56 protein-coding genes (2 of these 56 only partly in view) are annotated in these 57,671 nt (G+C 64.8%); 16 read left to right on the top strand and 40 right to left on the bottom strand.

The window, feature by feature from the left end:
• A protein-coding gene (locus AC51GR_RS03505; RefSeq protein ID WP_496323238.1) for an MFS transporter crosses the window boundary here: on the top strand, positions 1-1,064 show its 3' portion. Its footprint begins 544 nt before the window's first position; 1,064 of the gene's 1,608 nt are visible here — the last part of the coding sequence; its start codon lies beyond the left edge, outside the window; its stop codon occupies positions 1,062-1,064.
• A 4-nt stretch (positions 1,065-1,068) separates the two neighbouring features.
• On the opposite strand, the gene AC51GR_RS03500 is transcribed toward AC51GR_RS03505, so the two are convergent.
• Positions 1,069-2,787, bottom strand: coding sequence for a SulP family inorganic anion transporter (locus AC51GR_RS03500; protein WP_496323237.1), 1,719 nt, complete (start codon positions 2,785-2,787; stop codon positions 1,069-1,071).
• A gap of 106 nt (positions 2,788-2,893) precedes the next feature.
• On the bottom strand, positions 2,894-3,604 hold the full coding sequence (locus tag AC51GR_RS03495; RefSeq protein WP_496323236.1) for a YoaK family protein: 711 nt from the start codon (positions 3,602-3,604) through the stop codon (positions 2,894-2,896).
• A 661-nt stretch (positions 3,605-4,265) separates the two neighbouring features.
• On the opposite strand from AC51GR_RS03495, the gene AC51GR_RS03490 reads away from it, so the two are divergent.
• Positions 4,266-5,666: a GDSL-type esterase/lipase family protein gene (locus tag AC51GR_RS03490; protein WP_496323235.1), complete on the top strand. Its 1,401-nt coding sequence runs from the start codon at positions 4,266-4,268 to the stop codon at positions 5,664-5,666.
• Positions 5,667-5,724: 58 nt separating this feature from the next.
• Here the strand turns inward: AC51GR_RS03490 and AC51GR_RS03485 are convergent, their stop codons facing one another.
• From AC51GR_RS03485 to AC51GR_RS03390, 20 genes are all read right to left on the bottom strand, one after another.
• On the bottom strand, positions 5,725-6,534 hold the full coding sequence (locus tag AC51GR_RS03485; RefSeq protein WP_496323234.1) for a crotonase/enoyl-CoA hydratase family protein: 810 nt from the start codon (positions 6,532-6,534) through the stop codon (positions 5,725-5,727).
• Positions 6,535-6,730: 196 nt separating this feature from the next.
• Complete coding sequence (locus AC51GR_RS03480; RefSeq protein WP_496323233.1) at positions 6,731-7,054, bottom strand: ArsR/SmtB family transcription factor; 324 nt, start codon at positions 7,052-7,054, stop codon at positions 6,731-6,733.
• Positions 7,041-7,499, bottom strand: a complete 459-nt coding sequence (locus tag AC51GR_RS03475) for an SRPBCC family protein (RefSeq protein WP_496323232.1) — start codon at positions 7,497-7,499, stop codon at positions 7,041-7,043. The genes AC51GR_RS03480 and AC51GR_RS03475 overlap by 14 nt, the downstream gene beginning before the upstream one ends.
• Positions 7,500-7,596: 97 nt before the next feature.
• Entirely contained in the window at positions 7,597-8,199 is a 603-nt protein-coding gene (locus tag AC51GR_RS03470; protein ID WP_496323231.1) for a TetR/AcrR family transcriptional regulator, read from the bottom strand.
• Entirely contained in the window at positions 8,196-8,954 is a 759-nt protein-coding gene (locus AC51GR_RS03465; RefSeq protein ID WP_496323230.1) for an enoyl-CoA hydratase family protein, read from the bottom strand. Before AC51GR_RS03465 ends, AC51GR_RS03470 begins: the two co-directional genes overlap by 4 nt.
• A 23-nt stretch (positions 8,955-8,977) precedes the next feature.
• Positions 8,978-10,135 (bottom strand): acyl-CoA dehydrogenase family protein, encoded by a 1,158-nt coding sequence (locus AC51GR_RS03460; protein ID WP_496323229.1) that lies wholly within the window; start codon positions 10,133-10,135, stop codon positions 8,978-8,980.
• A 13-nt stretch (positions 10,136-10,148) separates the two neighbouring features.
• Positions 10,149-12,134 (bottom strand): acetyl/propionyl/methylcrotonyl-CoA carboxylase subunit alpha, encoded by a 1,986-nt coding sequence (locus tag AC51GR_RS03455; RefSeq protein ID WP_496323228.1) that lies wholly within the window; start codon positions 12,132-12,134, stop codon positions 10,149-10,151.
• A gap of 6 nt (positions 12,135-12,140) precedes the next feature.
• The gene (locus AC51GR_RS03450; protein WP_496323349.1) at positions 12,141-13,676 is read right to left on the bottom strand and encodes an acyl-CoA carboxylase subunit beta; all 1,536 of its coding nucleotides are present in this window, start codon (positions 13,674-13,676) and stop codon (positions 12,141-12,143) included.
• 32 nt (positions 13,677-13,708) lie between these two features.
• Positions 13,709-14,872 carry an acyl-CoA dehydrogenase family protein gene (locus tag AC51GR_RS03445; protein WP_496323227.1) on the bottom strand — a complete coding sequence of 388 codons (1,164 nt, stop codon included), beginning with the start codon at positions 14,870-14,872 and terminating at the stop codon, positions 13,709-13,711.
• Positions 14,873-16,579 (bottom strand): acyclic terpene utilization AtuA family protein, encoded by a 1,707-nt coding sequence (locus AC51GR_RS03440; protein ID WP_496323226.1) that lies wholly within the window; start codon positions 16,577-16,579, stop codon positions 14,873-14,875.
• Complete coding sequence (locus AC51GR_RS03435; protein WP_496323225.1) at positions 16,576-17,349, bottom strand: TIGR03084 family metal-binding protein; 774 nt, start codon at positions 17,347-17,349, stop codon at positions 16,576-16,578. Before AC51GR_RS03435 ends, AC51GR_RS03440 begins: the two co-directional genes overlap by 4 nt.
• A 206-nt stretch (positions 17,350-17,555) precedes the next feature.
• The gene (locus tag AC51GR_RS03430) at positions 17,556-18,446 is read right to left on the bottom strand and encodes a PaaI family thioesterase (RefSeq protein WP_496323224.1); all 891 of its coding nucleotides are present in this window, start codon (positions 18,444-18,446) and stop codon (positions 17,556-17,558) included.
• 34 nt (positions 18,447-18,480) lie between these two features.
• Positions 18,481-19,353: an SDR family NAD(P)-dependent oxidoreductase gene (locus AC51GR_RS03425; protein WP_496323223.1), complete on the bottom strand. Its 873-nt coding sequence runs from the start codon at positions 19,351-19,353 to the stop codon at positions 18,481-18,483.
• Positions 19,350-20,621, bottom strand: coding sequence for a hypothetical protein (locus AC51GR_RS03420; RefSeq protein WP_496323222.1), 1,272 nt, complete (start codon positions 20,619-20,621; stop codon positions 19,350-19,352). The genes AC51GR_RS03425 and AC51GR_RS03420 overlap by 4 nt, the downstream gene beginning before the upstream one ends.
• Positions 20,615-21,166, bottom strand: coding sequence for a nuclear transport factor 2 family protein (locus AC51GR_RS03415; protein WP_496323221.1), 552 nt, complete (start codon positions 21,164-21,166; stop codon positions 20,615-20,617). The genes AC51GR_RS03420 and AC51GR_RS03415 overlap by 7 nt, the downstream gene beginning before the upstream one ends.
• Before the next feature lie 15 nt (positions 21,167-21,181).
• Positions 21,182-21,373: a ferredoxin gene (locus AC51GR_RS03410; RefSeq protein WP_496323220.1), complete on the bottom strand. Its 192-nt coding sequence runs from the start codon at positions 21,371-21,373 to the stop codon at positions 21,182-21,184.
• Between the two features lie 28 nt (positions 21,374-21,401).
• A complete protein-coding gene (locus tag AC51GR_RS03405; RefSeq protein ID WP_496323219.1) occupies positions 21,402-22,754 on the bottom strand; it encodes a cytochrome P450 in 1,353 nt (450 codons plus the stop codon).
• Entirely contained in the window at positions 22,751-23,545 is a 795-nt protein-coding gene (locus AC51GR_RS03400; protein ID WP_496323218.1) for an SDR family oxidoreductase, read from the bottom strand. The genes AC51GR_RS03405 and AC51GR_RS03400 overlap by 4 nt, the downstream gene beginning before the upstream one ends.
• Positions 23,546-24,763, bottom strand: coding sequence for a cytochrome P450 (locus tag AC51GR_RS03395; protein ID WP_496323217.1), 1,218 nt, complete (start codon positions 24,761-24,763; stop codon positions 23,546-23,548).
• Entirely contained in the window at positions 24,760-25,350 is a 591-nt protein-coding gene (locus tag AC51GR_RS03390; RefSeq protein ID WP_496323216.1) for a TetR/AcrR family transcriptional regulator, read from the bottom strand. Before AC51GR_RS03390 ends, AC51GR_RS03395 begins: the two co-directional genes overlap by 4 nt.
• A 66-nt stretch (positions 25,351-25,416) precedes the next feature.
• Between AC51GR_RS03390 and AC51GR_RS03385 the strand changes: the two genes are divergently transcribed.
• The 8 genes from AC51GR_RS03385 (at position 25,417) to AC51GR_RS03350 (ending at position 34,074) form a co-directional block, all read left to right on the top strand.
• On the top strand, positions 25,417-26,883 hold the full coding sequence (locus tag AC51GR_RS03385; protein ID WP_496323215.1) for an aldehyde dehydrogenase: 1,467 nt from the start codon (positions 25,417-25,419) through the stop codon (positions 26,881-26,883).
• Between the two features lie 12 nt (positions 26,884-26,895).
• A complete protein-coding gene (locus tag AC51GR_RS03380) occupies positions 26,896-27,633 on the top strand; it encodes an SDR family oxidoreductase (RefSeq protein ID WP_496323214.1) in 738 nt (245 codons plus the stop codon).
• Positions 27,630-28,610 carry an NAD(P)-dependent oxidoreductase gene (locus tag AC51GR_RS03375; RefSeq protein WP_496323213.1) on the top strand — a complete coding sequence of 327 codons (981 nt, stop codon included), beginning with the start codon at positions 27,630-27,632 and terminating at the stop codon, positions 28,608-28,610. The genes AC51GR_RS03380 and AC51GR_RS03375 overlap by 4 nt, the downstream gene beginning before the upstream one ends.
• Positions 28,607-29,029, top strand: coding sequence for a carboxymuconolactone decarboxylase family protein (locus tag AC51GR_RS03370; RefSeq protein ID WP_496323212.1), 423 nt, complete (start codon positions 28,607-28,609; stop codon positions 29,027-29,029). Before AC51GR_RS03375 ends, AC51GR_RS03370 begins: the two co-directional genes overlap by 4 nt.
• Positions 29,026-30,009: an LLM class flavin-dependent oxidoreductase gene (locus AC51GR_RS03365; RefSeq protein WP_496323211.1), complete on the top strand. Its 984-nt coding sequence runs from the start codon at positions 29,026-29,028 to the stop codon at positions 30,007-30,009. Before AC51GR_RS03370 ends, AC51GR_RS03365 begins: the two co-directional genes overlap by 4 nt.
• A gap of 163 nt (positions 30,010-30,172) precedes the next feature.
• Positions 30,173-31,540: an acetamidase/formamidase family protein gene (locus tag AC51GR_RS03360; RefSeq protein ID WP_496323210.1), complete on the top strand. Its 1,368-nt coding sequence runs from the start codon at positions 30,173-30,175 to the stop codon at positions 31,538-31,540.
• A 251-nt stretch (positions 31,541-31,791) separates the two neighbouring features.
• Entirely contained in the window at positions 31,792-33,003 is a 1,212-nt protein-coding gene (locus AC51GR_RS03355; protein WP_496323209.1) for an HNH endonuclease, read from the top strand.
• Between the two features lie 192 nt (positions 33,004-33,195).
• Entirely contained in the window at positions 33,196-34,074 is an 879-nt protein-coding gene (locus AC51GR_RS03350) for an amidohydrolase family protein (RefSeq protein WP_496323208.1), read from the top strand.
• 112 nt (positions 34,075-34,186) lie between these two features.
• On the opposite strand, the gene AC51GR_RS03345 is transcribed toward AC51GR_RS03350, so the two are convergent.
• A complete protein-coding gene (locus AC51GR_RS03345; RefSeq protein WP_496323207.1) occupies positions 34,187-34,468 on the bottom strand; it encodes a DUF2277 domain-containing protein in 282 nt (93 codons plus the stop codon).
• Between the two features lie 28 nt (positions 34,469-34,496).
• The gene (locus AC51GR_RS03340; protein WP_496323206.1) at positions 34,497-35,465 is read right to left on the bottom strand and encodes an NADPH:quinone oxidoreductase family protein; all 969 of its coding nucleotides are present in this window, start codon (positions 35,463-35,465) and stop codon (positions 34,497-34,499) included.
• 41 nt (positions 35,466-35,506) lie between these two features.
• Here AC51GR_RS03340 and AC51GR_RS03335 point away from each other — a divergent pair, with 41 nt between their 5' ends.
• Positions 35,507-36,196: a class I SAM-dependent methyltransferase gene (locus tag AC51GR_RS03335; RefSeq protein ID WP_496323205.1), complete on the top strand. Its 690-nt coding sequence runs from the start codon at positions 35,507-35,509 to the stop codon at positions 36,194-36,196.
• Here AC51GR_RS03335 and AC51GR_RS03330 read toward each other — a convergent pair.
• Positions 36,181-36,711 (bottom strand): metallophosphoesterase family protein, encoded by a 531-nt coding sequence (locus AC51GR_RS03330; protein WP_496323204.1) that lies wholly within the window; start codon positions 36,709-36,711, stop codon positions 36,181-36,183. The genes AC51GR_RS03335 and AC51GR_RS03330 overlap by 16 nt on opposite strands.
• Positions 36,712-36,739: 28 nt before the next feature.
• Complete coding sequence (locus AC51GR_RS03325; RefSeq protein ID WP_496323203.1) at positions 36,740-38,440, bottom strand: class I adenylate-forming enzyme family protein; 1,701 nt, start codon at positions 38,438-38,440, stop codon at positions 36,740-36,742.
• A gap of 341 nt (positions 38,441-38,781) precedes the next feature.
• On the opposite strand from AC51GR_RS03325, the gene AC51GR_RS03320 reads away from it, so the two are divergent.
• The gene (locus tag AC51GR_RS03320) at positions 38,782-39,762 is read left to right on the top strand and encodes a zinc-dependent alcohol dehydrogenase (RefSeq protein WP_496323202.1); all 981 of its coding nucleotides are present in this window, start codon (positions 38,782-38,784) and stop codon (positions 39,760-39,762) included.
• 9 nt (positions 39,763-39,771) lie between these two features.
• The gene (locus AC51GR_RS03315) at positions 39,772-40,545 is read left to right on the top strand and encodes an SDR family NAD(P)-dependent oxidoreductase (RefSeq protein WP_496323201.1); all 774 of its coding nucleotides are present in this window, start codon (positions 39,772-39,774) and stop codon (positions 40,543-40,545) included.
• 16 nt (positions 40,546-40,561) lie between these two features.
• Here the strand turns inward: AC51GR_RS03315 and AC51GR_RS03310 are convergent, their stop codons facing one another.
• Together AC51GR_RS03310 and AC51GR_RS03305 are read right to left on the bottom strand one after the other, a co-directional pair.
• The gene (locus AC51GR_RS03310; protein ID WP_496323200.1) at positions 40,562-41,518 is read right to left on the bottom strand and encodes an alpha/beta hydrolase; all 957 of its coding nucleotides are present in this window, start codon (positions 41,516-41,518) and stop codon (positions 40,562-40,564) included.
• A complete protein-coding gene (locus AC51GR_RS03305; protein WP_496323199.1) occupies positions 41,515-42,861 on the bottom strand; it encodes a flavin-containing monooxygenase in 1,347 nt (448 codons plus the stop codon). Before AC51GR_RS03305 ends, AC51GR_RS03310 begins: the two co-directional genes overlap by 4 nt.
• A 101-nt stretch (positions 42,862-42,962) precedes the next feature.
• Here AC51GR_RS03305 and AC51GR_RS03300 point away from each other — a divergent pair, with 101 nt between their 5' ends.
• Entirely contained in the window at positions 42,963-43,568 is a 606-nt protein-coding gene (locus AC51GR_RS03300) for a TetR/AcrR family transcriptional regulator (protein WP_496323198.1), read from the top strand.
• Between the two features lie 6 nt (positions 43,569-43,574).
• On the opposite strand, the gene AC51GR_RS03295 is transcribed toward AC51GR_RS03300, so the two are convergent.
• Complete coding sequence (locus AC51GR_RS03295) at positions 43,575-44,393, bottom strand: aldo/keto reductase (RefSeq protein WP_496323197.1); 819 nt, start codon at positions 44,391-44,393, stop codon at positions 43,575-43,577.
• Between the two features lie 286 nt (positions 44,394-44,679).
• Here AC51GR_RS03295 and fdxA point away from each other — a divergent pair, with 286 nt between their 5' ends.
• Both fdxA and AC51GR_RS03285 read left to right on the top strand, forming a co-directional pair.
• On the top strand, positions 44,680-44,997 hold the full coding sequence (gene fdxA / locus AC51GR_RS03290) for a ferredoxin (protein WP_496323196.1): 318 nt from the start codon (positions 44,680-44,682) through the stop codon (positions 44,995-44,997).
• Positions 44,994-45,983 (top strand): NAD(P)/FAD-dependent oxidoreductase, encoded by a 990-nt coding sequence (locus tag AC51GR_RS03285; protein ID WP_496323195.1) that lies wholly within the window; start codon positions 44,994-44,996, stop codon positions 45,981-45,983. Before fdxA ends, AC51GR_RS03285 begins: the two co-directional genes overlap by 4 nt.
• Before the next feature lie 87 nt (positions 45,984-46,070).
• Here AC51GR_RS03285 and AC51GR_RS03280 read toward each other — a convergent pair whose 3' ends face one another.
• The 11 genes from AC51GR_RS03280 to AC51GR_RS03230 form a co-directional block, all read right to left on the bottom strand.
• Positions 46,071-46,592, bottom strand: a complete 522-nt coding sequence (locus AC51GR_RS03280) for an aromatic-ring-hydroxylating dioxygenase subunit beta (protein ID WP_496323194.1) — start codon at positions 46,590-46,592, stop codon at positions 46,071-46,073.
• On the bottom strand, positions 46,592-47,932 hold the full coding sequence (locus tag AC51GR_RS03275) for an aromatic ring-hydroxylating oxygenase subunit alpha (protein WP_496323193.1): 1,341 nt from the start codon (positions 47,930-47,932) through the stop codon (positions 46,592-46,594). Before AC51GR_RS03275 ends, AC51GR_RS03280 begins: the two co-directional genes overlap by 1 nt.
• Positions 47,933-48,060: 128 nt before the next feature.
• Complete coding sequence (locus tag AC51GR_RS03270; RefSeq protein ID WP_496323192.1) at positions 48,061-49,332, bottom strand: MFS transporter; 1,272 nt, start codon at positions 49,330-49,332, stop codon at positions 48,061-48,063.
• Positions 49,333-49,401: 69 nt separating this feature from the next.
• A complete protein-coding gene (locus AC51GR_RS03265) occupies positions 49,402-50,313 on the bottom strand; it encodes an ABC transporter permease (protein WP_496323191.1) in 912 nt (303 codons plus the stop codon).
• A complete protein-coding gene (locus AC51GR_RS03260; RefSeq protein WP_496323190.1) occupies positions 50,310-51,479 on the bottom strand; it encodes an ABC transporter permease in 1,170 nt (389 codons plus the stop codon). The genes AC51GR_RS03265 and AC51GR_RS03260 overlap by 4 nt, the downstream gene beginning before the upstream one ends.
• Positions 51,476-53,134 carry an ABC transporter ATP-binding protein gene (locus AC51GR_RS03255; RefSeq protein WP_496323189.1) on the bottom strand — a complete coding sequence of 553 codons (1,659 nt, stop codon included), beginning with the start codon at positions 53,132-53,134 and terminating at the stop codon, positions 51,476-51,478. Before AC51GR_RS03255 ends, AC51GR_RS03260 begins: the two co-directional genes overlap by 4 nt.
• Positions 53,135-53,137: 3 nt before the next feature.
• Positions 53,138-54,208 carry a BMP family ABC transporter substrate-binding protein gene (locus tag AC51GR_RS03250; protein ID WP_496323188.1) on the bottom strand — a complete coding sequence of 357 codons (1,071 nt, stop codon included), beginning with the start codon at positions 54,206-54,208 and terminating at the stop codon, positions 53,138-53,140.
• A gap of 49 nt (positions 54,209-54,257) precedes the next feature.
• Positions 54,258-54,941, bottom strand: a complete 684-nt coding sequence (locus AC51GR_RS03245; RefSeq protein WP_496323187.1) for a flavin reductase family protein — start codon at positions 54,939-54,941, stop codon at positions 54,258-54,260.
• A 266-nt stretch (positions 54,942-55,207) separates the two neighbouring features.
• Positions 55,208-56,557: an NtaA/DmoA family FMN-dependent monooxygenase gene (locus AC51GR_RS03240; protein ID WP_496323186.1), complete on the bottom strand. Its 1,350-nt coding sequence runs from the start codon at positions 56,555-56,557 to the stop codon at positions 55,208-55,210.
• Positions 56,558-56,559: 2 nt separating this feature from the next.
• A complete protein-coding gene (locus tag AC51GR_RS03235) occupies positions 56,560-57,201 on the bottom strand; it encodes a cysteine hydrolase family protein (protein ID WP_496323185.1) in 642 nt (213 codons plus the stop codon).
• Positions 57,198-57,671: the 3' end of an LLM class flavin-dependent oxidoreductase gene (locus tag AC51GR_RS03230; protein WP_496323184.1), read on the bottom strand. Its footprint extends 585 nt past the window's final position; 474 of the gene's 1,059 nt are visible here — the last part of the coding sequence; its start codon lies beyond the right edge, outside the window — the gene reads right to left on this strand; its stop codon occupies positions 57,198-57,200. Before AC51GR_RS03230 ends, AC51GR_RS03235 begins: the two co-directional genes overlap by 4 nt.

Genomic DNA, 57,671 nt, shown 5'->3' with positions numbered 1-57,671 from the left:
TCCTCGAAGTCGTGATCATCATCGTCGTCCTGTCGGGCATCAAGCTCGTCGCCGATGTGCCGTACACCGGCCCCCGGGGCGTCGACCTGGTCGGCGCGGCCCTCTCGGTTCTGGGCATGGGCGGCATCGTGCTGGGCATCCTCGTCTGGCAAGAAGGCGGCGAGGCCGTCGGCGCGCTACTGGCGACCGGGGCGGTGGCCCTGGGCAGCCTGATGTACTGGCTCGTCCGACGTAAGCGGCGCGGCGAACCGACCCTGCTCGATCCGGAACTGTTCAAGTCCAAGCTGTTCCGGCTCGGCATCACCGGACAGATGCTCCAGCAGATCGCGCTCGGCGGCACCATGATCGCGCTGCCCATCTACCTGCAGATGGTGCTCGAATACAACGCGATGCAGGCCGGCCTGTCGCTGGCACCGCTGTCGCTGAGCATGTTCGCGGTGGCACTGATCGCCGGCCGGACGTTGACGCACCGGCGCCCGAGCATCATCGTCTGCTGGGGGTTCGGTCTGCTCACGGCGGGGATCGCGGTCCTGGTCCCGATCGTGCCCCGCGCCGAGTTCGGGTGGGCGTTGATCATTCCGCTCATCGTCGCCGGTTCGGGCCTGGGTTTGCTCGTCTCGCAACTCAACAACTACACACTCGGTCCCATCTCGGATGAACGGGTCAGCGAGGCCGCAGGCACCAATTCGGCCGCCGGATCCTTCGGTCTGTCGTTCGGGCTGGCGTTCGCCGGTGCGATCATGTTGGCCACGTTGTCGTTCACGTTCACCTCGATGTCGGAGTCGAGCTCGGTGCTCCCCGACGCCGAGCAGGCCCAGGTGGCGCAGGTACTCGAGGACGACGCCGAGGTGATGAGCAACACCGCACTCGACGACCTGCTCGTGGACCAGCCTCCGGCGATCAAGGACGAGGTCATCCGTATCAACACCGACGCGCGGCCCATCGCACTTCAGATAGCCCTGCTCATCCCGATCGTGGCCGGGTTGCTCGGGCTCCTCAACGCGTTGCGGATGATCCGGCTACCCGATCCCCCGCCACCGACCTCCGACGCCGCTTTGGGCTGAGCGGTCAGGACTCGGAACCACTGAGCCGGTTGCCGCGGTCGTGGAATGCGGCCACAGCCGCCTCGATGGTCGGATGGAAGTGTCCCGCGCCGAACCTGTCCCCGACACCGAACCGGATGAGCCGGTCTTTGATGGGTCCCTTCATCTCCGCGAAGGCCAGATGGATGCCCTTGCCTTCGAGATACGTATCGAGGTCCACCAGTTCGTCGACGGCGGTGGTGTCCAGACCGGTGAGCGCCTCGGCGGCGACGACGACCCATTCCACCGGGGTCTTCGATTCCGCCACCACCGACCGCACGAAGTTGTCGAAGATGTCACCGTTCGCGAAGAACAGCGGAGCGTCGAAGCGCACCAGCACCAGCCCCGGGATGCGCTCCCCTTCGGGATGACGTTCGATGTCGTGGAAGCCGGGTTCATCCGGCGTGCGGACGAGTTCGGTGCGGTAGGGCTGCCACGACCGGGCGACCACTGCGATGAACGACAGCGCGATTGCCACCAGGACACCCTGTAGGACACCGACCAGTGCGACGCCGAGGAAGGCCGCCGCGGCGAGACCGAACTCGGTCCGGCTCATCTGCCACATCCGGATCATGCCGCGGACGTCGACCAGTGCCATCGCGGCCACGATCACCACCGCACCCAACGTTGCGTCGGGAAGGTATTCGGTGACACCGGGAGCGACCAGGACGAACACCAGGACCGCGAGCGCACCGACCACGCCGGCCAGCTGGGTCTTGGCACCACTCTGCTCGGCCACCGGGGTACGGGATCCGCTTGCGGAGATGGGAAACCCGCTGAACATTCCACCCGCGATGTTGGCGACGCCGATGGCCTTCATCTCGGTGCTGCCATTGACGTCCTCGCCGTGGCGGGCCGCGAAGGTGCGGGAGAGGACACCGGTGTCGGCGAACGCGATCAGCGCGATGCCGGCGGCGGGTCCGATGAGTTCTGCCACGTCCCCCCAGTCGACGCCACCGAACGACGGCAGCGGCATCCCTTCCGGCAGTGCCCCGACCATCCCGATGTCGTCTGTCAGACCCAGTGCCGCCGAGACGGCCATCGCAGCGATGACCGCGACGAGTACGCCGGGAACACGTGGGATCCAGATGCGGAACGCGATGATGATGGCCAGCGACGCGAGACCGATTGCGGCGGCGCGGACATCGATGTCGCCGTTCGCGATGGCCTTGACGGTCTCCCGGACCTCACCGATCAAACTGTCCGCGTCGACGGAGAACCCGAGCAGCTTGGGCAACTGGCCGACCACCACGATCAGGGCGATCGCATTGAGGTAACCGAGTCGGATGGGCTTGGACAACAGGTCGGTGACGAAGCCCAGACGCAGGAATCCACCGAGGAGCAGGATGAGTCCGACCAGGACCCCCAGGACACCGGCCAGTGCGAGCGCGTCCTCCGGGTCGTCGGTCACCGCCAACGGCAGGACGGCCGCCGCGATCAGCGGTGCCAGCGACGAATCGGGGCCGAGGACAAGGATTTTCGATGGTCCCACCACCGCGTAGGCCAGCAACGGGACAATGGTGGCGTACAGGCCCGCGTAGGCCGGCAACCCGGCCGCCTCGGCATATCCCATCCCCGCCGGGATGAGCAGTGCCGTCAGAACCAGACCGGCGGTGATGTCCGGCCGTAGCCATTCCTTGCGGTAGGACCGCGCTGTCGCAACTCCCGGCAACTTCGCCAAGCCATCTGTCACAACATTTCCCACGGGTTTCTCCCCAACGTCCGACTTCTTCAGACCCGGCCAGGTGGGTCCCTCGGACCATTGTCAGCCCGAACCCCCCTCTCGGCGAAGAAACCCCCGATCGGATCCGTCAGTCCCCGTCCTTCTCCTCCACCGCGTGACGGTGGTGTCCGATCGCCGCGACCACAACCGTGACGACCGCCGACGCCAGCACCCCGGCACTGACGTCGATGAACAGCAGGGCCGCCCCCACCAGCGCACCGACGCCGATCGCGAGGACCGCAAGCAGTCGCCGCACCCACAGTTGCTCACGCGCGGCACCCAACCGGGAATCACCGGCCAACCCGGTGATCGTCGAGGTGACCACCACGGTGGTCACATCGGCGACGGCCACGTGTCGGGCCACCGCCGCCTGAAGCCCCATCGGGGTGGCGAGCAGGATCGTCGCCAGTGGCTTCGTCAGTCCGTGGTCGACCGGCACGACCAGCAACATGATGCCGGTGGCGCAGAGCACCGCCGCCACCGCGAACAGTGCGCCGGTGACCCGCGGGGTCCACTTGGCCTTTTCGTGGCGGACGAACCGGCCACCGATGGCGGCGCCGGCCATGAACCCGACCAGGGCGAGGATGGGCCCGAGCACCGGCAACCCGTCGGCCTGTCCGATGCCCATACCCATGATCACGACGTTGCCGGTCATGTTCGCGGTGAACACCTGATCGAGCGCGAGGTAGCCGACAGCATCGGAGATACCCGTCGAAAAGGTCAGCGCGAGCATGCAGAACGTCCGGACGTCCGCGGCGTCGATGCCCCTCAGACGCCCTGCCCCGAAACTCAGTGCCATGGTGCGAAGTCCGCCTTTCTGATCCGACAGTGGACTCCCTTGACATCGTCGACGACCTGACTGACAACGAAATCGGTTGCCGCACTGAGGTAGAGATACGCCACCGACGGTGGAACCTGCGCCACCTCGTGGAGGATCCGAATTGTCTCGCCGATCGCCGGCGATGGTGCCGGCGGATGAAAATCAGGACCACTTGGTCCGACCAATAGACCGTAGAGCCGAGGCAAACGGAGGTCAATTTCGGGATCTGATTGTTCACACCGATGAAACATCAGAACACGGACGAACCATGAAGACCGTTCCGAACAGAACGAATCATCCTGTTCGACAGCCCATTAGACAATGCGAACGAATCCACGACCCGCCATCTCGCCATCTGCAACTCAGCCGAACTCCGCGCCGCTCCGGCGAATCTTCCTGCGCTCCAGCAGGTTCTCCGGCGTCCGGTCACGAACCCGACCCACAAAAATCGATCCTCGCGGCAGACGCCCCCGTCCAAACCCACACACAACCCCGCGCCGCAAAGGATCGCTCGCACGAGATGTGTTGATCCACAACGCACCTCGGCTCGAACAATAGTTAAAGTGTTGGACGAATCACTTCGTGAGGCGAAACACCGTTCATCCGTCATTCCGGGTCCCGGTGACTTATTGTTGTGACCATGACATCTGAATATCGGACACGTCCGGTGAGGAGCACGTTTTGGCTTGCGGCCAAACGCTTCTCCGGAACAGCCCTCGTCGCACTAACCGTCGGTGCCGCTCTCACGGTCGCACCGACCGGCCCGGCGACTGCGGCACCCACGCCGACCAACTGCCCGGCACCGGGCCCCTGGGTTGGTGCATGGGGTGCGCCTGCATCGGATTCAAGCGCCCGCAGCATCCCCACCGACCCCAGCGGTGATTTCGCGATCAAGGTCGAGAACTCGACCGTTCGATCGATCATCACGCCCACCCGGGACGGACAGGTCTTGCGCGTCCGTCTCTCGAACCTGTTCGGGACAGCACCCTTGACGTTCGGTGGGGCGAGCGCGGCGAAGCAAGCCGGCGGCGCAAAGATCGCCACTCCCGTCCCGCTGCTCTTCAACGGTCAGGTCTCGGTGACGGTTCCGGCGGGTGCCGATGTCGTCAGCGATCCCACGGTCCTGCCCTTCGCAGCGGGCGAATCCCTGGCGATCAGCACATACGTGCCGGCACTCGTCGAAGCGCCGACGCGCCATTTCGCGGCCCGTCAGCACTCTTATCAAACGGACCCCGGCGCTGGGGATCAGACCTTTGAGGTCGGCGACGCGCCCTTCGACAACACCACCACGTCACGGCTTTTCGTGACCGGGATGGACGTGCTCACGCCCGGGGTCGGGGCAGTTGTGGCGTTCGGCGACTCTCTCACCGACGGCTACCGGGGAACGGTGATGCCGCCCCATAACCCAGAATCACCGGTTGGCCTCGACGAACTCGTCCGGTGGCCCGACTTCCTCGCCGCCCGCATCAATGGCGAAGGTCTCCCGTTGACCGTTGTGAACGCGGGAATCACCGGCAACATGGTCACCATGGACGGGACCTCCAACCCGGCTGCCGGACCCTCAGCACTCAGTCGGCTCAACCGAGACGTGCTGTCGGTACCGAACGTGAGCACGGTTGTGCTGTTCGAAGGCATCAACGATCTGGGCCACGGTGCGACGTTCGAATCATTGACCCAGGGCTACCAGAGCATCATCGCTTCGCTGCACAAACGTGGTATCCGGGTCGTGCAAGGCACCATCACGCCGGCCGGGGCGAACGCAAGCTACGGCGTCACCGCCGATCCCACATTGAATCCCCTACGGATCCAGGTCAACGAGTGGATCCGCAAGAGCAGCCCGGCCGACAGCATCGTCGACTTCGACAAGGCCATCGCCGATCCTGCCAATCCCTCATATATCCGGGCTGATCTCGACGGCGGCGATGGCTTGCACCTGACTCCCGCCGGCTATCAACTCCTCGCGAACACGGTTTCCCTCGAACAGATCAAGAATCCGTGCTCCGCGCCGTCCGGGTCTTCTTCCTGGGGATCGGCCGCGTAGCCGCGGTTTCGACCAACAAGATGAGTGAACTCTGTCCCGCCGGCCGGCGGGACAGAGTTCATTTTTTGTTACGGGCCAGGGCTTCTTGGCGTTCGCGGACCACGGCGATCTGCTCCGGCGATCCGATCAGCTCCCGGATCGCGACCTGCTCGGCATCGAAGCCGGCGGCCAGATCGGTGCGGCCGGCCAGGTCCAGCAGCGCCTTTGCATGCACCAGCGCGTTGCGGGAGTTTCCGGCGATCTCGGTGGCCAACGCGGTCGCCGCGACCACCGGATTCAGGTTCAACCGAGTGGCCACACCCAGTGTCACAGCTTCGGTTCCGGTGATTTGACGGCCGGTGAACACAAGTTCTTTGGCCACGTCGCGTCCGACGAGTTCCGGAAGAAGTTGAGTGCCGGTCATATCCGGGATGAGGCCCCAGACGATCTCCATCACCGACAGCTTGGCGTCCGGCCCGACGATCCGGATGTCGGCGCCGAGCGCCAACTGCAATCCCCCACCGAATGCCACCCCGTGCACGGCTGCGATCACCGGCACCGGCACCAGTGACCAGACATGGACGGCCTGCTGAGCCAGCGCAGCCGCAGCGCCGAGTCGTGGGCGCTCGACCACCACCGCTTCGGCACCTGAGGCCATCCGTTCGAACTCCGCCATGTCCAGGCCCGCACAGAACGCGCGTCCCTCACCAGCCAGGACCACCGCCGAGATATCGGTCCGGGCGATCAGATCCTGGCCCACCGCCACCAGTTGCTCGAACATCTCACCGTTGAGGGCGTTCATCTTTTCCGGTCGATTGAGGCGCACCTGCGCGACCCCGTCGTTCACTTCGCACGTCACCACAGCTTGCGTGTTCGGGGTTTGCATCATGAATCGTTCCTACCAGACCCCCCGCTCCACGCCCCGACGTGGCGGCACCCGCCTCGACCGAGCGTGCCGATATCGCCGTCGACCGTGCCCATCCGACCGTCGACCGTGCCGATGTTGCACATGGGTGCCGTCGTGACGCGGACCGGACACCAAGTCATGGACAACGTCGGCACGGTCGACGGTGATATCGGCACGGTCAAGGGTTTTCGGCGCGCTCCTTGATATCGGCCAGTCGGCGATCCCAACCCGATGCGATGCTCGCCAATTCCCGGCTGACCATACTCAACCGGGCACCGACAGCGGTGAACTGCACCTCGCGACCGACCTTCTCCGACGAGACGAGGCCGGTTTCTTCCAAAGTCGCAAGGTGTTTGGCGATGGCTTGCCGCGACACCGGGAACTCGGCGGCCAGCGCCGATGCCGACGCGGATGACTTGCCCAACCGCACCAACAGATTCCAGCGGGTGTCGTCGGCCAACGCCGCGAACACCACCGGCAGCGCGGGTTCAGCCTTTGGCATCGGCATGCACGCCTTCGACGTGCCGCTTGGCGACACCGAGTTCGATGGTCCACCCCTTGGTGTTCCCATCGAGTTTCTTGCGTCGCGCGGCGGCATCACCGGGCAGCGAGGCGAATCCACTTTCCAGAACCCTCAGAGTCACTGAGCCGGTGGAGTTCTCATCGATCCAGAACTCGACGAGGGTCGAGGCGGTCGCGGTATCGTCAACATCCGCCAGCCAGCGGAAGGCCGCATATCTCGGCGGGTCGAGCGTTACGGTCTTGAACGCGAATGCACCGTGCGTCGGGTCATGAATGATGCTGATGTCCCCGGACGTCTCGATCCGATGTTCGGTGATCTGTTCGTTGTTGACGAACCACCCGGGTTCGGAGATCAGTGTCCATACCCGCTCGGCCGGTGCACTGATTTCGATCTGCTTTTCGATGCGATCGAGTTCGACAGTCATGGCTTCCTCTCGGTTGCTTATCTTCCTGCAACCACAGGATTGCATATCGTGGCCCAACGATGCAACCGAAAGGTTGCATGTTCTCGGTCGGCGCAGGTCAGGTCAACGACTCTTGCAGCACCTGGGCCCACGTGCTCACGACTTGTTTGCGTCTTGCCGAGTCGTCGGACAACGTGTCGGCGAGCCCGAGGCCCCGGGCAAAATCGAGCGTTGCCTGCACGAGCCGGTGGATGCGCGGATCGGAACCGTCGACGCCGAGCATCTGCACGGTCATCCGATGTGCCGCGACACCGAACCTGCCCTCCAGCGGGAGTATCAGCTCTTTGAGCGCCTGGTCGGACGCCGCCGCACACCACACCTGAAGTGCCGCCTTGAACTCGATACCGGTGTAGAACTCGACCGCGGTCGACACCGCGACCTCGATCCGCCCCTCCCCTTGCGGCAGCCGATTGGTCTCCTCGACGGCCCGCAGGGTGAGGAGCTCGAAGGCATGCTCGAGCGCCGCGGTGATCAGGTCTTCCCTGGTCGGAAAATGATGCTGGGCCGCACCACGCGATACCCCGGCACGGGTGGCGACGACGCCCACACTGCACGCCGCCCACCCGTCCGTCGCCAGCACATCGATGGTGGCGTCGAGAAGACGCTGACGCGTCGCCCGGCTTCGATCCTGTTGCGGTGACCGCGTGGTGCCCCGGGTCATTGATCGACCAGCCACGGCGGGAGTTGCTTGTTCAGGAATGCCGCCATGCCGGCCCTGGCCTCATCCGAGCCGAACAGTGCCGCCGACTCCGCGGCCAGGCGTCCGGCATCCGCATCGAATCCGGCCAGGATCGCGGCGGTGGTCAGCTTCTTACTGGCCGCGAGCCCCTGTGGGGATCCCTTGCGCAGATCACCACACCACCGCGACACGACATGGTCGACTGCTGCCGCATCAGCGGCGGCAACGGTGATCAAGCCGATCTCCTGTGCAACAGTCGCGTCGAACTTCTCACCGGTGAGGAAGTACCGTCCGGCGGCGCGAGACGTCAGTCGAGGCAGGACCGCGAGCGAGATCATCGATGGGGCGACGCCGATTCGGGCCTCGGTCAGCGCGAATGTACTGGCCGGACCGGCCACAACCAGATCGCACGAACCGACGAGTCCGAATCCACCCGCGCGCACGTGACCGTCGATCCGCCCGATCACGGGCTTCGGCAATTCCAGGATCGCTCGCATCAGATCGATCATGACCTCAGGACGCGACTGCCCGGCCTCACCGAGATCGGCTCCGGCGCAGAATGTTCCACCGGTATGCGTCAACACCACCGCCCGCACCTGCGGATCGTCGGCGGCACCGCGCAACCGGGCGAGGAGCTGGTCCACCAGCGCCATCGAGATCGCGTTGCGATTGGCAGGCGAGTCCAGTGTGACGGTGGCGATCCCACCATCAACCCGATATCGGACAACCTCGTTCATCTGCTCATCCTGTCAGTGCGTCCTCAGTACGACTTCGGAAGGCCCAAGCTGTTCTGCGCCACGAAGTTCAGGATCATCTCCCGGCTCACCGGCGCGACCCGCGCGATACGACAGAGATTGAGCAGCGGCGCCAACCCGTATTCGGTGGCCAATCCATTGCCGCCCAACGAGTGTACGGCCTGATCAACGATCTTCACACAGGCCTCGGCGGCCGCGTACTTGGCCATGTTGGCCGGCTCGGCGGCACCCCAGTCATCGCCGGCGTCATAGAGTGACGCGGCCTTCTGCATCATCAACTTGGCGAGTTCCATCTCGATCTTGCCGACTGCCAAGGGGTGGGCGATGGCCTGGTGTGCACCGATCGGCGTCTTCCAGACAGTGCGCTCGTTGACGTACTCCACCGCCCGCCCCAGTGCGTACCGGCCCATCCCGACCGCCGAGGCCGCAGCCATGATGCGTTCGGGATTGAGTCCGGCGAACAACTGGCTCAGCGCCGCATCCTCGGATCCGACCAGTGCGTCGGCAGGCAGGCGAACATCGTCGAGGAACAGCAGGAACTGCTTCTCCGGATTGACCAGGTCCATCTCGATGGCGTTGAACTCGAAGTTCGGTGCATCGGTGGGAACGATGAACAGGGCCGGCTTGAGCCGCCCGGTCTTCGCGTCCTCGGTGCGGGCCACGATGAGCACGGCCTGCGCCTGATCAACACCCGAGACGTAGATCTTCCGACCCGACAGCAACCAGTCGCCGCCGTCGCGTCGGGCAGTGGTGGTGATGTTGTGGGAGTTCGACCCGGCATCGGGTTCGGTGATACCGAACGCCATCGTGATGGTTCCATCGGCCAGGCCGGGAAGCCACGTCTGCTTCTGCTCTTCGGTACCGAAGCGAGCGATCACGTTGCCGCAGATGGCCGGGGAGACGACGAGCATCAACGTACCGCTGCCGATGGCGGCCATCTCCTCCATCACTATCGCCAGTTCGTACATCCCGGCACCGCCGCCGCCGTACGCCTCTGGGAGGTTGACCCCGATGAAGCCCAGCTTGCCCGCCTCCGCCCACAGTTCCGTCGTCTTGCGGCCGCTGCGGGCGCAATCCAGGAAGTACTCGTGGCCGAACCGGCCACCGAGTCCCGCCACCGAACTGCGCAGCGCCTTCTGTTCATCCGTCTCGACAAAACTCACAATGCCTTCTCCCTCAATTGCTTTCGGTCAGCTCTTGCGCGGTGATGACGGCGAGGATCTCCCCCACCGACACCTGTTGTCCCGGCGCTACGGGTAACGCTTCCACGACGCCGTCTGCGGAGGCGGCGATCGTGTGTTCCATCTTCATCGCTTCGAGCCACATCAGCGGCTCGCCGCGGGTGACCTGCTGGCCCAACGCCACCGCGACCCGGATCACCGAACCAGGCATCGGAGCCAGGAGCGAACCCGGCGTATCGACCTCGGCGGGGTCGATGAACCGGGGCCGGCGGATCAGTGCCACCGACCCACCTGCGAAGTCCACCCACACGCTCTCGCCGTATCGGTTGACTGCGTATGTCCGGTCCACTCCGGCGACGGTGAGAATGACTGCATCCGTGGCGATCCCGGTCACGGTCACGTCCGGGTCATCGGGCAGGACCACACCGTCCCGGGCGTGCCGATAGCGAACCGCGATCTCATCCTCGCCGTGGACGTAGGTCTTGGATTGCGGCCCCGACGCCAGGTTGCGCCAGCCCGACGGCAATGGCAGACCGGCCTGTCGACGATTGCCCTCCGCGTCCGCCAGTGCCACCGCGACGGCGGCCAGTCGTACGTGATCCGCCCCCGCCAGTGGCGCGGCCAACACGCCGAGCCCGAACTCGTCGATGAACTCGGTGGTGGTGTTGCCTCGGCGGAAATCAGGGTGGCGCAACATGTTCACCAACATGTCCCGGTTGGTCCGGGGGCCGTGTAGCCGGGCCGATGTCAGCGCCCGGACCAGGATGTCGATCGCGGCACCTCGGTCAGGTGCCCAGCTGATGACCTTGGCCAGCATCGGGTCGTAGAAGGTCGATACCTCACCCCCATCGGTGATGCCCGAATCAACTCGCACACCCGACTCGGTGAGTCGGGCGAACCCGCTGTCGGCGTCGACCGCGAACCGGTGGAACCGTCCCGACTGCGGCTGGTAATCGACCGCCGGGTCCTCCGCATACAGCCGAACCTCGATGGAATGCCCCTGCGGTGCAGGCGGATGCGCCGGGAGAACTCCACCCCGGGCGATCCGGAGCTGCCAGGCAACAAGATCGAGCTTGGTGGTCTCCTCGGTCACCGGATGTTCCACCTGCAGGCGGGTGTTCATCTCGAGGAAGTAGAACCGGCCGTCGTCGTCGGCCAGAAACTCCACGGTCCCGGCTCCGGTGTAAGCGATGGCGGACGCGGCAGCGCGGGCGGCGTCGAACAGCTTGTCGCGCAGTCCGGCTCCGAGACGTTCCACCAACGGAGACGGAGCCTCCTCGATGACCTTCTGGTGTCGCCGCTGGATCGAGCACTCACGTTCACCGACCGCCCACACGGTGCCGGCGTCGTCACCGAGCACCTGAACCTCGATGTGGTGTCCGCGTTCGATGAAGGGTTCACAGAAGACGGTGCCGTCCCCGAACGCCGACAAGGCTTCTCGGCGCGCACCCTCCACCTGCTCGGGAAGCGAACCGAGGTCGCGGACGATGCGCATGCCTCGGCCGCCACCGCCGGCCGAGGCCTTGATCAGAACCGGGAGCAGATCGGCGGTCACCGCGGCCGGGTCGAGGTTGTCCAAGGTGGGAACGCCGGCTGCCCGCATCATCTCCTTGGCATTGACCTTCGACCCCATCGCAGAAATCGCGGCGGGTTCCGGACCGATCCAGGTCAGGCCCGCGTCGAGCACGGCCTGAGCGAATTCGGCGTTCTCCGAGAGGAAGCCATAGCCCGGATGAACGGCATCGGCGCCGGCAGCACGGGCCGCCGAGATCACCTTCGCTGCATCGAGATAGGTCTCCGAGGAGGTGTTGCCCGGCAATCGGACCGCAACGTCGGCATCACCCACATGAGGCGCTGCGGCGTCGGCATCGGAATACACCGCGACGGTGCCGATGCCCATCCGCCGGCACGTCGCGAATACCCGTCGGGCGATCTCGCCGCGGTTGGCGACCAGCACAGAGGTCACGTTCTTGTCAGTCATCACCCATCACATCCGGAAAACGCCGAAGTTGCTCGTCCCCTGTACGGGTCCGCTGTCGATCGCCGAGAGGCACAGTCCGAGAATCGTTCTGCTGTCCCGCGGATCGATGATCCCGTCGTCGTACAACATCCCCGACAAGAAGGCGGGCATCGATTCCTTCTCGATCTGCGCCTCGATCATGGCCCGCATACCGGCGTCCGCCTCTTCGTCCACGGTGCCGCCACGGGCCTCGGTGGCACTGCGCGCGACCATCGAGATCACACCGGCGAGCTGGGCTGCACCCATCACCGCAGATTTGGCGCTGGGCCAGGTGAACAGGAACCGCGGGTTGTAGGCCCGCCCGCACATGCCGTAGTGCCCGGCCCCGTAGCTGGCGCCGATCAGCATCGAGATATGGGGGACCGTCGAATTGGAGACCGCGTTGATCATCATCGAACCGTGTTTGATGATGCCGCCGCGCTCGTACTCCTGCCCGACCATGTAGCCGGTTGTGTTGTGCAGGAACAACAGCGGCGTGTTCGACCGGTTCGCCAACTGGATGAACTGGGTGGCCTTCTGCGACTCGGCACTGAAGAGCACCCCCTGCGCGTTGGCGAGGATGCCGATCGGATAGCCGTGGATCCGCGCCCACCCCGTACACAGCGACGAACCGTATTCGGGTTTGAACTCGTCGAACAAGCTCTCGTCGACGATCCGCGTGATCACCTCGCGCGGATCGAACGGGATCCGCAGATCACCCGGCACGATGCCCAGCAGGTCCTCCGCCGGATATTTCGGTTCGATGGACGGCGCCACCGGTCCCGGGCCCTGCTTACGCCAGTTCAGCCGGGCGACGATCCGCCGTCCGAGCCGGATCGCATCCTGCTCGTCGGCGGCGTAGTAGTCGGCCAGGCCCGACTGGCGGGCATGCATCTGCGCGCCGCCCAGGGACTCGTCGTCGCTGACCTCACCGGTGGCCATCTTCACCAGCGGCGGACCACCGAGGAACACCTTCGACTGCCCCTCGATCATCACCGTGTGATCGGACATACCGGGCAGGTAGGCGCCACCGGCGGTCGAATTGCCGAATACCAGTGCAATGGTGGGGATCCCGGCCGCAGACAACCGGGTGATGTCGCGGAACATCGCCCCGCCGGGGATGAAGACTTCCTTCTGCGTCGGTAGATCCGCGCCGCCGGACTCCACCAGATTGATCAGCGGCAGCCGGTTCTCGAGCGCAATCTGGTTGGCCCGCAGACCCTTGCGCAGCGTCCACGGATTCGAGGTACCGCCGCGGACGGTCGGATCGTTGGCCACGAGTACACATTCGACGCCCTCGACGACGCCGATGCCGGTGACGATCGATGCGCCCACCGGGAACTCGGATCCATATGCCGCGATCGGCGCGAGCTCGAGAAACGCGCTGTCCTCGTCGATCAGCAGCTCGATCCGTTCCCGGGCCAGCAGTTTGCCGCGTTCACGATGCCGGGCGACCTTCTTCTCGCCACCGCCGGCCAGCGCTTGGGCGAACAACTCCTCGATCTCACCGAGCCTGGCGAGCATCGTCTCGGTGGCGGATCCGGTCCCGGCGGCGCTCACGGGTGGTAGCCCAGCCGCTTGCCCGCCAGACCCGTGAGGATCTCCGTGGTACCGCCACCGATGCCGATGATCCGCATGTCCCGGTACTGACGCTCCACCTCGGTGCCGGTCATGTAGCCGGCGCCACCGAAGAGCTGAACGGCCTTGTCCGCCACCCATTCACCGGCTTCGACGGCGGTGTTCTTGGCGAAACACACCTCGGCGATGAGGTCGGTCTCACCGGCCATCGCGGCGTCGACGATTGCGTGGGTGTAGGTCCGCGCGACGTCGATCTTGCGGGCCATCTCGGTGACCGTCTCCTGCACCGACTGCCGTGCGATGAGCGGCTTGCCGAACGTCTCTCGGTTCCGCACCCATTCGAGCGTCAGATCGAGGCAGCGCTGCGCGCACCCGTAGGCCTGGACGGCCAATCCCACCCGCTCGGTGACGAACGCGCCGGCGATCTGGAAAAAGCCCGAGTTCTCGGCATTGACCAGATTGGCGACCGGAACCCGCGCGTCGACGTACGAGAGTTCGGCGGTATCCGATGCACGCCAACCCATCTTCTCCAGCTTGCGGGTGACGGTGAAACCCGGCGTGCCCTTCTCGACCACCAGAAGCGATACGCCACCGGCGCCCGGTCCACCGGTGCGGACCGCGGTCACCACGAAGTCGGCGCGGACACCGGACGTGATGTACGTCTTGGAGCCGTTGACGACGTAGTGGTCGCCGTCGCGAACTGCCGAGGTCGTCAGGTGCCCGACATCGCTGCCGCCACCGGGCTCGGTGATGGCCAGACTGCCGATCTTCTCACCGGCCAGGGTGGGGGTCACCCACTTCTCGATCTGCTCCGGGTCGTTGGCCGCGATGAGATGCGGCAACGCGATTCCGCAGGTGAACAGAGACGAGAACACGCCACCGGCCACACCCGAACCGTGCAGTACCTCACCACAGATGGTGGCGTCGATCAGGTCGCCGCCGCTGCCGCCGACGGATTCGGGAAAGCCCAGTCCGAGCAACCCCGCGTCGGCGGCCTGCTTGTGCAGATCCAGGGGTAGTTCGCCACTGCGCTCCCACTCATCCTGGAACGGCAGGATGTGGCGCTCGGCGAAGGTCTTCACGGACTCGCGCAACTGCTGGCGTTCCGGGGTGTGCCAGGCCTTGGACTCAAGGGATTTCATCTATTCTCCAAACCGGATCGGGATCGGGACATGACGCGAACGCAGCCACTCTCCGAGCCCTTTTGCTTGCGGATCGAATCGAACATTGTCAGCCACTCCTCGACCGAGAATTCCTTCGATCACGAAGTTCACGGCGAGTAGATTGGGCAGTTCGTGGCGGTGGACCTCGAGGTCGGCCGCCTCGGGAATCAACTGTTTGAACAGTTCGACGGTCAGCGTCGCAGCCAGCCAGTCGAAGTGTTCCGGGTTACGCACCCACACACCCACATTGGCGTTGCCGCCCTTGTCGCCACTGCGGGCGCCCGCGATGTCGCCCAGCGGTGCCACGCGGGTCGGCCCCCACGAACTGACCGGCGCAGCAGGTGCAGCCTGCGCCTCGTCCACGGGTACACCCGCCTCGACAGACCGGCCGGGCTCGATGAGCTCGGTGGACCCGTCGGCGTGATGCACGGTATGTGAAACCTCGCCCACCGGAACGTATCCGGCTTCGAACACCGCGTATGGAGAGGCCGGCCCGGGCGGGGCGGTCATGGTGAATCCGGGATAGCTGGCCAACGCCAACTCGACTGCAGCCGACGAGAACTGACGTCCCGCAACATTCTGGTCGACATCCTTGGCAACACATTGCAGCAGTGCGCTGGCCTGCTGCTCGGAGGGGGCGTTGTCCTGATCGAGCCGGGTCAGCGTCCAGGTGAGGTCGGTGGGGCGGGTGCTCAATGCGGCTTCGAACTGGCTCCGCGCCAGTGCGGCCTTGGCCTCGATGTCGAGGCCGGTCAACACCATCGTCACCTCGTTGCGAAACCCGGCGAGATGGTTGAGCGACACCTTCAGCGTCTCCGGAGGCCTCTCGCCGCGCACACCGCTGACCCGAACCCGGTCCGGCCCGAGTTCGGTGAGGGTGACGGTGTCCAGCCGGGTCGTCACATCGGGCCCGAGGTAACGCGGACCGCCGACTTCGTACAGCAACTGTGCGGTGACTGTACCCACGGTGACCGCACCACCGGTGCCGTCGTGCTTGGTGATGACGGACTCGCCGTCTGCGGAGATCTCGGCGATCGGGAATCCCGGGTGCGCCAGGTCGTCGATCTCGGTGAAGAACGAATAGTTGCCGCCGGTCGCCTGAGTACCACATTCGATGATGTGCCCCGCCGCAACAGCTCCGGCCAGTTGGTCGAGGTCACCAGGACCCCAACCGAAATGGGCGACAGCAGGTCCGACGGTCAGCGACGCATCGGTGACCCGGCCGGTGACAACGATGTCGGCGCCCGATCGCAGTGCTGCGGCGATCCCGAAACCGCCCAGGTAGGCATTGGCCGTCAGGGGCGTGCCGAGTCCGAGTTCGGCGGCACGGGATCCGAGGTCGTCACCGTCGACATAGGCGATCTTCGGTGCCAGGCCGAGTTTCTCGGCCAGCTCACCGATCGCCGCGGCAAGTCCCGCGGGGTTCACCCCTCCGGCGTTGCTGACGATCGTTACGCCGGCGTCCAGCGCGGTACCGAGGTTGACCTCGAGTTGCCGGAGGAAGGTCTTCGCGTACCCGGTGGCGGGATCCTTGAGTCGATCGCGGCCCAGGATGAGCATCGTCAGCTCGGCCAGGTAGTCGCCGGTCAGGCAATCGAGGTTGCCACCGGTGAGCATCTCCTGCATCGCCGAGAAGCGGTCGCCGTAGAAACCCGAGGCATTGCCGACCCGAATGGTGCCGCTCATCGTCCACCTCCGGGAGGTCCGGCAAAACACTGCGCGATCGTGACCCAGTGGCGAGCGTCGTCGCCGGTCGCCACGATGTCGAGCGTGTCCGGACCCCGGCGCTGGGTGATCAGTTGGCAGAAGTCGAGCGCCGACCCGGAGATCCGCTGCGCGGCGTCATCAGGGCCCCATGTCCACGTCGAACCGTCGGGGGCCTGTAGTTCCACCCGGAATTCCTCCGCAGGTGGCGTCTGATTGTTGACCTGATAGGCGAAGTCCCTGGTCCGAACACCCAGATGTGCAATGGATTTCAGTCGTGCCGTCGGCTTGTTGACGACGCCGAGGGCATCGGCGACATCGAGACCGTGCGCCCACACCTCCATCAATCTGGCCGTCGCCATCGAGGCAGCCGACATGGGTGGACCGAACCACGGCAACTTCTGCCCGGTCGGGTACGCGAGCAGCGCGTCGGCCAGCGCACGACGTCGCTGCCGCCAGTCATCGAGCAACTGTGCAGTGGGTTTGCCCGCTTCCTCGCGGGCGGCCACATCGACAAACCCCGTCGGGTCTTCCCAGGCCTTCACCAGCGTGCGGTTGAACGCTTCCGGATCGGTCGCAGCGGAAAGCGCCTGCGCGTCCGTCCACGACAGATGCGCAATCTGCTCCCTGACGGCCCATCCTTCGGCAGGAGTTGGTGTGGCCCAGCGGTTCTCGTCCAGACCGGACACCATTTGGTCGACAACGTCGGTTTCCGCCGACAGGTCGGCCACCAGTTCGGCAACGATGCTCACGCGGCCAGCGTGACACGGGCCACTCACAAAAGCAAGCGCATGTGCTTGTTTTTCGGACCCGCCTCACCCAGAGGCCCCCCGCCATCCCCCCGCCGAGCGTGCCGAAATCGCCGTCGAGCGTGCCGAAAATACCTGCGCGGGTACAACTTCGGCACGGTCGACGGTAACTAAGGCACGCTCGGCGGTTGGTTCGGCACGCTCGGCGGTCAGGCGGCGGCGGCGTCCGCGGTGGCCTGGGCGACGACGGTGCCATCCGGTTGAATCATCGTTGCGGTGACCGAACAGATGCGCCGGCCCGCCTTGACCTGCTCCACCGCGATGGTCAGGTCGCCCTGGTCGAGGGCGGGTGATCGCAGAAAGCTGACCGAGATGTCGGATACCTGATACCGATTGCCTGCCCTGGCCGACAACTCGGCTCCAAGAGAAGCGGCCTCGGCCAGAAGTGCCATCACGATCCCGCCGTGCATTGTGCCCATCTTGTTGGCCATCGCCGGACTCGGTGTGGCGCTCAGCTCGATGGTGGTCGCGCCGACCGCCGCAACCCGCAGACCCAGCAGTCTCTGGATCGGGCCCGCCGGTATCGATTCGTCGGCGAGCCCGGCGAGGATCTCGGCTCCGGTCAGCTCCGGGTCCAACGGCGCAGGCAGCGGCGGCTGGTCGATGGGCTCGATGCTGCCGGCCGGACGACCGGTCTCGTGATCAGGTGCCTCGCCCGTGGCCCGGCTGACCACGACGCCGCGACCGATCGCCAGACAGACAACCGCCCCCGATTCGTCGATCAGCTCGGCGGACGTCACACCATGGCCACCGCTGCTTCCGACCAGGTGTCCGACCCCCGACACCTGACTTCCCGGTCGTGCCGGACTCGGGACCGACAACGACAGCCGCGACTGCACGGTCGCCGATCCAGGTGGCTGCGCACCGTAAAACGCCGAGCCTCCGACAATCTCCGCAATGGTCGCAAACGAGGTCATCCCGATCTCGCCCCGGTGATCTACCAACGCAGTCCCCAGAACCTGTCGGAAGGCACGGCGTCCTCGCTCATCGGTGGCGTACTCGATACCGAGCACTTCCATGGGATTCGTGGTCTGCGTCATGAAAACATGCCTATCACGCACGCAATACCGACGTTCACTCGGACAAAATCACCTGGAGCTCGGAGAGTGTGTACGGCGGCTCGGCGTCGTGACCCCGGTAGGCCACGAACGCCGGGTCGAAGGCCGGGTACTTTCCGATGAATCCGCCTGCCGCACTGTAGACCTGCCCGGTGATACCGTCGGCCAGATCGCTTGCGAGATAGGCGTACAGGGGCGCCACGTACTCCGGCGGGGCCGGGTCCAGCGCGGCATCGCGGGTGAACTCGTCGAGCAGACCACGATCAAAGAGATCCCGGATGTGAGCTTCATATCCGGCACCGGTCGACAATCTCGTCTTGCCACCTGGGCAGACGACGTTGACCCGCACGCCGTGTGGGCGCAGGTCCGCGGCCACGGCCAGGGACAGACTGTTGACCCCGCCTTTACCGGCCGGGTACCCCGTCCCACCGAAATTGCCCGCCGACGCCGCCGAACCGGTGGTGACAATCGCGCCGGAGCCCTGTTCGACGAGTATCGGCGCGGCTGCGCGGATCAGTTCGAAGGTGCTCACCAGATGGGCATCGAGCTGGGCGAAGAACTCGTAGGTGGTCATCGTCAGAATCGACGAGCCCTCCGGCTCGGCGACGCCGGCACAGTTGATCACCACATCGAGTCCGCCGAACTCGCGCATCGCGGTCGACACCATCTCCTGGGCGACGCTCTCGTCGGCGACATTGCCGACCACCGGTACCGCGCTGCCGCCGATGTCGACGATCTGCGCCGCGGCGGCCTTGACCGTCGAGTCGTCGCGGCCGTTGACCACCACCGAGGCGCCCTCTGCGGCAAGCTTGGTCGCGACGGCCAGTCCGATCCCCCGACTGGATCCGGCGACCACGGCCCGCTTACCTTGCAGGTGCGGAGAGTTCACCCGGCCGAGACCGGTGTGATCGACAGCGGTATGCCGCGGTCGGCGAACTCGAAGGTCGCGCCGCCGCTGAAGCGCGCGATGGCGACTTCGCCGGACTCCTTGATCGCCTCACCGCGGCCGATCTCGATCACCAGTTCATCCTCCTCATGATGACCGGAGACCACGGACCAGGTGGGATGTACGGCCGACGCCATGGCCAGAACCGGCTCGAGGTGGTCGGGGTCGATCGTTGCGATCCAGCCGTTGTCGGCGACCGCATCGGAGGTGCGCGGAAGCCGCAGCTGCACCGTCGCGCGCTCCCCTTCACCGTGGATCGACACCCGTGCGCCGACATACTGGTCGGGTCCGAGGATCGGGTGCACCCGCAGCACCGCCGCCAACCCTTCGGCATCCTGTTCGACGCCGAGACAACGCCGAAGCCGATCGGCGGTCAGGCCCGAGATGCCGGTCAGTTGCTTTCGGAAGATACCGGCCGCCTGGTCGTCGCTCTCGGACTTCTCCCGCACCGACATCGCGAAACCCAGGGCCAGGAGTTGGTGTTGCAGCGCAACCTCTTCCGCCATTCGAATCAGCGCCGAGTGTGACCAGTCGGCGAACCGCAGATCGTCCCAGACCGGGCCCCGGTAGTCGTCGTGGCCCTCTCCACCGGTGATGATCGGTGACAGGTCGACGTTCGCCGCCCGCGTCGCCGACATGATGATCGACCGCTCGGGCAACGGGAGTTCATCGCGGTCGGGATCGATGGTCACCGTCCACGCGCAGTGCGGGTGCCGATCTGCCGGACGCCGTGGTGGCCGGTGGATCGGGCGGATGCGTGCCCGCCTGTTGGTCGCGATCGCGGTGGCATCGAACGTCGGGTCCTCGATGTCGTGACACATCGAGGTCACGTAGTCATCACCCATCGGTTCGACATCCATCAGCGCGCCACAATGATTCAGCACGAACTCACCGTGATGGTCATCGAAGATCGTGTATCGGAAATCCATGAACTGTGGCGGCGCCCCGATGTCGAGTTGCAGACACTTGAACATGTCCGCGACGCCGTCACCGTCGATCTGCAACGCCGTCCGCATCCGTTTCGTGTAAACCGGGCTCGCCGCCATCCACTCGTCGATGGCGATCTGGGCCATGGTCTCGCGCCCGAAAGCGCCGATACAGTGGGCCATTCCGGAACGGTCGATCAATTGACCCGACAGGAGCAGTTCCGGCAGCAGCCGGGCCAGCGTCGGGCGATCGAGTTCGGCGTACGACATCGCAGTGTTCACCACATCTCGACGGGAGTCTTACCCAGCGGGTACCAGCCCGGGAGAAGCTCTTTCGCGTTCAGGACCCGGTCGATGCGGGCCTGCATCCCCTTGCTCATCACACCGTCGGTCATCATTTCCATGAACAGCGCGGTGACGTTGCCGTAATCGAAGAAGTCGCGCTGCCATCCCCACTGGAAGTTGCCGGCATATTTGAACCAGCTGCCCTGGATTCCCTCGAGAGCGTAGTGGGTGCCGTCCTCGCGGGTGGCCTCGAAGATCTGCTTCCACAAACCCATCATGTCGCCGGTCTTCTCGTCGATGACCCAGGTCTGGTACGGGTAGGTCCAGCCGTCGAGGCCGTCCATCTCGAAACCGATCGCGTAGTCACGGATCTGGTCGCGACCGACCGCCATGAAGTCGTGCTTGGCGCCGTAGTTCCACCCATAGGTGGCATCTTCGGTGTAGAACTCCGCCAGGGGCCGCCAGTCGCCGGTCTTCTCACAATCAACGTTGGCCTGCAGCCAGCGCTCCACCATCTCGTCGAGTTCAGCGCGTTCAAATGACATGGGAGTATCCAACTTTCATTCTTCAACAATTTTGAGGGCTTGAGTCGGACAGTAACGCACCGCACGCTCCACGTCTGCCGAATGGCTGCTATCTGGTTGCGGGTCAAGGAGCTTCACCGAATCCCGCTCGGCCTCGAAGAGGTCGGGTGCTTCCATCTCACACATCCCGTGCCCCTGGCACAGGTCCAGGTCAACTTCGATTCTCACAAGATCCTCCTCACCACAGCTATGAGCACTAGCTGCTGCGCTTGCGATACTTGACTTTGCAGGGTTGGGCCAGTTGCACAACCATTTTCGAGTGGTCGTTCTTGTAGGACTCGGACGGCTGGGACATCTCGAACTCATAGTTCTGCAGCAGCACCGAGAAGATCGCCTTGAGCTGCATGATCGCGAATTGTGCACCGACACAACGGTGCCGGCCCGCACCGAAGGGAATCCACGTCCACCGGTTGACGAGGTCTTCTTGGCGGGGTTCGAGATAGCGGTCCGGGTCGAAGCTGTCGGGTTCAGGGAAATCCTCGGGCAGGCGGTTCGAGATCGCCGGCGACACCGCAATCGCTTGTCCGGGCTCGAGTTGGACGTCTTCGACCACGAACTCGTTCTGCACCACCCGCATCAACACGATCAACGGCGGATGCAGACGCAGAGCTTCCTTGAGTGCCGATTCGAGCTTGGGGATCTGCCGCATCGCACCGAAGCTGTATTCGGCTCCGCCCGAGTAGATTTCGTCGAGCTCGTCGGTGACCTGATCCATGTACTCCGAATGGCGGAGAAGTTCGATCAGCGTCCACGCCGCGGTGCCCGAAGTGGTGTGGTGGCCGGCGAACATCATCGAGATGAACATGCCGGTGATGGTGTCGGCGGTGAAACGCAGGTTGCCTTCGTCATCCTTGATCGACATCAGGACATCGAGCAGATCCCGGTCCTCGTCCGTCGCCGGCTCTCCGACGAGACGGGTGTCCATGATCCCCTGGACCAGCTCCACCAAACCGACTCGGGCGGCATCGCGTTTACGGAAGCTCTCGATGTCTGCGTAGGCGTCGACGTAGGCGATCGGGTCGGTGCCCTTCTCCAGATCGTGGTAGAGGTGCGCGAACCGTCCGTCGAGTTGTTCCCGGAACTTCTTGCCGATCAGGCAGGCAGACGATGTGTAGATGGTCAGCTCGGCGAAGAACTCCAGCAGGTCGATCTCACCCTCATCACCCCAGTTGGCGATGATGCGCTCGGTCTCCGCGGGAATCGTGATGGCGTGCTGCTTCATGTGGGCACCCTTGAGCGCCTGGTTGTGGAGCATCTCCGAACGACGTTCGGGGCTGGCGTCGAAGACCACGCCCTCGCCGAAGATCGGAGTCATGAACGGGTAGGCGGCGGCCTGATCGAGGTCTTCTTCCGAGGCACGGAAGAAGGCCTCGTTGGCCGCGGCACCGGAAACCAGGGCGACCTCACGGTCGGCGAGCTGGAAGACCCCGACATTGCCGCATTCCTCACGGACCCGCCAGAACAGGCCGATCGGGTCGCTGGCCAACTCGTCGAGGTGGCCGTGTTCGCCTTCGCCACCCGATACGCGCTTGGGTTTGGTGAGTGTCATTTGCTGTCTCCTCCAGTGCGTTCGATCGGGGCTTCTGCCTCGACCTCGACCAGGCGCATATGGGCCCCCCGAGGCATGGAAACGATGGTTGTGATGGCTGTTGCGAGGTGTTCGGGCTTGAGGAAGTTGCTGTGCCGGGCCAGGCCCCAGGGGACCCAGTCGTTGAGAACCGATTCGGCGACCTCGGCGGTGAAGTTCATGCCCATGCCGGTCATGACCTGGCCCGGCCGGACCAGGCTGGAGCGGACACCGGTGCCTTCGAGTTCCATTCGGGCGACGTCGGACAGGCCTTCGACGCCTCGTTTGGCCGCCACGTAGGCGGCCATCTGCGGCCGCGGCCAGGTGACGACGTCGGAGCTGACGAACACGAAGTCACCGCGCTGCCGCTTGACCATGTCGGGGACGACCCGGCGGAACAGTCGCTGGGCGCCGAGCAGGTGGATGTTGACCTGCGCGGCGAAGTCGTCGTTGCTGAGTTCGTGGGCACGGCCCGGCTCGAGGTCACCGGCACCGGAGACCGCCACCTCGATCGGGCCCAACTGGGCTTCGGCCTTGGTGACGAACTCATCGATCGATGCCGCGTCGGTGACGTCGAGCGGTAGTGCCACCGCCTCGCCTCCCGCCGCGTTGATCTGATCGACGAATTCCTGGGACTTCTGAACTCGTCTGGCGCCCAGTGCAACCGGATAACCGGCGGCGCCCAGCATCACCGCGGTGGCGGCGCCGATCCCAGAGGATGCGCCGGCGACGATGACCGGACGGCGATCGGGATGAGCGGGGAAACGAGGCATTCAGCGCACCTTCACCTTCATGGGGAGCGACGCGAATCCGCGGACGTTGACCGAATGCACGCGGGCGGCGTTGTCGATGTCGATGTCGACCTGATTGATCGACTGCACGATCTGTGAGAGAGCAACATTCGCCTCGAGCCGCGCCAGGTGCGCGCCCAGGCAGAAGTGGGTACCGAGGCCGAAGCTGGTGAGCGTCTGCGAGGAGTCCCGGCCGATCAGGTAGCGGTCCGCCTCGTCGAAGACGTCCTCATCGCGATTGGCCGATCCCAGCAGCAGCAGAACCCGTTGGCCGGCGGGTATGGTGTAACCACCGTATTCGACGTCCTCGATCACGCGCCGAAGCACGATTTGCGTCGAATTGTCATACCGCAGAGTCTCTTCCGTCCACTGCGGCACCGCTTCGTGATCGGCCATCGGAATCGCCAGCTGATCCGGGAAACGCCAGCCCCAGTACACCGCGTTGGACAACAGCTTGGTGGTCGTCTCGTTGCCGGCGACGATCATCAGGATCATGAAACCGATGATCTCGTCTTCGGTCAGCCGGGTCTTCTCGCCGGTTTCGTCATCGAGGATCTCGGCGTCGAGCAGCGCCGAGACCAGATCGGTGCCTGGCTTCTTGCGCCGCTCCACCAGCAACTCGGAGTAGTAGCGGGTCAATTCGAAGTAGGCGTGAACCGCGGCTTCGGGTACGTCGAACACGCCTTCGTCGCGGTGGATCAAAAGGTCGGATTGGGTACGCAGGTGTGCGCGGTCGCCGACCGGCACGTCGAGCAGCTCGGAGACCACGTCCATTGGCAGCAGGCCGGCGAACTCGGTGACGTAGTCGAACTCCCCCATCTCGAGGCAGCGACTCCAATGTTGTTGCGTGAGTTCACCGATCCGATCGGCCAGCTCGGCAACACGTTTCGGTGTGAAACCCTTCGAGACAAGCTTGCGGATGCGCATGTGCTTCGGATCATCGAGCGCCAGAAACGACATCGACTTGTGCGCATCGGGTCCGTAGGCGGCCGGGTCGAGCGAGACTCCCCAACTGTTCGACAACCGCGCCGCATCCCGGAAACCGGTCCGGACATCCTCGTGCTTGGAAAAAGCCCAGAAGTCCATGTCCGCGTTGTGATAGACCGGCGCCTCGGCCCGCAGCCGCGCATAGGTCGGATACGGATCCTCGTGGAAGTTGTAGTCGTACGGGTCGAATGAGAGCTTCGTCTGTGCGGTCATCGGCGCTCCAGCAGTAGTTTTGCCGCGGCAACCAGCCGATCGGCGATGGCGGAATACGATTCGTAACCCATACCGGCGCGGACCAGAGCACCGGAATACAGCATTTCCAGGGCTTCGAGCTCCCCCTCGTCGACGGGCTCACCTGAGTCACCGGCCAGCGCATCCGAAATTCGCTGGCGGATCAGCAGACCGATCCGCAACCGGAGATGTTCGACGTCGGGGTCCGATCCCAGCAGCGACGCGGTGACCGCGCGCGCGAGGTGACTGTCGTCCTCGACGGCCAGCGACACCGAACGCAGCACCACGGCGACCCGGTCCGCGCGCGGCGCCGACGGATCGGGTTCGGTGATGCCCTCCGCCAACCGACGCCAGAACAGCTCGGCGACGACGTGTCCCTTGGAGCTGAAGTAGGTGTAGGCGGTCGCCGGGGCAACCCCGGCGCGCTTGGCCACCGACCGCACGGTGAGGGCGTCATATCCGACCTCACGGAGCACCTCGACCGCGGCTTCGGTGAGCTTGCCGACGGTCTCGGCCTGCGCGGTTGTGAGTCGGCGGCGGGTGGATTCGAAAGAAACCGGACTGGACATGGACAGTGACGTTACACTACGTTCAAACCGCAGTCCAGACACGTGTCCAGAAGGAGACGACCAGTTATGACGCTCAGACCAGAAACCAGCTCCGAGCTGCTGATCGACGGAAAATTGGCGCCCGGATCGGGGGGCACGTTCGCGATCATCAACCCCGCGACAGAAGAGGTCATCGGCCACGCGGCCGACGGCACGACCGGGGACATGGATGCCGCCATCGGCGCCGCCCGCACCGCGTTCGACACCACCACATGGTCGCGTGATCACGCCTTCCGCGCCCGCTGCCTACGCCAACTCCGGGACGCACTGAAAGGTCACATCGAAGAACTCCGCGAGATCACCATCGCCGAGGTGGGCGCCCCGGCATTCCTGACCTCGGGCCCACAACTCGAAGGCCCGATCGCCGACCTGGGCTACTTCGCCGATCTGGCCGAGAGCTACGAGTGGGAGACCGACCTCGGGCGCGCCAAGCCGATGGGCATCAAGACCCATCGCAGGGTGCAACGCGAGGCGGCCGGCGTCGTCGGTGCGATCACCCCGTGGAACTTCCCCCACCAGATCAATTTCGCGAAGATCGGCCCCGCCCTGGCCGCCGGTTGCACCGTGGTGCTCAAGCCCGCCCCCGACACCCCGTGGTGTGCGGCCTTGGTGGGCAAGGTGATCGCCGAGGAGACCGACTTCCCAGCGGGCGTCATCAACATCGTCACGTCCAGTGATCACAGCGTCGGGGCGTTGCTGTCATCCGATCCGCGCGTGGATGTCGTCTCCTTCACCGGTTCGACCGCCACCGGCAAGAAGGTGATGGTCGCTGCGGCGGAGACGCTCAAGCGGGTCTTCCTCGAACTCGGCGGCAAGTCGGCCTACATCGTTCTCGACGACGCCGATCTGGGGGCCGCCTGCTCGATGGCCGCGTTCTCGGTGGTCACCCACGCCGGCCAGGGCTGCGCGCTCACCACTCGCATGCTGGTGCCCCGCGAGAAATACGATGAGGCAATCGAATTGGTCAAGGCCGGGATGGCCGGGCTACCCGCCGGTGACCCGACAGATCCCGGGACCATCTGCGGTCCGGTGATCTCCGCGGTCCAGCGCGAACGGATCGAGGGTTACCTCCAGCTCGCCCGCGACGAAGGCGGAACCATCGAGATCGGTGGCGGACGCCCGGCCGACAAGGACAAGGGCTTCTTCATCGAGCCGACGTTGATCTCCGGGCTGGAGAACTCGGCGCGGGTGGCGCAGGAAGAGATCTTCGGGCCGGTCCTGGTGATCATCCCGCACGACGGCGACGACGACGCGATCGCCATTGCCAACGACTCCCCCTACGGCCTGTCGGGCGCGGTGTGGGGTACCGATCCGGAGCGGATCAAGAAGGTCGTCGACGGCGTACGCACCGGAACCATGGGTATCAACGGCGGTATCTGGTACTCCGCCGACGTCCCGTTCGGTGGCTACAAGCAGTCCGGTATCGGTCGCGAGATGGGCGTGGCCGGGTTCGAAGAGTATTTGGAAATCAAAGCGGTGGCGACACCGGCATAAGGAGATCGACTGATGAGCAACAACAGATTTGACGGCAAGACGGCGATAGTCACCGGCGCTGCCGGTGGCATCGGTGAGGTCTATGCCCGCAAGCTCGCCGGCGAGGGTGCGAATGTCGTGATCGCCGACCTCAACGACGAGGCAGGCAAGCAGGTCGCCGCCGACATCGGGGGTCTGTACGTCAACACCGATGTCGCCGAGCCCGAATCGGCGCAGGCCCTGGCGGCGGCAACGCTGGAGGCCTACGGGCAGATCGACTACCTGGTGAACAATGCGGCGATCTACGGCGGCATGCAACTGGACTTCCTGATCACCGTCCCGTGGGACTACTACAAGAAGTTCATGAGCGTCAACCTCGACGGCGCACTGAACGTCACCCGCGCCGTGTACGGGCAGATGAAGCCCGGTAGCGCCATCGTGAACCAGTCCTCCACCGCCGCATGGTTGTACAGCGGTTTCTACGGTCTGGCGAAGGTCGGGATCAACGGCCTGACCCAGCAGCTCGCCACCGAGCTCGGCGGATCGGGGATCCGCATCAACGCGATCGCCCCCGGACCGATCGACACCGAGGCGACCCGATCGACCACTCCGAGCAGCATCGTCAAGGACATGGTCGGCAAGATCCCGTTGTCGCGCATGGGCACTCCCGAAGATCTCTCCGGTATGTGCCTGTTCCTGCTCTCCGACGAGGCCGGCTGGATCACCGGTCAGATCTTCAACGTCGACGGCGGACAGATCATCCGATCATGAGCGAACAACAGGCAGCCGACACCGCGTCGGACCAGAGCGCACCGGTCGGCTTCATCGGCCTGGGCAACATGGGCGCACCGATGGCCGAGCGCCTGGCGAAATGGCCGGGTGGCCTGGTCGTCTGCGATACGCGGCCCGAGGCCACGATCGAAGGATCGACCCGAGCCGATTCCCCCGCCGAAGTCGCCAAGACCGCCACCGTCATCGGCGTGACCGTCCTCAATGACGAGCAGGTCAACACCGTGGTCGCCGGATCGCACGGCATCCTCGAGACCGCTGCGCCGGGCACCGTCATCGCCATCCATTCCACAATCGGACCGCAGACCGCGATCGATCTGGAGGAAGTGTGTGCCGCACAGGGTGTCTCACTGGTGGACGCGCCGGTATCCGGTGGGGCCGGCGGCGCCAAGGAGGGCCGTCTGGCGATCATGGTCGGGGGTGAGCGCGAGGCCTATCTGAAGTTGAAGCCGCCCTATTCCCTGATGTCCGACATGATCATGCACGCGGGTCCGATCGGCGCCGGAACCAAGATGAAGCTGGCCCGAAACCTGCTGCACTTCATCTCCTTCACCGCCGCAACCGAGGCCTCCCGGCTGGCAGAGGCGGCCGGGATCGACATCGTCAAACTCGGCAAGGTCGTCCGTCACACCGACGCGATCACCGGTGGCGCCGGTTCGATCATCCTGCGGGACAACACAGCTCCCATCCCGCCGGACGACTTCTGGTACGACATCCTGAGCCACGTGCGCGACCTCGGCGAAAAAGACCTCGGTCTGGCACTGGCCCTCGGTGGCGAACTCGGCGTCGAACTCCCCTTGGGTGAAGTAGCTCTCGACCGGTTCGCAGACGGTCTGGGCGTGGGCGGAGACGCAGCGAAGCGGAGCTCGACCGATGGCGGAGACGCAGCGAAGCGGAGCTCGACCGATGGCGGAGACGCAGCGGAGCGCAGCTCGACCTCTGGAAAGGAAAAGAAATGACAACCGAACAGGGTTCCTCGAACGGTGAACAGCCACCGACCTCGGAGCTGCGCCAAAAAGGCATGGACACGATGGCCAAGGTGTACGGCTTCGAGATGCAGGACGGGCCGGGTGATTTCTACGCCTACCTCACCGAACATCTCTTCGCCGACGTCTGGAACCGTGAGGGCCTGAACTTCCGTGACCGCCGCCTGCTGATCTTCGGCGTCCTGGCAGCAACCGGACAGATCGATGTGGCCGAGATCCAGGCGGGCGCAGCACTGGCCAACGGTGAACTCACCGGCGACGAACTCCTCGAAATCGCCCTGTTCCTCTGCTATTACGTCGGATGGCCGCAGGGTTCGAGGATGAACATGATGTTCGGCTCCGTCATCCAGAAGCACGAGGCCAAACTCGCAAAGCAGAACAAGTCGACATGACCTTCTTCGCGACGCGCTACGACTTTCGTGCGCCAGGTGCCACGCCGGACGGACGGGCCGAACTGTTCAAGCGCGCCGTGGAGCAGGTCGGCTATCTCGACACCCATGATCAGGACGCCGTGATGCTCTCCGAGCATCACGGCTCACCTGACGGCTATCTGCCGAACCCGCTGATCGTCGGGTCCGCGTTCGCCGCGTGCACCGAGCGGATCCAGATCACCATCTCCGCGATCGTGGTGAATCTGCATGACCCGCTGCGCCTGGCCGAGGACATCGCGCTCCTCGACAACCTGAGCGGCGGCCGGGTGACGTACACACTCGGGCTCGGCTACCTGCCCGCCGAGTACGAGCAGTTCGGCAAATCCTGGGCCACCCGCGGTGACGACATCGAGCGCGCCATCGGTGTGCTGCGTCAGGCCTGGACAGGTGAGGAGTTCGAGTACGACGGACGCAGGGTTCGCGTCACCCCCGCTCCCCTGTCCCAGCCGCATCCATTCCTGTTCTACGGCGGCGGTTCTCGGGCCGCAGCCCGGCGGGCAGCCCGTCTCGATCTCGGTTTCGCTCCACAGGTCGCCGACCCGGACCTCCGCGACCTCTACGACGCCGAATGCCGCAGACACGGTCGGCAACCGGGTTTTGTCATGACACCCCCACCCGGACCGTCCACCGTCTTCTGCGCCGAAGACCCCGACAAATTCTGGCACGCGTACGGCGACCACCTCCTCGCCGACGCCCGCGCTTACGACGCCTGGCACGGTGATCACGCTTCCCACGTCCGCGACAGCTCCACTACCGTGGACGAACTCCGAAGTGGCAGCGGATATGTCGTCTGTACTCCCGACGAACTCATCGAACGCTGCCGCAGCAAAGAGTTCCGGCTCGTCACCAGCCACCCGCTCTGCGGCGGGATGCCCGAGCAGCCGTCATGGGACAGCGTCCACCTCATCGGCGACAAGGTGATCCCCGCCCTGCGCACCTGATCCAACGGCCCGCGCGATCGTCCGGCCGAATGTGTCCCATCACGGTCGGCTTCAAACCTCGCCACCGGTTAACAATCTCCGACATCTTGGCGCATCGTGCGCAACTCGTAGGAAACAACTTCTCGGTAGTTTCGGACATCCGACAACGCACCGGAGGATCACTGTGCCCGAAGAGTTTTCGAAAGCTGCCGCGGAGCTGCTATCCCAGGGACTCGGCAGGCGCCGATTCCTCCAGAGCGTCGCCGCGATCGGTGCCGGGGTCGGTGTCGCGGGAGTGACCGCTTCCTGCTCCGACGCATCTCCGGGACCGACCGTGTCGTCACCGGCCCTGCCTTATGCCGGCGGTGTCCCGATTCTGCAGCCGGGGCAGGGCGAGAGGTCCGGAGACCTGTATCTGGGGTCCCTTCCGGACCAAGTGCTGTGGGGATATGTCCCGAACGTGCACATCTCCCCGGTGATTCGGATGAAATCCGGCCAGACCATCACCATCGACACCGTGTCACACGAGGGCATACTCGAAGACCAGGGCCGTAACCCCATCGAGTACTTCGGAACCAAAGGCGTCGCAGAGACCGATGTGTTGCAGGACGCTGCCGCCATCGCCGCGGACTACAACCGGACACCGCGGACCTTCAGCAAGGACGGCCCCCATGTGGTCACCGGACCGGTGTTCGTCGAGGGCGCCGAACCGGGAGACGTCCTCAAGATCGAGACCCTGGAAGCCATTCCGCGCGTGCCGTACGGCGTTGTCTCCAGTCGACACGGCAAGGGCTCACTGGCAAGAACCAGCGATGGCGGCGCACCCGCAGGCATCGACCTCGCCGAGGTGATGCCTCCGGTCGGAACCGACGGAAGGGCTGACCCCGACCCCACACGACAGGGCAACGTTTCGATCTTCACATCCATCGAGGATGGGTTGGGGGTCATGCCCTTTGGACAGAGTTCTCGCGTCCGCTTTCCGCTCCGTCCGTTCATGGGCATGATGGGTGTTGCATTTTCCACCGATGCCGACCCGACGGCGCCCACCTCGAACTCGATTCCACCCACGCTGGGTGGCGGCAACATCGACATTCGACTGCTCGGCGAGGGGTCGTCGTTCTATCTTCCGGTCTTCGCGCCCGGTGCGCTGTTCTACGTCGGCGACCCACACATGGCGATGGGCGACGGGGAGGTCGCACTGACGGCGATGGAGGGTTCGCTGCGCGGCACCTTCCGCTTGACGGTCTGCAAGCCCGGATCCGGGGACGCACCGAGTGTCGCGTACGGCTACCCCTTCGCGGAAACTGCCGAATCCTGGATCCCCATCGGCCTATCCGATCCCGACGGTGCGGTCGACGGCCAGAGCAGCGACCTCAACGCCGCGATGCGACGCGCTGTCGTCAACGCGCTGGACTTCCTCGAAAACGATCAGGGCATGGACCGTGCGACCGCCTACGCATACCTCTCCGCGGCGGCCGACTTCACCGTCTCACAGGTGGTCGACCGGACAGTCGGTGTACATGGTCAGATCTACAAGGACCACTTCAGCTGATGACCAAAGCTCCCCAACGCCGGCGGCCGAGTTGCACGTGAAACGTTCGGCCGCCAGCGCAGAGTTGCTTCGCCTCACTATCGAAAGATGTTGAACCTGAACGAAATTAGACCCAAACAGTCTTGCGAACATGCGTTCGAATAGGTACAGTGGAGTCAATCGACCACACGCATCATGTATCTGACGCCTTCCCCGCAGAGACACTCCGGTCGACGTTCCCGGTTCGTGTTCCCGTTGGAAGGTGCTGTGCCATGCGACTACTCGAGATGGTCGACGATCTGGTTGACCTGCCGATACCCGACGACGCGGATGTCGTGCTGGGGGTGGTGAAAGATCTGATCACGCTGCGCAACGCCACGGAGCATCAACTTGCAGTGTGTGCGGCGGTGATCGACGAGTCGGGGATCGCCCGTAAGTCCGGGTCTACGACATCAAAGTTGCTGCAGGCCAACGGTGCGGCGCCGGCATCTGCATACCGATGGCTGCGGATCGGGCCGGGTTTGGCGGGTCTGGATCGTACGGCCGGATATTCACGCGACGGGTTCCTGTCCTCCGAGCACGTCGATGCGGTGGTCAAAGGTGTCGCCCATGTTGTCGGGCGGTCCGAGGATCCGGTCACCGCCGAGCAGCAGGTCGCGTTCGAGCGAAAACTGTTGAACCACGCCATCTCCGGAGCGCCACCTGCAGAGATCAGCGCCGCAGCCCGAGCGCTGGGCAACGAGGTCGCCAAGGACACCGGTGGTCCGCCGCCGGCAGAAGACCGGTCGTTGAACAGCCTCGAATACAAAGTCCGCGAGGGCCGTTGTGTCGGCACGTTCGATGTGGATGCGGTGATCGGGGAAAAGTTGCACTCGGCGTTGGATCGCTGGTCCCGGGCACATCCGGAACCCGATGGTTCGGATGATCCGCGGTCCCCGACGCAACGCCGCGCCGACGCCCTGCACCGGTTGTTGGACTGCGGCGGTGGTGGACAGACGCTGGTGTCGGCGCCGCGGACCGAGGTGAACGTGACCGTGCCCGCCGATCATCCCGAGGCCGCCACCCTGCCGTGGATGGGTCCGGTCACCGAGGCGACCGCTGCGATGTTGGCGTGCGATTCGTCGATCACCTCGATCACCCTGGACGGGCAGGACGTCCCGATCGACCTGAGCCCACCGAAACGGCTGTTCACCGGGCTGGTCCGCAAAGCGATCATCATCCGCGACACCTGCTGCGTGAAATGCGGCGGCCATGCCAGCTGGTCGGACTGCCACCACATCGTGCACTTCGTGGACGGCGGCGCGACCACTCTGGAGAACGGATGCCTGTTGTGCCGGACGTGTCACATGGCCGTCCACAACACCGGCTGGGACGTGATCATGGGCTCCGACGGACACCCCTGGATGATCCCGCCGGCCGACATCGACCCCCAACGAAGACCCCTACCGGCCTACAACCGACGCACCCTGACCCTCGCCGCCTGACCGGATCATCCTCTCCCAATTGACACGCTTCCCACCAGCGCACCCGAGCTCTCGTCGGGACCGCGCATGAAAATTGACAACTCCATAGTGTGACGCCGGTGCTGCCGCCGGAGACGAATCCCCGGCGGCAGCACCACCCCGGCCTCTGGCGTGGGTAACGTGAGGGCCGTGTGTGGACCAGAATCCCTGTCGGTGGCTGAGCCGAACGCCGTCCGGTCGATCTGGCAGGCGCTCGACCTGCCCGGACTTGTCGACGTACACACCCACTTCATGCCGAAATCGGTGATGGACAAGGTGTGGGCATACTTCGATTCGGTCGGACCGATGGTCGGCCGCGAGTGGCCGATCACCTATCGTGCCGATGAGGACCAGCGCATCGAGACGCTGCGCGACTTCGGTGTTCGGGCATTCACCTCGATGATCTACCCACACAAACCGGACATGGGGGTCTGGCTGAACAGTTGGGCCGCCGATTTTGCAGCTCGCACACCCGACTGCCTGCGCACGGCCACGTTCTACCCGGAGGTGACGGCGCCGGCGTATGTCGCCGATGCCATCGAATCCGGTGCAGCAGTGTTCAAATCGCATATCCAGGTCGGTGACTACAGTCCCACCGATCCACTTCTGGACGATGTCTGGGGCACGATCTCCGACGCCGGTGTACCAGTGGTGATCCACTGCGGGTCGGGCCCGGCACCGGGTACATACACCGGCCCTGAGCCCATCAGTGAACTACTGCAACGCTTTCCACAACTACCACTGATCATCGCCCATATGGGTATGCCCGAGTACGACGACTTCCTCGACCTCGCCGGCATCTACGGCAACGTCCATCTCGACACGACGATGGCGTTCACCGCATTTGCCGAGGAAGGTGCACCGTTTCCGACCGAATCGCGGCACAAGCTGACCGACCTAGGTGATCGCATCCTATGGGGCAGCGACTTCCCGAATATTCCGTACAGCTACACCAGCGCACTCGAAGCCGTCATCGAAGTCGGCCTGGACGACGACTGGGTGCGAGGCGTGCTGCACCACAACGCGGCCCGCCTGTTCGGTATCGAAACCTGACTCAACCGCCTGGTCCTTGAGCATTTTCGGCCCGCTCGACGGCAATTTCGGCACGCTCGACGGCTTCGGGTCGACGGCTTCGGGTCGACGGTGGAGCTTACCGGGAGAACGGCTAGCTCTGCCGCGCCGCCTGCGCCGCGATCCGGGCTTGCACCTCGGGACGCCGGAGCGGGGGAACGGACTTGGGCGGCTGCCGTCGTGGAGGCAACGCCTGCAGCAGTTCCGTGGTCGCCGCGGTGACCCGCTCGACGGCGAGCTCGAACGCTTCGACACTCGCCGCCGACGGTTTCTGTACGCCGCTCACCTTGCGCACGTATTGTCGCGCCGCCGCTTCGATTTCGACGTCATTTGCGGGCGGCTCCAGCCCTCGGAGCTCGGTGATGTTGCGGCACATGGGCTAACTCCTCATCGTTCTCGATTTATCATTCCGATATCTTGACAACCGCTTTGCCCAGGACTTTTCCATTGGCCAGATCGTCCAGGGCCTGCGGGAGATCGGCCAGGGCATAGGTGCGATTCACCGGGGGGCGCATCCCGGCTGCGACCATCGCGGTGAGGTCGTCGTGGAGTTTCGCGGGCAGATCGGGATGTGTACGCACGTATTCGCCCCACGCCGCGCCGACCACGGAGATGTTGCGGAACAACACCCGGTTCAGCTTGACCGTCGGAATACCGCCGGCCGCGAACCCGATCACCACGAACCTGCCGTCGGGAGCAACCTGACGCAGCGCCTCGTCGAACACCTCACCACCGACCGGGTCGATCAGCACATCCACACCGTTGCCGGTGAGTTCCTTTATCTTTGTACCCCAGCCTTCTTCGAGCTGGACCACCTCGTCGGCTCCCAGACCCCGCAACAATTCCCCGGCACCCTTGCGGTGGACGATGGCGATGACCCGGGCGCCCATCGCCTTGGCCACCTGAATGGTGGCGACACCGACGCCGCCGGCACTACCGAGCACACCAACGGTCTCGCCCGGCTGCAGATTGGCCCGCGTCTTCAGGGCAAAGATCGCAGTCTGCAGGTTGATCCCCATCGCCGCGCCCTCGTCGAAGGTCAATTCCGGCGGAATGGGTAGCAACTGCTCATCGGTGGCGAGTACCTGCTCGGCAAATCCACCGACCACCGACATCACCTGAACGCGATCACCGACGGAGTACCGGGACGTGGCCGGCGCCTGCGCCACCACACCGGCGACCTCGGTACCCGGCGTGAACGGGGTCGGGATCCGCAGCTGGTATTTGCCCTGACTCATCAGCAGGTCGGGAAAGCAGACTCCGCAGGACTTCACGTCGATGAGCAGCTGATTGTCGGCCGGTACCGGATCGGGGACCTCCGTCAGGGTCAACCCACTCGGACCTGTCTCTTCGTTCAGTATCTGAGCCTTCATAACGCCCAACCCTACGCGGGGACGCCGATAGGATCACTCATATGACCTCTGCTCCCCAGAAGCACGACGACCAGCCCAGTGAACTCCAGCTCCAAGCCGCCATCGATGCCCCCGGCTTCATGCCGATCGACGAGGCGACCGCACTGTATCGGGTTGCGCGCCAATACCTGTCAGCCCCCGACGCAGTCGGAATCGGTGTCGAGATCGGCACCTACTGCGGCAAGTCCACCGTCTTCCTCGGCGCCGCTGCCCAGCCGGTGGGCGCCACCATCACCACCATCGATCACCACCGCGGGTCCGAAGAACACCAGCCGGGCTGGGAGTACCACGACACCAGCCTCGTCGACCCCCATACCGGCACGCTGGACACCTCGGCCCGGTTCCGACGCACGATGTGGGACGCCGGACTCGAAGACACCGTCATCGGCCTGCTGGCCACCTCCACAGCCGCCGCCCGCATCTGGGGCCGGCCCGCGGATTTTGTGTTCATCGACGGCGGGCACAGCAGCGAAGCTGCACAGAACGACCTGGCCGGATGGGCTCCCTGGGTCCGTATCGGCGGCGCCCTGCTGATCCACGACGTGTTCCCCGATCCGGCCGACGGCGGCCGGCCACCGTTCGAGATCTACCAGAAGGCACTGGGCACCGGGCAGTTCACCGAGGTCGGCGCACAGGGCTCACTGCGGGTTCTACGGCGCGACTCCGGGAACCCGGGTCAGCCCCTGTTCTGAGCGGTGCGGGTCTCGGCGGGTCGGGGCAGGCGGTGCAGCTGCACGTCCAGCACGGAATCGTCGCCGATCGTGGCGGTCATGTACGTGCAGTTCGGTTGCCGCCTCCGATCGGTCGGTGACCCCGGATTCAGCAGCCGCAGCCCGGTGTCGGCCGTGGTGTCCCAGGGAATGTGGCTGTGCCCGAACACCAGGACGTCGGTGTCCGGGTAGGCCGCCGACATCCGCTTCTCCCGTCCCGTCGCGGCCCCGGTCTCGTGGGTGACGGTGAACCGCAGACCACCGAGCACGACGTCTGCGCGCTCGGGCATCCGAGCGCGCAGATCGTCGCCGTCGTTGTTGCCCCAGCAGGCGATCAACCGGGCCGACCGCGCCTCGAGCGCTTCGTACGACGCCAGATCGATCCAGTCGCCGGCATGGATGACGACGTCGGCGCGCTCGACCGCCTCCCAGACGGGCGCCGGCAGGTCACGGGCCCGCTTGGGGATGTGGGTGTCGGAGATGAGCAGTAGGTCCACACCTACGACGGTAACCTGCCGGCGGACATCAGCCCCGATACTGCTCGCGCACTTTTCTTTTGAGAATCTTCCCGGTGGCACTACGCGGAAACGGTGCCAGGTCGAACACCACCGCGGCAGGAACCTTGTAGTCGGCGAGCGCGTCGCGCACGATGTCCTTGACCTGGGCCTCCGTGAGGTTCACACCGTCCCGGGGTGCGACCGCCGCGACCACCACCTCGCCGCGTCGCTCGTCCGGGACCCCGAATACGGCGACCTCGGTGAACCGGTCCGAGGCCATCAGTGCCTGCTCGACCTCGGCACAGTAGATGTTCTCCCCCGCCGAGATCACCATGTCTTTCTTACGGTCGACGACGAACACCAGACCGTTGTCGTCGAGATAGCCCAGATCGCCACTGCGGTACCAGGATCCGTCGAAGGTCGCGGCCGTCTCGGCAGGACGATCGAGGTATCCCGCCATCACCAGCGGCCCCCGGACCTGCAGCTCGCCGACCTCGCCGGCCGGCAGAACCGTTCCGGCGTCATCGACCACCCGCACCGACATCACCGGACTCAGCGGTCCGGACGATTCCGGATACGCGGCGAGCAGGTCGCCACCGGCGGTACACACACTGCCGGCCGCTTCGGTCATCCCCCATCCCACACTCCGGCCGGCCGACGGGAGCACCTCGCTGATCCGGTTCACCAGGTCAGGTGGGGTCGCCTGCCCGGCGGGTGCCACGTTCACCAGACTCGCGAGCGCCTCGGGCGCCGGGTTGGTCGCCAGCAGATCCGTGATCACCATCGGCGGACCCGCCAGCATCGCCAGCTTGTGCTCGGCGATCAATCCGATCGCGGTCTGCGCGTTCCACCGATTCTGGATCACCACAAACCCGCCGGAAGTCATCGAGGTCAGGACGCAGACCAGACCGGAGGTGTGGAACAGCGGAAAGATCAGCAGCGCCGACAGGCTCGGCATCAACCCGCGCAGCGCATCGGGTTCCATCCCGTACTTGCGGGCATTGGTGAGGATGTTGACCTCTTTGATCATCAGCAGGTTCATGACCATCGTGCAGATGTTGCGTTGCGTCAGCAGCACACCCTTGCTCCGGCCCGAGGTGCCCGAGGTGAACAGGATCAAACACAGCGATTCCGGGTCGACCGCGACCGGTGCCGGCGGATCGAACGACTCCGCCATCACGTCGGCATACGACCGGGCCGACCCACCGGGCAGCGCGTCACCGACCACCAACAACGGCACCTCTGAGCCCGCCGAACGCACCATCTCGGCGCGCTTGTCGTCGGCGATCACCACCACACAGTCGGCATCTGCCAGTGCGTGACCGGTCTCGACAACGGACTCCCGGCTGTTGAACAGCACCGCGGCGCCACCACAGCGGGCGATGGCCATGATCGAAATTACATAGGCCACTCGGTTTTTCATCAGGATGCCGACCCGGCTTCCGGGTCCGACGCCATACTCGGCGGCCAGCGCTCCGGCCAGCCGTCCGGCCTGCTCTGCGACCTCACGATAGGTGTATTGGACGTCGTCTTCGATCAACAGGATCTTGTCGGCATAGGTCTCGACGAGTTCGCGGAACACCATATCCAGCGACGCCGGGGCGTCCCGGTAGACCAGCATGGACTCACCGCGGACCTGGGCTGTTGCCAGCGCAAACGGACCATCCGGCCCGGTCAGGTCAGATTCCAGCTCGCGATAGAGCGACACCGGTTCGAGGACTGCACTCACGATCGACCACCTCCTTGGCTGCACACGCCACCGAGCATATGAGAACAAGTTCTAGTTTTATGACGAAAGGCCAGAATCGGTCACGCGGATCTGCTCGATGTGGCGTCGGCGACCGCTCGACACCCGCTGCCGGGACCACCTCGCCGTACCCCAGACGCAAGGCCGGGCACGATCGAGACATTCGCATCAGCCTCGGACATGCCTGACAGTGTTGATGATCGGCACGTACTGCACAAGGGTTTACGCCGAAGCAAAGAGAACACGAAAGTGTTTGAGCGACAACGCCTGCCAATTACGCCATTCGTCAACACAGTCGGCGGCCCGGCGGTTAATCTGCAGCAATGCGTGCAGCCGTCATCGAAGGTGGAAGGTTTGTCGTCCGCGACATCGCCGAGCCCCGGCCCGCGTCCGACGAGGTGCTGATCCGGGTCCACGGCTGCGGCGTCTGCGGCTCAGATCTCAAGACCTATCCCCTGCTGCCCGACGGCGCGATCATGGGGCACGAGTTCGCCGGTGAGGTCGCCGCCGCCGGATCGGCCGTCGCCGATCAGTGGCCCGAGGGCACACCGGTCGCCGCCATGCCGGTGATCGGGTGCGCCGCGTGTGGTTCCTGTGCGGCCGGGGATCCCGCCCGATGCGCCACCCCGCAGGCCGTGGGGCTGGGGATTCGACCCGGCGGATTCGCCGAATACGTCACCGTGGCAGCGTCCGGCACCGTCGCGCTCGACGCCTCGGTCAACCCCCGAGACGGCGCCCTGGTCGAACCGCTGGCGGTGGGTCTGCACGCCCTGAACAGGGGTGGCGCCGCTGCCGGTGACCGCCTGCTCATCGTCGGCGCCGGCCCGGTCGGATTGTCGGCACTGGTCTGGGCTCGATACCGCGGCATCACCGACATCACCGTCTGCGATCCGGTGGCCCAGCGGCGGCAGGCGGCCGTGGGTCTGGGTGCAACGCATGCCATCGACCCCACCACCGCCGGCGTCGGAACCGGCTACGACCTCGTCGTCGAATGTGTTGGCAAGCCAGGGATGATCGCTACCTGTCTCGACGCGGCCGGTCCACGCGGCCGCATCGTCATCGCCGGGGTCTGCATGGAACCGGACACCTTCATGCCACTGGGCGCCGTCGTCAAAGACGTGACGATGAGCTTCGTCAGCTACTACACCGCCGACGAATTCCGCACCGCTGCGGCGGCTTTGGCCGATGGCAGCCTCCGGCTCGACGGGTTTGTCAGCGGTTACGCGACCCTGGACGACCTGCAGGAGGTCGTCGACGGACTGTCCCAACCGAGTGACCAGCAGAAGATCATCATCACGCCCTAGGAGAGCCCCATGCAGTCAAGCCCGCTTGTCATCATCACCGGCGGTGCCTCCGGCATCGGATGGGCCAGCGCACAGACATTGAGCGCCAGAGGGTTTCGGGTGGTGATCGCCGACATCAACGCCGACGCCGCACGCGAACGGGCCACCGAACTCGGCGGCAACACAGTGGCTGCCACCGTCGATGTCGCAGACGAGGATTCGGTGCGTTCGCTGTTCGAGTCGGTGAGCACCGACCACGGCCAACTGACGTCGGTGGTCAACTGCGCAGGCCTGACCATCCCCGGCGCACTGGCAGATCTGAGCCTGGCCGACTGGAACACCACCATCGCCGTCTGTCAGACCGGCACGTTCCTCACCTTCAAATACGCTGCGCACCATATCGCCGACGGTGGTTCGATCGTCACCATCGCCTCACTCAACGGCCGCCAACCCGCCCCCGGCCTGGGCGCCTACTGCGCGGCGAAGGCCGCGGCCCTGATGCTGACCCAGGTCGCCGCCCTCGAACTCGGCGCGCGCGGCATCCGGGTCAACGCGATCTCCCCCGGCCTGGTCGACACCCCACTGGTCGCCGGGCTGTCCCTGGTCCCCGGCATGACCGAGGACTACATCGAGAACACCCCACTGGGACGCAGCGGCAAACCCGAAGAGATCGCCGCGATGGTCGCGTACCTGCTGTCCGACGAGGCGTCCTGGATCACCGGTTCCGCCTTCGACATCAACGGCGGCGCTCATACCAAGCGCTATCCCGATCTACTCGAACACGTTGCCGCCATGGGTTTGTGACCGCCGGTCGGGACTGCTACGCCAACCCACCGAGATGCCTGGTCAGGAACTTGATCTGGTGGCGCACCGCGGCGTCGAACCATGGCTTCCCGGAATAGATGCCGAAGTGATCGCACGGATAGTGGCGCACTTCTGCCCGGGCCTTGACTGCCGCGTTGGTGGCCGGGTGCGGTGGCGCACCCCGGTCGAAATCGGCGATCTGCATCAGCACCGGACAACGGATGTCGCCGGCATCCCGGTCGGCCCGATAGCCACCGATCTCCGGGCCGATCGCCGCGTCGATGGTGTTCTGCCAGGTGGGGCCCGCGATCGCGAGATAGTCCTGTAGGTAGCCCGGCAGCGTCATGGCGCCGATCTCGCCCGGTTCGGCAACGATCGGCATCATCGTCGGCGTCCGACCGGTGCTCCGGCGGACCCGGCTCCACAGTCCCAGCGCGGTCGAGCGGGCGATCGCCGAGGCCGGCACATTCGCGAACGCCAACCGCCCTGCTGCCAGACCGTTCACCAGCGGGGTCATCGAGATGACCGCGGCCAGGTCGTCACGGCCGGCCCCGACGGACAGCACATGCCCGCCGGACAACGAAACACCCCACAGGACGATCCTGTTGGGATCGACACCGTCGAGCGTTTTCGCGGCCGAGATGGCGGCGCGGTAGTCCTCGAGCTGACCCTCGATCGACACCGTCTGCCGGTCCTCGCCACCCGAGGACCCGAATCCGCGGTAATCGAAGGCGAACACGTCCAGGCCACTGGCCGCGAGTGCCGTGGCAAACGGTTCCAGGCCGGAATCCTTCGTCCCACCGAGTCCGTGTGCCATCACCACTATGGGCGTACCGGCAGGACCCTTGAGGGTGTCGGTGCCTGCCCGGAAATACCAGGCATCACATTCGACGCCGCCGCTGGAGAACGTCCGGGTCAGATGAGGCCCGGAATCCGAACTTCCGGCGCCGGGGGCGGCGGTCTGCGCGGTCATGCGGCCACCGCCCAGTCGGGCGCACCGAGGTCAGCGGCCCGCGCCAGACCCTCCGGCAGCTCCTTGGTCCGCATGTCGTGTTCGTAGATGAAGTAGTCGACCTGCTGGGTGTGCCGTGGACGATCGAGCATGTGGCCGGTGTACTTCTGCTGGTCGCTCACGATCACCTCCTCCATCACCTCGGGTGACGGTAACCGGTATCTACCGGCGGCGTAGGCGCCGAGTAGCCGGGACTGACACTCGACAAACGGGAACAGCGTGGGGGTCGATTGCGCGAATCCGATGAAGACCAGGTCGTCGATGCCCGGCTTGAACATGCGCTTGTACAGCGGAATGTGGTTGCCGGGCGCGCTGATGAAGTCTTCGTCGAAGAACGGGAAGGTGATGTTGTACCCGGTGGCATAGACGATGACGTCGAACTCGCCACTGGTTCCGTCCTCGAAATGCACCGTGGCGCCGTCGAGCTCACGAACGTTGGGCCTGGGGATGACATCGCCGGAACCCAACCGCAGCGGAAGTTCCACCGACTGCGTCGGATGTGCTTCGAACAGTTTGTGATTGGGGGTGGGCAACCCGTAGTTCTCCGGCCGTCCCGAGAGCATCGGATGCCCCATCTGCACCAGCTTGCGCTGCCAGGACAGCGGCAGATACGGCGTGGTCTGGTAGTACTTGTCCGCCGGTTTGCCGGCAATGTACTTCGGGACGATCCAGGCGCCTGACCGCGTCGACAATGTCACCTCGTTGCGCAATGTCTTCGACGACAACTCCACCGAGATGTCGGCTGCGCTGTTACCCAATCCGACAACGAGTATCCGTTTGCCGGTCAGCGGCAACGGATCCTGCGGGTCGATGTAGTGATGTGCGTGTATCGACTCACCGGTGAAGGTTCCCGGGAAGTCGGCCTTGCGCGCATCCCAATGATGTCCGTTACCCACCACCAGCAGGTCGAATCTCCGGGTCTGGCCGGCCTGGGTCTGCAACTCCCAGCCCCCGCCGTCGAGCCTGCGGGCGTGGGTGACGCCGTTCTGGAACTCGATGTTGTCCTTGAGGTCGAAGGCGTCGGCGTAACTCTCGAGATATGACTTGATCTGGGAGTGATGCGGAAAGTCCGGGTAGTCGTCCGGCATCGGGAAGTCCTTGAACGACAGCCGATGTTTGGAGGTGTCGATGTGCAGCGACCGGTACGCACTGCTGTAACCGTTCGGATTCTTGAACGCCCAGTTGCCGCCGATCCGATCCGAGACCTCGAAGCAGGTGTACGGGATTCCGTAGTCGTTCAATATCTTTCCGGCGGTCAATCCGCTGATGCCTGCGCCGATGACTGCCGTGGTCGGACCCTGCATGAGAGCTCCTGAGAAGATCTGTTGACACATTCTGCAATCTGTTGACCCCGACAGTACACAGATCGGAGAATGTGTCTACCGGTTTTGCTATGTTTGCTCCCGTGACAGATTCCGTCGATGCCCGCAGTGTTCACGATCGGCTCCTCGATGCCGCCGAGGAATGCCTCGCAGCCAAGGGCATTCGGGCGACCACGGTACTCGAGGTCGCCGAGACCGCAGGGGTGTCCAGAGCATGGCTGTACCGGCACTTCTCGGACAAGTCGGCATTGCTCGGCGCCACGATCGTGCGGCTCAACGATGCGTTCTGGGCCGATGCACACCGAACCTTGGCCGGATTGGCCGACTTCGACGCCCAGCTGGCGGCCGGTGTGGCCCACGGTCGCAGCGCCTACGATGCGCCGGGAGCCCTGATCATGAAGCTCCGCCTGAGCGAGCCCGACGAGTTCGCCGCCTGCGCGGGCATCGGGGTCCAGGGTCTGGTGCCCGAGCTGGCCGCCTTCTGGCAGGACTATGTGATCGCCGCCCGCGATCGCGGTGACATCCACCCGGCGACCGACATCGCCGAGGCTTCGGAGTGGGTGGCCCGGGTGCTCATCAATCTGACCACGGTTCCCGGTCCGAGTCTGGACCCCGACGATCAAACCGCGGTGCGGCGCTACTTTCGGCGTTACGTGATGCCGGGGCTACGGGCCGCTCCCGCGCGCTAGTTTCGATCACCACATGATGTCGGGATCGGCGCCGAGGCGTTCGCCGGTGTCGAGCCCGTCGATCTGCGCCATCTGCTCGTCGGTGAGCTCGAAATCGAACACTGCGAAGTTCGATTCGATACGTTCGGGCGCCGCCGATTTCGGGATCACCACCGTGCCGCGCTGCAGGTGCCAGCGCAGCACCACCTGTGCTGCTGTCTTCGACTGGGCGGCAGCAATATCCACGATTTCCGGAATGGAGAGCGTACTCCCCTGCCCCAGCGGTCCCCACGCTTCGGTGACGATACCGAGCGATGCGTGGAACTCTCGTAGTTCGTTCTGTGCCAGTCGCGGGTGCAGCTCGATCTGATTGACGACGGGGACCTCACCTGTTCCTTCGATCAGTTCTTCGAGATGCGCGCGGGTGAAGTTGGAGACCCCGATCGACCGGACCACACCGTCGGCCTTCAAGTTCTTGAAGGCCCGAAACGTATCGACGAACTTGCCCTCCTTCGCCAGCGGCCAATGGATCAGGTACATGTCGACGTAGTCGAGACCCAAAGTGCCCAGCGACTTCTCGAACGCCCGCATCGTGGTGTCGTAACCCTGATCGTCGTTCCACAACTTCGTGGTCACGAAGAGTTCTGATCGCGACACCGGCGATGCCCGAACGGCCCGGCCGACGCCGGCCTCGTTTCCGTACATCGCCGCGGTGTCGACGCTGCGGTAGCCACACTCGATTGCGTGCGTGAGCGCCCCCTCGGCGGCGTCGTCGGGCACCTGGTACACCCCGTAGCCGACAGCCGGGATCACGTTGCCGTCCAGCAGGTTCACAGTTGCACCCATGGTGTACTCCTCAGATCTTCGTCGCCGGCCACTGTCCGATCGCGGACAGTTGGATTACGGCACCGCAGCCTGAACAGAAGACTAAGTTGCCCCCACGCCAGACGTCAATGTGAAACATCATCTTGTAATACGAGAACCACTGCGTTGCGGTGGCAGTGTTACGTCTTCATGAAAAGACGTGGCTCAAGTCGAGTCCGCGTTGACAAGCCAAGGTCAGAGCCGGAATCCTATCTCATAATGCGAGTCATCAACTTGCATACAGAGATGTATAGGACAGGAGCTCCACATGGCGTACGTCATCACCAGCCCCTGCATCGACGAGACAGACAAGTCGTGCATGGAGGAATGCCCTGTCGACTGCATCTACGAGGGCGACCGGATGATGTACATCCACCCCGACGAGTGCGTCGATTGCGGTCGCTGTGAACCGGTCTGCCCGGTGATCTCGATCTTCCACGAGGAGGACGTTCCCGCGGACCGGACCGTGTTCATCGGGATCAATGAACAGTTCTTCTCAACCATCGGATCCCCCGGCGGTGCCCGGAAAGTCGGCGTCATCGGCAAGGACCACCCGACCGTCGCCGCGTGGGAGGCCACCGAATGACAAGCACGACACCGCCACCGGTCACGGTGGATCTGTTGGTCATCGGAGCCGGACCGGCCGGTCTCTACGGCACGTACTACGCCGGTTTTCGGGGGATGTCCGTTGCGTTGATGGATTCGCTCCCGCAGGTGGGTGGACAGGTGGCCGCGCTCTATCCCGAAAAACAGATCTTCGACATCGCCGGCTTCCCCGCCATCAAGGGCCAGGAACTGATCGACTCCCTGTACACGCAGGCACTACAGAGTGAACCGATCCTGCTCCTGGGTCAGACCGCAGCCAAACTCGAAACCCATCCCGACAGCGTCTCGGTCACCACCGATACCGGAACCAGCGTGCACGCGAAGGCCATTCTCATCACCGGTGGTGTCGGCAGCTTCGAACCGCGCGAGTTGCCGGCGGGCTCGGAGTACCAGGGCCGCGGGCTTCGCTACTTCGTGCCACGCCTGAACGACCTCGCCGGCCACGACGTCGTCATCGTCGGAGGAGGCGACTCGGCCCTCGATTGGGCACTGGGACTGGAGAAGATCGCGGCGTCGGTGACCCTCGTGCACCGCAGGCCGGTGTTCCGCGCCCACGAGCGCAGTATCGCACTGCTCGCGGAGTCGACGGTCACGGTCATGACGCCGTACGAAGTCATCGCCGTCAGCGGCGAAGACGACGTTGCCGAGGTGACCGTAAGGCACACGAAGAGCTCAGAAACCATTGCCTTGCCCGCCAATTCGATTGTCGCGGCTCTCGGTTTCATCGCCGACCTCGGGCCACTCGATTCTTGGGGCCTGGACCAGGACAGGCGCCGCATCGTCGTGGGACGAGACATGCAGACCTCGATCCCCCGAGTTTTCGCAGCCGGGGACATCAGCGAGTATCCGAGCAAGACACGTTTGATGAGTGTCGGTTTCGGTGAGGCGGCGGCCGCGGTCAACAATCTCGCACCGTTGGTCGACGCGAATCTGTCGGTCACGCCGGGACACTCTTCCGACGGCTAGTGTCGCAGCACCTTGGCTGGCGACGGCAGTTGTGGTCACGGTCACCACAACTCGCCGTCGTCAGGAGTTCTCGTCGTCGCCAGTCCTCTACAGGATGAAGCTCAGGCGTGCACCGGGGTCCATCGCCTCGTTCGTCAGCGTCGCCCGCCGCAACGTGAACGCCAGGGCATCGTCGGTCACGAGCAATTCGTGGTCGTAGCGACCGACATAGTGAAATGCGCCCCCGTCACGGTAGCGGTGGATCACGAAGTTCGCGCTCACCTGCAACTTCGCGCCATCACGCCCGAGGATCCGGACGTTGCTCACCAGCCGGGTCGTTCGCGAATGTGGGTTCTCGGCGTGCGCCTTTCGGCTCTTGAGGCGTTTGACCCGTGCGTTCAGCAGATCCCAGTCATCGGCGACGAAGTAGCCCGCCTCCTCGGGGCCCAGGCCGCGTGCGTCGGTCGTGGGGACGAGCATCGACGCCCCGGGGACGAACAGGGTCAGCCATTCTTCGAGCCTCCAGTCATCGAGAAGCGCGGCCTCGTCGTAGAAGAACTCCTCGACCTCCCCGCGCGCGACCACCCGGTCACTTCCGGTGGAGACATCCATGTCGATTGCCGTAGTCATCATCCGACCTTTCCGCTGACGCCGTCGATCTCGCCCACGCGCTTGCTCCAGTGCCTCCAGAAGCTGCGCATCGCACCTTCATCTATCGATCGTCCGCGCGGACCGCGCAGGTCGTCTCCCATACCGCGGGACATGTCGCTCCAGTCCAGGTCCACCGAGTCGAAGCCGGCGGTGGCCGACACCCCGCGCTGGACCGCTTCATACGCTTCGATGTCGTCCGGCGTTGCCAGCCCGCCCGGACCGACAAAACTGGCCATCGTCTTGAGCCGCAGCGCCCGCACATCGTCCGGTTCACCGTTCTCGACGAACTGCCAGGCGCGGACATCGGTCACCCCGGGTTCCACGGGCTCGAGCTGACGGATCGTCAGCGATTCGAGGTCGAAGAGCAGAAGATTGGGGAATACGAACAGGATTCGCGATGCATTGGCCACGTCGTCGGCGCGCTCGGCACCGAGGCGCCCGGCCATCTCCGCACGCTTGCCCTCGATACGCGCCTTTTCGGCTTCACCGAACCGAGGTTCCCAGATCATGCCGATGCGACCGTTGTGGCCGGTCAGGACCAGTAGTCCATGGCCCTGTCCGAGGTCGTGGGCATATTGGTCGTGATCGGTGACCGCGAACCCGGTCTCGCGCAGGTATCCCACAAATGTGTTGTGGGTCGGCGCGAAATGATAACCGTCCATGGCGTTTTCGACGGCCAGTTTCCAGTTGCCGCGCACGCTGTACTTCTGCACGCCGGGAAGGGTGGTCATCCCGTCCTTGCCGATCGAGGCGGTCATCGTCATGTAATCCGCGGCCGGACCGAGATGCTCGAGCAGGGGCGGGACGCCCGCATCGAAGGCCACGAAGACAAACCCCTCATGGATGTCCAGACGCGGGACCCGCCTCAACGAGAGCGAATCGACGAACTCACTCGCCTCCGGGTAGGCGCCGCTGTCCGGCAGGGCCGCCAGTTCACCGGAATTGCGGAAGGTCCAGGCGTGGTAGAAGCACTGAAAGTTCTTGGTACGTCCTTCGGCTTCCCGACAGAGGATGGTTCCGCGATGGGGGCACGCATTGAGATAGGCCTGCACAACACCGTTCGAGTCCCTGACGAAGATCAGGGGGCGCCCACCCAGTGTGCGGGTCTTGAAGTCACCGGCGACCGGGATCTCGGTCTCGTGACCCAGGTAGAGCCACGTGCGACCCCAGATCTCGTTCCGCTCCCGATTGAAGACCGCGTTCTCGCGGTAGGCACTGCGATGAACCTTGAAGGTCAGGGCCTCCCAATCCTGCGCGATCAGCGAGTTCCCGACGTCCAGACGTTCAGCATCCGGCGCTGCGGGCAGCGTAGTGGTCATGGTGCACTCACATTTCGTTGTGGTTGTTCGCCAGCGAGACATCGTCTCGCACTACGAGATATTCGATCAAGACCGAGATGCCTTGTCAATTCGCCGAAGAGCCGGAAAGCGAGGTTTACGAGCATGTTTCACGGTTGTAACCTTGCAGACCGGCCGCCGGTTCTGATCCGTTGCAACAGCACGGCCGCGACGGCGGCGACGGCGGCGAGGATGCCGAACGCGCAAGTCCACGAGGTGGCCTCGATGACCACACCCATCAACGGCGGCGTGATCGCCATCCCGAGCGCGACGGCGGTGTTCTGCACACCGAGGATCAGTCCGATGTTCTTCGGATCGGCCAGTTCTCCGATGGCCGTGAATGCCAGCCCATTCCAGCTGATCGCCGCGAATCCCGCACAGATCAGCACGATCACCGCGATCGGTCCACCGACGAGTTCTCCGACGACGGCGAGTGCGAACAGCACACTGATCATCACCGCGACCTGTTGCAACGGTGCGATGCGGACACCTCGACGGTCCGAGAGCGCACCGAGTCCGATCCGGGCCGCACCACCGCCGAGCTGGACGAGCGCCAACAGCCCGGCCGCCGCCATCGCCGACATGGCGTGTCCGTCGACCAGGTAGACGACCAGGAACCCCACCACCGTGAGCTGGGGTACGACAAGGAGGAAGGAGACCACACACAGCTGCACGATCGACCGGCGATCGCCGGCGCGGGTCTCGGATCCGTCTGCGTCCGTGGGAACTTCAACCGGTCCGCCCGGGTCACGGACGAACGCCCACACCACGAATGCGCCCGCTGTGCACGCGCCCGCCGCCACCAGCAGAGCGCCGCCGAGTCCCCACACCTCCGCGGCCGCCGGCAAGGTCACCGCGGCCACGGCAGCACCGAGTGGGATCGCCGTCTGTCGTGCCCCCATCGCCAGACCGCGTTCCGAGCGCGGGAACCACAGGATGACCGCACGTCCACTGGCCGCGTTGACGCTCGCGCAGGCCGCGCCCGCGAGAACCATCGACACCATCAACGCCCACACCGTTGTCGACACAGCGGCACAGACCAGGGCCACCGCGCTGAGAAAGAGGCCGATCGTCATCACCAGCCGCTCACCGATCCGATCGGCGAGCAGCCCCCAGGGCACGAGGAACAGCAGTAGACCGATCGTGCCGGCCGCCAACACGAACCCGAGTTCGGTCAGCGACAGCGAGAATCGCGAACGCAGGGTCGGCGACAAACTGGGCATGCCCTGCAACACCGACGCCGCAGATGCCTGCGCAAAGACCCCGGCCGCCAGGACAACCCACCGGTATCGCCGGGCCGGGCGCTCACCGGGCCCCGGCACCAGCGCCTGCTCTTCCATGTGCGTCATACCGGGGCGCTCTCCGCCCACCTCATGAATCATCGTGCACTGCGTGCTACTCCTCGTTGAGTGACGTCAGGGCCGGCCCCGCCAAGGGCCGGCCCTGCGCATCTAGACGATGCCTCGAACAAACGGCTTGCCCAGCGCTCTCGGTTCTCGTAGCGCACCGCTGATCACCACCATCGCAACCAGCGCGAGCACATACGGCGCCGCGATCAGCATCTGGGAGTTGAGCTCGAAGCCCAACGCGGGCAACGCCAGCCGAAGCGCATCGGCGAGTCCGAACAGCAGACATCCGAGCAACGTGCGGCGTAGACGCCACGCCCCGAAGATGACGGCGGCAAGAACGATGAAGCCGCGGCCCCCGGTCATGTTCGCGTTGAACGAACCGACTTCACCGACGGCCAGATATGCCCCGCCCAGCCCCGAGCAGAGTCCACACCACAGCAATGCCTGCCTGCGCAGCTTGTTCACGTCCAGACCGGTCGCGTCAGCGGCCTGCGGGTTGTCACCGATGGCACGAAGATTGAGGCCCCAGCGGCTGCGTTCGACCAACCACCAGGTCAGCGGGATCAGCAGAACCAGCAGATACATCGGCCAGCGTTCGACGAACAGCGCCTGCCCGATCACCGGTATGTCCCGCAGGACCGGAATGCTCATCAGGGACACCTGATGATTGGAGAAGTCGGCCAGGGAGATCAGGTAGGTGGTCAGACCGAGTACGAGTGTGTTCAGCACCAGGCCGACCACAAAGGTGTTGACGTCCAGGCGATGTGACAGATTTCCGTGGATCAGGCCGACGATCATGCCGATGACCGCTCCGAACACCAGACCGATGGTGGCGCTGCCTGTTTCGCTGGCGATCGCAATGGACGAGAATGCCCCGGCCAACATCATCGACTCGACCGAGATGTTCTGGGTGCCGGCACGTTCGGCCAGGTACTCACCGCAGGCCGCGAAGGCCAGTGGCGCGGTGAGCCGCATCGCGCTGGACAGGATGATTCCGATGTCGTCGGGGCTCATGACGCTTGCTGCGCTTTCTTCGACAGTTGATTGCCGGCGAACGTCAGCGCCGGCGCGATGACGCACGCCAGCACCAGCAACGATTGCACGACGTTCACCAGGTAGATGGGCACACCGGTCGCCGACAGGAACGCCGACCCGGTTCGCAAGGCGCCGAACACGATTGCCACCGGGATCGCGACCATCGGCCGATTCCGGGCGATCAGCGCGATCAGCATGCCATCCCAGCCGATGTTGTTGGCCACCGCGGGCTGGAGCCGGAACACCGAACTCTCGACCACAACAGCGCCGGCGAGTCCGGCGCAGGCACCGGAGATCATCAGCGCGACCGCGCCGGCGAGGGCCACCCGAACTCCCGCATGCTGTGCGGTCAACGGGTTCAGGCCCACGATGCCCATCGAGAAACCCCAGCGGCTGCGGGCCAGTACCACCGCGATGATCACGGCGAGGACCAGACCGATGAACAGTCCGGCGTTGAGGCTCAGATCGGGATACTGCCCGACAGCGGGCAAGCGGTAGTCGGCGGGCAACAGTGCCGATTGGTTTGCACCCGTGCTCGAGGCGTCGGTCTTCGGTTCCTGCAACAGCCACGGAACACTGACCACATAGCTGACGACCTGGACCGCGATGAACGACATCAACAATGTGCTGACAACGATGTTCACACCACGGACGCGGTGCAGCAGCGAGCTGACGCCGGCCCACAGTCCGCCGAAGATCGCGCCGACCACGATGCTCACCGTGATGACCAGCATCGGTGGACCGGACATGCGGAGCCCGATGAACATCGCCAGCATGGCGCCGATCAGCACCTGCCCTTCCTGACCGATGTTGAAGGCGCCGGCCCGGTTACAGACACAGGCACCCACCGCCACGATCAGCAGTGGCGCCGCGGAAAGAAGTGTTTGCGACCACGATGCGGCATCGGACATGCTGCCCTCGAAGAGCGCAGACGCCACTGCGCTGGGCGAACCGCCGGTCGCCGCGACGAGGATGGTCGACAACAACAGCGCCACCGCGAGCGCCAGGATCGTCAGCCACGCCTGCGCGAGCGCGCCGGGTCCCGGTGCAATCCGGATCACCGCCGCCCGGAGCTTCTCCGACGGGGGCCGGGACCGCGGCGGTGGCGGTGCCGGCTCCTTGTCCAGGATCGAAGTGGTGCTCATGCCGCTTCCTCACCGCCCAAGAGCATTCCGAGCCGCTCGGCAGTGGCATCGGGGGTGCGGACGACGCCGGCGATCCGGCCATCGGAGATCACCGCGATGCGGGAGCACAGAGCGGTCACCTCTTCGAGTTCGGTACTGATCAGCAACACCGCGACTCCCTGCTCCGCAGCCTTGCGCAGATGCATGTACATGTCCTCGATCGCACCGATATCGAGTCCGTGCGTCGGCTGCGCCGCGACGAGAACCGTCGGTCCGGCCGCCAGTTCCCGCGCCAGGACCACCCGTTGCTGGTTGCCGCCGGAAAGGTGACGAACCGGCGTGTCGATCGACGGGGTGGAGATCCGGTGACGCGCGACCAGTTCCTCGGCGCGCTTTCGGATCGCTTTGCGCTGCAGCCACCCCCGCTTCGACAACGTGTCGAGATCCTTGAACACCAAATTGTCGGCGACACTGAGATCCAGGACAACGCCACAGCGGTGTCGATCCTCGGGGATGACCCCGACCCCGGCCTTGCGCAGTGCCCCCGGCTTCGACATCGACACGGGGTGCCCGGCCACCCTGACCTCGCCACCCACCGAGGGAACCAGGCCACACAGCACGTCACCGAGCTCTGCCTGACCGTTGCCCTCGACACCGTAGAGCCCGACGATCTCACCTCTGCGAAGTTGTAGTGACACACGGTCGAGCACGGACCGGCCGTCGGCGTTCTTCATGGTCAGGCCATCGATCTCCAACGCCGCAGGTTCCGAATCGGAATCCGGGACATCTGAGGCGGTGACCCCGAGGGACCGGGTGGCCACACCGTCGAGTGCGACGCCGAGTGCCGGGGCCGCGTGGTCGAGTGAGACCTCCCGGCCGACCATCTGCCGGGCCAGGATCTGCGGGGTCGTGTCGGCGGTGGCGGCACGGAAGACCACCCTGCCCTTGCGCAACACGGTCACCCGATCCGTTGCGGCCGAGATCTCCGCCAGCTTGTGACTGATCAGCACCACGGCCCGGTTCTCGGTGGAGACCACCGTCCGCAGAACCTCGAACAGCTCGGCGGACTCGGCGGCGGTGAGCACCGAAGTCGGTTCGTCCAGGATCAGGATCTGCGGGTCCCGACGCAAACACTTGACGATCTCGACCCGCTGGCGTTGCCCGGCCGACAACTCGCCGACCACGGCCAGCGGATCGATCGGGAGGCCGTACCGGCTCGAGACCGCTTCGACCTCACTGCACGCGCGGTCCCGGTCGATCGCACCGCGTTCACCCAAAACCGTGTTCTCCCAGACGGTCAGCGCATCGATCAGGCTGAAGTGCTGATGCACCATGCCGATTCCGAGTTGCAGGGCGTCGTAGGGCGACCGTATCTCGACGCGCTTGCCGCTGCGCATGATCGTCCCGTCGTCGGGTTGCACGAGCCCGAGCAGCACCTTCATCAACGTCGACTTGCCGGCACCGTTCTCGCCGAGCAGTCCGTGGATCTCACCTGATCGTGCCGACAGGTCGATGGCGTCACAGGCCAGCACCGAGCCGTAGGCCTTCGTAATCCCGCGGGCAGCCAGTGCCGGCGGCGGAGACCCAACCTCGAAAACCTCAGAGAGCGGCCCACTTTCGACCACCGGAGCGAGCGGGGTCCGATCCCCCGCCGCCCGCACCTGCTCACCGGCCATGGTCTACACGCCCGACTTCGCGATGACGTCGTCCGGCACGATCTCACCGGAGCCGATCTTCTCGATGAAGGTGGCCAGCTCAGCGTTCTGGGCTTCGGTGCCGTTGCACAGCTTCACGGTCGGAACGGAGTCCTTGCCCATGCGCCATTCACGCACCTCGCCCATCTTGAGCTCGCCGTTCTTGAACTTCTCCAGCGCCGCAGCAAAATACGCACCCGGATCGAAGATCACCGACACACCCCACTTGATGGCCGGCTCGCCGCAGCGATCGGTACCCGGGGTCGACAGGATGAGGCCGGCCTGGGTTCCGAGCTCACCGACGCTGTCCGTCGCACCACCCAGATACGGGTAGAGAGCCTCGACGCCCTGGCTGATCTGCGCCTGCGCCGCTTCGCGCGCTTTCGCGGAGTCGTTGAAATCACCGGTGTAGGTCGTCGCGAGAGTCGCATTCGGGATCAGCTGCTTGATCCCCACCTCGAACGCCTTGGCCGCCATCACCGAGAAGTCGAGTTCGGGCCCGGAGATGTAGCCCGCCTTGGTCGCGTTCCGCTCACGCATCAGGATGCCGTTTGCGTAACCGGCGGCAAGCATGGCCTCGTTGACGAAGTCCTTCGACACGGTCACGTTGGGTGTCGGCTCGATCCCGGTGCCCGCCGGCGAATACCAGTTGGTGTTGGCACAGACCGGTTCCTCCGCGGCAGGCAGCGCGTCCTTGAGTTCCTGAGCCGCGATCGCGATGAGGTCGACGTTCTGCCGGCACAGGTTGCGAGCCTGTTCGAGCACCGCTGCCGGATTGACCGAGCCGACCTTGATCAGCGTCCAGTCATTCGCATCGACGACCTCCTGGGCATTCGTCACGAATGTCTCGTAGTACCCGTTGTCGTTCAGATCTCCCGGACTGAGCACGCCGACAACAACTTTGCCGTCGCCGTTGACGTCGGGTTGAGACCCGGATGCCGACTGTGCGGACCCGCCACCGCCGGAGTCGCTGTTACCGCGGTCCGAGCAGGCGGTGAGTGCGGCCAGCGCGACGCACGCGACCGCCGCGGTCTTGATGATGCGCGATTTTGACATGTTCAATCCCTCCAAGGGAGTGAGATGGATCAGGAATATGAAGTGCGGATCACAGGTCCGCGTAGGCAATCCGATCTTGCTGGAAGATCGCGCCACCTTCGGCCCGGACGAAATGGGGGAAGCCCATCCGGCCGACCGGTGCGACGCGGGTGGGATCGATGCGATCCGGCTCGAGAAGTATCGATTCGTCGACGGTGATGGAGACGACCTCCGCGAGCACGATGTGCACCCCCGAGAACCGAACCTCCGGCTCGCCCCGATCGATCACCTCGAGCACCCGACACTCGAGGTTCGCCGGGCTGTCGACGAGGGACGGAACGGCAACAACCTGTGAATCGGTTGTCCCCCACCCGCTGATGTCCAACTCCGACACATCGGTTGGGTATTCGCGTGCCACTGCCTCGATGTGATCGGCCATTGCGCCGCCGGTCACGTTGACGACGAACTCTCCGGTCCGTTCGATGTTGGCCCACGTGTCCTTCGGTCCGTCCGTTGCCTCGCGGAGGGTGCCGATCGTGATGGCGATCGTCGGCGGCTCTCCGCACACCGGCATGTAGTAGCTGTACGGTGCGACATTGACGGTCCCGTCGGCGCCGACCGTGGTGATCATGGCGATCGGCCGCGGGATGATCAGATGCGAGAGCAAGCCCTGCTTCTGCGCCGGCGTTCGACCGGCCAGATCGACGACCTGCCGGGTGGACGAGCGACTGCTCGTGGATGAGGAGGCGTTCACAGAGTTTGTCCTTTGACTCAATACGGGATGGCATACCGCTTTATGAGATGGTTTCCCGGTTTCCCAGCTGTGTCAATCGCCAGGGGACCCCGATCCGAAGACGAAACACAGTATTAAGGGATGTAATGAGCCAGTAACGAAAAGTGCTGCTAGAAAGGCAAATATGCGGTTCGAAGGTCGACGTCCACAAGAAGGGACCACCCGATGGCGATGCATCGGGTGGCCCCTTCACAGATCAAATGCGTCTCTTATGGCAAGACGCTGCACTACCCGCTGCCGAGCAGGTTGGCGCGCAACGTCGTTCCCGGGTAGTCGGGCGGGCGGAGTCCCCGCGACCGCAACTCCGGAACGAGATGATCGACCACGTCGCCGACGGCCCCCGGCGTCCGAAGTGGGTTCGAGATCATGAAACCGCCGAGCGAACCCGTCGCCTCGAACTGCCCTTCCATCTCGTCGGCGACGTCGGCAGCCGTGCCGGCGATGGTCTGGTCGTACCCGGTCGAGTAGCGCCAGCCCTCATCGAAGAAATCCTTTCTGCCAAAACGGGTCTCGGAACCGTGGTCGGATATCAACCGGTCCACGAAGCCCGACTGCGTGCCCTGCGCGTCGACGATCGATTGCCGCAGTTCACCGAGCACAAAGGACTCCGGCAACACCGAGAAGTCGAAACCGGTGTTGTAAGAGAGATAGGCGCCGACGCCTTCCATGGGAAGCATTCCGAGCAGTTCTTCCCGCCGCGCGATCGCCTCACTCCTGCTCGCGCCGAGGACCACCTGGATCGCCCACAGGATGCCCACCGATGCAGGCTCCCGCCCCGCCTTGATCAGGGCCTTGTCCAGTTCCGACCGGTGCCGCCGCTGCGAGTCGATGTGCCCGCCGGAGCCGAAGACCACGTCGGCGAACGCGGCCGATGCCGCGATCCCCCGAGGCGACGAACCGGCCTGTACCAGAACAGGTCTGCCCTGGGGACTGGGCACACACGGCAGTGGCCCACGCACCTTGAAATGTTTGCCGTCGTGATCGAGGCGGTGGACCTTGGCCGGGTCGGCGAACACCCGACTCTGGCGATCACGCACGATAGCGGCCGGTTCGACCGAGTCCCACAATCGTTGACAGACGTCGACGAACTCTTCCATCCGCTCATACCGGGTGCCGTGATCCATCAGCGTGTCGAACCCATAGTTCGCCGCATCCGAGGTCCGGGCCGACGCCACGACATTGAAGGCCATCCGCCCACCGGTCACATGATCGAGCGAATTGAGCAGCCGCGCAAGGTAGAACGGGTGCATGTACGTCGACGAGTAGGTCAGACCGAACCCGATCCGGGACGTCACCTGACCGAGCGCGGCGATGATCGGCGACATATCGTGGCGTGGCCACGAGATCCCCCACCGGATCGCGGCGTCGGCCGAACCCTCCCAGGTGTCCGGGATCCCCACCCCGTCACCGAAGAACAGCATGTCGATGCCGCCGCGTTCAGCGGTCCTGGCCAACTCCGTGAACATGGCGACGTCCGGATATTCGGTCCCGACCCAGGAACCCGGAACCGCCCAGCGACCCTCGGTGTGGGTGAACGACAGATCGAAAGACAGTGCCATCTGCGCCGGCTCGGTCATCTTCACCGCGATCCCGCAGCGACGGATGAACCCAGCGCATCCACGGCCTCGGCCGTGGAGGTCTTCTTCGCCGCATGCAGAGTCAACGCGGTGACCGCTCCCTCATGCGTCGACGCCTCGTAACTGGCCGTCGCGTCCTCGACCAGAACGACGTGATATCCGAGTTGCGCGGCGTCGAAAACCGTGGCCAGAACGCAACATTCGGTCGTCAGACCGGCAACCAACAACCACTGCACCCCGGATTCGCCCAACCGGGTGTGCAGGTCCGTCCCGAAAAATGAGCTGTAGCGTTGCTTGGCGATCTGCATCTCGCCGACGGCTGGTTGCAGGGAATAGATCTCGGTCCCCGGTGTCCCGGCAACACACGGCTCCTCCGGACCGGGCCACTGGCCCGGTTCGATGTCGCGCAGCCACAACGAGGCCTCCCAGGGATCTTCACGACGCTGCACCAGGGAAACCCAGATCACCGGCAGGCCGGCAGCCCTGCTCGCCGTCACGAGTGCCGCCGTTCGCTCGACCGCTGCGGCGACCGCCGCACGGCCTTGTTCGCCGACCCAGTCGAGGACCGCCGGATCGGCGAAGGAGTTCTGCACGTCGATCACCAGTAGTGCGCCGGCGGCGAGCGGCCCCGGCAGTGCGGTCACGTCGTGACCTTGTTCAGTGCCGGGAGAACGGCCTGCGCGAACGCGTTCATGTCGGGCACGTAGTCCGGGAAGATCAACATCAGGCCGTCGAGTTCGGCGTGGTCGACCATCTCGTGGATCTTCTCGGTGACGGTCGACGCCGACCCCGCGATGACCTCGGTCTGAAATCCGCTCTGCTCCGACGCTTTCGCACCCGGCGCGTCGTTCTTGTCAGGTGGCATACCGTACGCGATCGCCATGTTGCGCAGCGCTTCTTGATCCACCCCGGCGCCGTACACCTCGATCCGGCGCGCCGCGTCGGCATCGGTATCACCCATCACGATCGTCGCCATCGCGTAGGTGCGAAGGCTCCGTCCGTGGTCGGCCGCGGCGGCTTTGGCCTCACGGCTCACCTTCCGCAGGCCGTCGAGTTCATGCGCAGACAGGAATGATGCGTCGCAGTATTTCGCTTGGAACTGCAGTCCCACCGG

It is taken from the genome of Williamsia sp. z71, from assembly GCF_059553375.1.
The sequence above is the reverse complement of the archived record's forward strand: the minus strand, read 5'-3'. Positions and strand labels throughout refer to the sequence as shown.

What these genes read in the sequence shown, in the direction of transcription:
- AC51GR_RS03470 (WP_496323231.1), bottom strand. Translation starts at nt 8,199, where the DNA reads ATGACCCGGGGCACCACGCGGTCACCGCAACAGGATCGAAGCCGGGCG.
- AC51GR_RS03265 (WP_496323191.1), bottom strand. Translation starts at nt 50,313, where the DNA reads ATGAGCCCCGACGACATCGGAATCATCCTGTCCAGCGCGATGCGGCTC.
- AC51GR_RS03385 (WP_496323215.1), top strand. Translation starts at nt 25,417, where the DNA reads ATGACGCTCAGACCAGAAACCAGCTCCGAGCTGCTGATCGACGGAAAA.
- AC51GR_RS03280 (WP_496323194.1), bottom strand. Translation starts at nt 46,592, where the DNA reads ATGACTACGGCAATCGACATGGATGTCTCCACCGGAAGTGACCGGGTG.
- AC51GR_RS03465 (WP_496323230.1), bottom strand. Translation starts at nt 8,954, where the DNA reads ATGAACGAGGTTGTCCGATATCGGGTTGATGGTGGGATCGCCACCGTC.
- AC51GR_RS03320 (WP_496323202.1), top strand. Translation starts at nt 38,782, where the DNA reads ATGCGTGCAGCCGTCATCGAAGGTGGAAGGTTTGTCGTCCGCGACATC.
- AC51GR_RS03255 (WP_496323189.1), bottom strand. Translation starts at nt 53,134, where the DNA reads ATGGCCGGTGAGCAGGTGCGGGCGGCGGGGGATCGGACCCCGCTCGCT.
- AC51GR_RS03495 (WP_496323236.1), bottom strand. Translation starts at nt 3,604, where the DNA reads ATGGCACTGAGTTTCGGGGCAGGGCGTCTGAGGGGCATCGACGCCGCG.
- AC51GR_RS03485 (WP_496323234.1), bottom strand. Translation starts at nt 6,534, where the DNA reads ATGATGCAAACCCCGAACACGCAAGCTGTGGTGACGTGCGAAGTGAAC.
- AC51GR_RS03250 (WP_496323188.1), bottom strand. Translation starts at nt 54,208, where the DNA reads ATGTCAAAATCGCGCATCATCAAGACCGCGGCGGTCGCGTGCGTCGCG.
- AC51GR_RS03345 (WP_496323207.1), bottom strand. Translation starts at nt 34,468, where the DNA reads ATGTGCCGCAACATCACCGAGCTCCGAGGGCTGGAGCCGCCCGCAAAT.
- AC51GR_RS03355 (WP_496323209.1), top strand. Translation starts at nt 31,792, where the DNA reads ATGCGACTACTCGAGATGGTCGACGATCTGGTTGACCTGCCGATACCC.
- AC51GR_RS03375 (WP_496323213.1), top strand. Translation starts at nt 27,630, where the DNA reads ATGAGCGAACAACAGGCAGCCGACACCGCGTCGGACCAGAGCGCACCG.
- AC51GR_RS03490 (WP_496323235.1), top strand. Translation starts at nt 4,266, where the DNA reads ATGACATCTGAATATCGGACACGTCCGGTGAGGAGCACGTTTTGGCTT.
- AC51GR_RS03335 (WP_496323205.1), top strand. Translation starts at nt 35,507, where the DNA reads ATGACCTCTGCTCCCCAGAAGCACGACGACCAGCCCAGTGAACTCCAG.
- fdxA (WP_496323196.1), top strand. Translation starts at nt 44,680, where the DNA reads ATGGCGTACGTCATCACCAGCCCCTGCATCGACGAGACAGACAAGTCG.
- AC51GR_RS03405 (WP_496323219.1), bottom strand. Translation starts at nt 22,754, where the DNA reads ATGACACTCACCAAACCCAAGCGCGTATCGGGTGGCGAAGGCGAACAC.
- AC51GR_RS03315 (WP_496323201.1), top strand. Translation starts at nt 39,772, where the DNA reads ATGCAGTCAAGCCCGCTTGTCATCATCACCGGCGGTGCCTCCGGCATC.
- AC51GR_RS03295 (WP_496323197.1), bottom strand. Translation starts at nt 44,393, where the DNA reads ATGGGTGCAACTGTGAACCTGCTGGACGGCAACGTGATCCCGGCTGTC.
- AC51GR_RS03395 (WP_496323217.1), bottom strand. Translation starts at nt 24,763, where the DNA reads ATGACCGCACAGACGAAGCTCTCATTCGACCCGTACGACTACAACTTC.
- AC51GR_RS03475 (WP_496323232.1), bottom strand. Translation starts at nt 7,499, where the DNA reads ATGACTGTCGAACTCGATCGCATCGAAAAGCAGATCGAAATCAGTGCA.
- AC51GR_RS03285 (WP_496323195.1), top strand. Translation starts at nt 44,994, where the DNA reads ATGACAAGCACGACACCGCCACCGGTCACGGTGGATCTGTTGGTCATC.
- AC51GR_RS03430 (WP_496323224.1), bottom strand. Translation starts at nt 18,446, where the DNA reads ATGACGCAGACCACGAATCCCATGGAAGTGCTCGGTATCGAGTACGCC.
- AC51GR_RS03340 (WP_496323206.1), bottom strand. Translation starts at nt 35,465, where the DNA reads ATGAAGGCTCAGATACTGAACGAAGAGACAGGTCCGAGTGGGTTGACC.
- AC51GR_RS03240 (WP_496323186.1), bottom strand. Translation starts at nt 56,557, where the DNA reads ATGACCGAGCCGGCGCAGATGGCACTGTCTTTCGATCTGTCGTTCACC.
- AC51GR_RS03305 (WP_496323199.1), bottom strand. Translation starts at nt 42,861, where the DNA reads ATGCAGGGTCCGACCACGGCAGTCATCGGCGCAGGCATCAGCGGATTG.
- AC51GR_RS03440 (WP_496323226.1), bottom strand. Translation starts at nt 16,579, where the DNA reads ATGAGCGGCACCATTCGGGTCGGCAATGCCTCGGGTTTCTACGGCGAC.
- AC51GR_RS03365 (WP_496323211.1), top strand. Translation starts at nt 29,026, where the DNA reads ATGACCTTCTTCGCGACGCGCTACGACTTTCGTGCGCCAGGTGCCACG.
- AC51GR_RS03400 (WP_496323218.1), bottom strand. Translation starts at nt 23,545, where the DNA reads ATGCCTCGTTTCCCCGCTCATCCCGATCGCCGTCCGGTCATCGTCGCC.
- AC51GR_RS03270 (WP_496323192.1), bottom strand. Translation starts at nt 49,332, where the DNA reads ATGATTCATGAGGTGGGCGGAGAGCGCCCCGGTATGACGCACATGGAA.
- AC51GR_RS03275 (WP_496323193.1), bottom strand. Translation starts at nt 47,932, where the DNA reads ATGACCACTACGCTGCCCGCAGCGCCGGATGCTGAACGTCTGGACGTC.
- AC51GR_RS03390 (WP_496323216.1), bottom strand. Translation starts at nt 25,350, where the DNA reads ATGTCCAGTCCGGTTTCTTTCGAATCCACCCGCCGCCGACTCACAACC.
- AC51GR_RS03480 (WP_496323233.1), bottom strand. Translation starts at nt 7,054, where the DNA reads ATGCCAAAGGCTGAACCCGCGCTGCCGGTGGTGTTCGCGGCGTTGGCC.
- AC51GR_RS03450 (WP_496323349.1), bottom strand. Translation starts at nt 13,676, where the DNA reads ATGCTCGCCAGGCTCGGTGAGATCGAGGAGTTGTTCGCCCAAGCGCTG.
- AC51GR_RS03310 (WP_496323200.1), bottom strand. Translation starts at nt 41,518, where the DNA reads ATGACCGCGCAGACCGCCGCCCCCGGCGCCGGAAGTTCGGATTCCGGG.
- AC51GR_RS03260 (WP_496323190.1), bottom strand. Translation starts at nt 51,479, where the DNA reads ATGAGCACCACTTCGATCCTGGACAAGGAGCCGGCACCGCCACCGCCG.
- AC51GR_RS03445 (WP_496323227.1), bottom strand. Translation starts at nt 14,872, where the DNA reads ATGAAATCCCTTGAGTCCAAGGCCTGGCACACCCCGGAACGCCAGCAG.
- AC51GR_RS03380 (WP_496323214.1), top strand. Translation starts at nt 26,896, where the DNA reads ATGAGCAACAACAGATTTGACGGCAAGACGGCGATAGTCACCGGCGCT.
- AC51GR_RS03415 (WP_496323221.1), bottom strand. Translation starts at nt 21,166, where the DNA reads ATGTCATTTGAACGCGCTGAACTCGACGAGATGGTGGAGCGCTGGCTG.
- AC51GR_RS03370 (WP_496323212.1), top strand. Translation starts at nt 28,607, where the DNA reads ATGACAACCGAACAGGGTTCCTCGAACGGTGAACAGCCACCGACCTCG.
- AC51GR_RS03455 (WP_496323228.1), bottom strand. Translation starts at nt 12,134, where the DNA reads ATGACTGACAAGAACGTGACCTCTGTGCTGGTCGCCAACCGCGGCGAG.